Raw genomic sequence first — 56,788 nt, forward strand, 5'->3', positions numbered from 1 at the left:
AAAAAAAAAAAAAAAAAAAAAAAAAAAAAAAAAAAAAAAAAAAAAAAAAAAAAAAAAAAAAAAAAAAAAAAAAAAAATAAAAAAAAAAAAAAAAAAAAAAAAAAAAAAAAAAAAAAAAAAAAAAACAAAAACAAAAAAACAACCCCCCCCCCCCCCCCCCCCCCCCCCCCCCCCCCCCCCGAAACTCGTTTTTTAAATTGACTTAGGAATTAAAACTGAGAAGAAAATTCTTTTGCAAAATCTTCTAACTTAACACTTCCTGTAACCGGAGAACCATGATCAATAAAATCCTTCTGTACAACACCAGTTCTTATTCCTCTTCCCATTTCAACATACAACTTAGCCATATCTTCAGGTAATCCTGCCTGAAGCATTCCGTTTAAAGAATCTTCATCAGAGAATTCTACCCATGGAAGCTCAGGTTTATCAACAGAAGTTCCCAGAACTTTAGCAAAGTCAGAAGCTTTTCTTACGTCACTTACAATATATCTGATAGTGTTGGTATTTTCATCTTTTACCAGTTCTTCAGCAGCTGCTTTGGCAATATCATTAGGGTGTACAATGGGTACTTCAATATCTGCAGGATAATTTCCTCCAATGATTCCAGCATTTTGAATTAAAGGAATATCATTGAAAAAATTGTTATAAAAATATCCGGCTCTTAAAAAAGTAAAAGAAGTGTTCTCTACTTCATTATATATTTTTTCAATATTGTGAAGCCCTGCAATCGGGCCATTTTCTACAGGAGATTCAGCACCAACGCTGCTTAACATGACAGCTCTTTTTACATTGGCATTTTTTAAAGCTTCAGCATAATTTTTTCCGGCATTGGTCGTGTTTTCCACAATTTTATCCGGGCTGATTGCTGGAGGAGTCATTACAAAAACAGCATCCGCTCCTTCGAATGTTTGGGTTAAGAACTGAACGTCTTTAATAGACCCTATAGCTGGCGCTGCCCCCAGAGATTCAATATCCTGTTTTCTGGCATCGCTGCTGCTTATTACAGTAATATGATGTCCTTCGGCAATTAACTGTTGTGCTAATGGTTTAGCTACATTTCCTAGTGATCCTGTGATTATAATTTTCATATGTAAATATTTTTTTATTTCTGGGAACAAAGTTATATTTGTACTTACTTTTATACAAGTACTTACCCTAAAGTATGTAGATATGACAGCTATCAAAGAAAGTTCAACTATTCAGGAGAATAAAAAAAACGTGCAGGATTGTCCTGTAATGTACGTTATGGAAAGAATTGGAGGATTCTGGAAACCGATTATCCTGTTTAATCTTTCCACAGGAGAAAAAAGATACAGTGAATTGAAAAAAGCAATTCCTGCCGTAACGGAAAAAATGCTTATCCAGCATTTGAAACAGCTTGAAACAGACGGACTCATTATCCGAACAGCAAAACCTGTAGTACCACCTCATGTGACTTATAAACTGAGCGAAGCAGGGAATGAACTGGCCCCCGTGATTGATGCCATGGCAGCATGGGCTTTTCAGGATATGGAAAGAAATGACATCCAATGTGTCGAAGGAAACAGATATATCACCAATCAGGATCAGAATGCTTTTAGCCAAAACCTGAAAAAATAAAAACAGGCTCTTCAATCCGAAGAGCCTGTTTCTGTTAATATTCTATCAAAGAATTATAAAGACTGCATATCAATAACGAAACGGTATCTTACATCACTTTTCAGCATTCTTTCATACGCTTCGTTGATGTCCTGCATGTTGATCATTTCAATTTCCGAAACAATATTGTGCTCTCCACAGAAATCCAGTAATTCCTGAGTTTCCGCAATACCACCGATTACTGAACCCGCCACTGATTTTCTTCCCATAATCATAGGAACTGTATTCAGTATAGGTTCTAAACCTCCAAGATATCCTACTAGAACATGAGTTCCATTGATATTTAAAGTAGCCACATACGGATTAACGTCATGTACATAAGGAACTGTATCAATAATCACATCGAATTTTCCTTTTACAGAATCCATTTGTGATTCATCCGTAGAAATCACTACATGATCAGCACCCAATTGTTTTGCATCTTCAGTTTTCCCCGGAGTTCTGGAGAATAAGGTAACTTCAGCTCCCAGTCCTTTTGCCAGTTTAATTGCCATGTGACCAAGACCTCCCAAGCCTACAACAGCTACTTTAGAACCGGGACCTACATTCCAGTGTTTTAAAGGTGACCATGTAGTAATACCTGCACAAAGAAGTGGAGCTACTGCTGCCAGATCAAGGTTTTCAGGTACTTTTAAAACGTGGTGAGAATCCACTACTACTTTTTGAGAATATCCTCCAAAAGTATGACCTCCCAAATGTTTATCCTTTCCGTTGTATGTTCCGGTGAAGCCATTCAGGCAATATTGTTCAAGATCATGCTGACAGCTGTCGCAGTGTCCACAAGAATCTACAATACATCCTACACCTGCAAGATCTCCAACTTTAAATTTGGAAACTTCACTTCCCACTTTTGTAATTCTTCCTACAATTTCATGTCCCGGAACTACAGGATACAAAGATCCGCCCCAGTCATTTCTTGCGGTATGAAGATCAGAGTGGCAAACTCCACAATATAGAATTTCAATCTCTACATCTTTTGCGGTTACCTCTCTTCTCTCAATATTCATTTCTTTCAGATCTGCCGTGGTAGACTCTGCACCATAAGCTTTTACTGTGATTGTACTCATTTTTATATTTAGTTTATTTAGGGTTATATATTATTATATTCTTCATCCGTGACAGGCTCCATCCATTCTACAATCCCGTTTTGAGTATTAGTGTTAATGGCAATATGGGTTAAATCATTATCAGGAGCGGCTCCATGCCAATGGATAACATCAGGAGGAATATTAACAATATCTCCAGGGTTTAAAATCTGTACAGGTTTTCCTTTTTCCTGATAATATCCTTTTCCTGCAGTTACGATTAAAATCTGTCCACCTCCGTGTGAATGCCAGTTATTTCTGCATCCAGGTTCGAAAATCACATTCCCGATCTGGCAGTTCAGGTTGTCTTCATTGGGTTTCAGAATATGAACCCATGCTATTCCTCCAGAGAAATAATCTGAAGGAGCCTTTTCCCCTTTCGGAAAAATGTTGGTATTAAAAGTTTCCATAACGGTACAAAAGTCGAAACTTTCACTTAAACAAAACTTATACAGATTACCGAATTACTTACCAATTTTACCGACATCATTTTAGTTACAAATGAAAGTGGTAATTTTGAATAGTAATAAAAATATACTTCATGGAAAATCAGGAGGTTGAAATCTATAATACGGTAACAGAATATAATAAAATGGCGAATCATGAAACCCTGCATCCGCTGGTAAGTATCATTGATTTTTCCAAGTCTGATCCTATTTGCCAGTATAGAAGAAAATTTGGGTTTTATACCGTTTTTCTGAAAGACGTCATGTGTGGAGACATGCAGTATGGAAAACACAGCTACGATTATCAGGAAGGAACATTGGTTTTTATTGCTCCCGGTCAGACCTATGGAATTTATAATAAAGACAGATTTGTTCAGCCCGTAGGTTTTGCTCTGATTTTTCATCCGGATTTAATAAAAGGAACCAACCTAGGGAAGAATATCAAAGACTATTCATTTTTCTCGTATGATGTACATGAAGCACTTCATCTCTCAGAAAAAGAAAGGGAGGTGGTGCTGGATTGCTTTAAAAATATTAAACTGGAGCTGGGGCAGGCCATTGATAAACACAGTAAATCTTTAATTGTTAATAATATTGAGCTTTTTCTGAATTACTGTATGCGTTTCTATGACCGTCAGTTTATTACAAGAGATCATATCAATCAGGGAGTCATCGGGAAATTTGAAAATCTGGTAGATGATTATTTAAAATCTGAAAATCCAAAAAATATAGGTTTCCCTATGGTGAACTACTTCGCAGAAAAATTGAATCTGTCTGCCAATTATTTCGGAGATCTGATTAAAAAAGAACTGGGAATTTCCGCACAGGAATTTATCCACAATAAGCTTATCGATATAGCCAAAGAACAGATTCTGGATCAGGCAAAAACAATCAGTGAAATATCCTATGATCTGGGCTTTAAATATCCACAGCATTTTACGAGGTTGTTCAAAACTAAAGTGGGGATCTCTCCGAGTGAATATAAAATCCTGAACTAGTTTTTTCAACACGAATGACATCATAATTATTAGTGGATATTAGTGCTCATATTTGTGGAATTTGTGTTTAGATTTTTTTCAACACGAATGGCACTAATTTTTTTCACGAATAACACAATAATGGTTTGTGAATATTAGTGCTCATATTTGTGAAATTTGTGTTTAGATTTTTTTCAACACTAATTGCACTAATTTTTATCACAAATGACACTATGATGATTTGTGAATATTAGTGCTCATATTTGTGAAATTAGTGGTTAGATTTTTTTCAACACGAATAGCACTAATTTTTTTCACGAATAACACCATAATTATTAGTGGATATTAGTGCTCATATTTGTGAAATTAGTGGTTAGATTTTTTTCAACACGAATGGCACTAATTTTTTCACGAATAAGACAATAATAGTTTGTGGATATTAGTGCTCATATTTGTGGAATTTGTGTTTAGATTTTTTTTAACACGAATGGCACTATTTTTTTTCACGAATAAGACAATAATAGTTTGTGGATATTAGTGCTCATATTTGTGGAATTTGTGTTTAGATTTTTTTCAATACGAATGGCACTATTTTTTTTCACGAATAAGACAATAATAGTTTGTGGATATTAGTGCTCATATTTTTGAAATTAGTGGTTAGATTTTTTTCAACACGAATGACACTATTTTTTTTCACGAATAAGACAATAATAGTTTGTGGATATTAGTGCTCATATTTGTGAAATTAGTGGTTAGATTTTTTTCAACACGAATAGCACTAATTTTTATCACAAATGACACTATGATAATGAGTGAATATTGGTGAGATTTGTGTTTAAATAATTAAATTTAAAGAGAAAAGTTTTCACAGTTTTAAAGATGACACCCAATCAGCAGAATACCACTATTTTCGAAACCCGTTTCGGAAAAATCTTAGCATTAAAAGAAAATGGAATTATCAGAGCCAGAAGTATCCGCTATGCCCATTCTGAAAGATTTAAAAAACCAGTTGCTGCAGAAGCTTCCTTATCTTCCATAATTATTTCTCCGGAAAAAACTCCGGTCTGTCCGCAGACTTTAAGTCCGCTTGTAGAAAAAATGATTGGAACGACACCTGTTGAAAGTTTCGAGCCTGATGAATCTACCCAATACCTTTCCATAACCCGCCCGGAAGTCATTTCTGAAAATGAAAAACTTGCTGTTGTAGTCTGGATTCACGGAGGTTCTCATGAAATAGGCTGTGGAGATCTTGCCACTGCCAATCCAGGAGAATGGGTGAGAGAGCAACATATTATTGTAGTTACTGTTTCATATCGGTTAGGATTATTTGGTTTTTTAGGTGGCGATGAAAAAAGACCTGCTAATCTTGGTTTACTGGATATCATTGAAGCTTTAAAGTGGATTAAAAACAATATTGCAGATCTGGGAGGTGATGAAAATAATATTACCCTTCTCGGGCAGTCTTCAGGAGGGGATGCTATTGCTCATTTAATGATCTCGGAAGGAGTGGAGGATTTATTCCAGCGTGTAATTATCCAGAGTGCTCCCTTAGGATTACGTCATAAAAGACAGAAGATGTCGGCAGAATTTCTGAAAAAAACAGAATTTTTGAAAGATGATCCAGATGTTTTAAAAATGATGGATGAATACGGAAAATTTGTACCCTCTGTGATAAGATACGGTTTGAAAGCAGCAATGCCTTTTGGAACTCAGTACGGACATTTCCCTTTGTGTAAAGAAGAAGAGTCTGTAGATATGTGGAAAAAAAATGCTCAGAAATACGATGTCCTGATTGGTTTAAATAATGATGAAACGGCATTTTATCTTAAAACCTCAGAAGCTTTAAATAAATATTTCGGAAAAGGATTCGGTTTAAAAATTATGGATAAAACGGTGGAAAAAACCACAGCATTGATCTACGGAAATCCAGCCATGCAGTTTGCTCAGAATCTGGCGGATGCAGGAGGAAATGTCTATCTCTTCAGAATTCATTCAAAATTGAAAGATAATCATATTGGTGCACCGCATTGTATTGATCTTCCTTTAATTTTCGGGAATGAATCAGCCTGGAAGTCTTCCGAATTGTTGAAAGATATTCCCTGGAGCCGTATTCATGAGAATGGTAAAAAGCTGAGATTCCTCTGGGCTGAATTTGCCCGCACCGGAAAAATATCCGACACCTCTGAAAGACCGGAAATTCTGGAACTCCGAAAAATGTAGCTCCATCCATATCTATCTATCAAATTTCTAATCTTAACAAATATCCCAACTGAAGACGTAAACATTCCCATCCTTTGGAGGGGTGGCAAAAATTCAAAGAATTTTTGACGGGGTGGTTCATCATATTCTCAATATTTATCTTTAATAATGAAAATTATATATGCTAAATCGAGAAGTTGGTGTTGAATGTTTATTCATAATTGTAATTTTTAATGTATATTTAATAACTAAACCATAAAAAATAACAATTATGAAAACGCACAAAGAAATCAAAGTAAAAAAACTGAACCGTCAGGAATTAAAAAGTTTAAAAGCAGGAGATTTAAATTGGGGTAAAGTATGCTGTACTTCCACAGAAGATGGTCAATGTTGTGAATGGGCTATCGATGTTTGGAATTGTAGATATATTTATTGCTAAATTAAAACTTGCTGATAAAATGATGACCCTTGTCAAGGTTTTAAACCTTGACAAGGGTTTCTGGTAAATTGATATCACTCAGGAATCCAAACGCTTACATTTCCCGCCGGAACAGGGAAATCTCCCCATCCGTTTTCATCAATCGTTACTTTTTCTTTGAATCTTTTCAGCAGATCTTTGAATTTTTTTCCGGCATACAACGCTCCCATTTCCATAGGTTTGTTGTAAGAATCTTTATTGCTCAGAACTACGGCACATCCTGTATGTTCATCATCTCCCGTACGTACCCAGCCGAGACAATTGGCATCCTCAAAATAATCATGCTGATCACCATAAGCATGATCTTTCCTTGCTTTTAATAACTCTTCAATGCCGTCTATTTTAGGCATAAATATTTCCTGATCATTACCCTCTCTGTCTTTATCCACATAATGAGCTCCATAAAGATCGGGGTAAAATACACAAGGATATCCGTCTTTTCTCAATAAAATAAGGGCATAAGCAATAGGTTTGAACCATGGCTCTACAGGAGCTTCAAGATCCTGTAATGGCTGAGTGTCATGATTGGCTACCAAGCTTACAGAATGCATAGGATCTGCCTGAGTAAGGGTTTCATCAAAAATCCTTCGGAGATCATAAGAATCACCTTCTCTGGAAGCTGTATGAAAATTATTCTGTAACGAACTGTCGAAAAGACTCATGCAGCCATCCGTTACTTCTATATATTTTTGGAGCAGATGAAGATATCCCGGAGCCCAGTATTCTCCTACTGCGAAAATATTTTTTCCGGAATTGGAACGAAGCAGCGTAAGCCATTCTTTGTAAAAATCAAAAGAAATATGTTTTAAAGCATCCAGTCTTACCCCATCAAAATCGGTCTGATCAAAATACCATTTTGCCCAGGTATTGAGCTCTTCCCGAACAAAAGGATTCCGGTGCTCAATATCATTATACATCAGGTAATCATAATTTCCCTTTTCATCATCAATCATTTCCTCCCAGTCATTTCCGTATTCTGACTGTATTTTATAAATGTGAGAATCCATTCCTTCAGCATAATCTACACCGCTGAAACAGGTGAAATTCCATTCAAAATCTGAATATTTTTTTCCTCTGCCGGGAAAGGTGAATTTAGTGTAAGATTCTATTTCGATAACATCGGAAATCACTTTTTCCCTGTTTTCCTCATCTACTTTTACCACTTTGAATTTTTCCAGTTCATCACCTCCGGCTTTATGTCCAAGAACGATATCTACAATGATCTGTATATTTTGTTTCTTTAAGGCTTTAATGGCTTTTGTATAGTCGTTTTTTGTACCGTATCTGGTAGGAATGGTTCCTTTTTGATCAAATTCTCCAAGATCATAGAGGTCGTAGGCATCATAGCCAATAGAATAACCACCATTTGTCCCTTTGTAGGCAGGAGGAAACCATACAGAAGTAATTCCAAGTTTTGCTAAATATCTGGCCTGCTTTTCGGCTTCTTTCCACAATTTTCCGTCTCCTTCAGAATACCAGTGGAAAAACTGGATCATGGTTGGGTTCATAGATTTGCTGATTTGGTAGATACAAGGTAGCAAAAAAATATCATCTATTCATTTTCGAATTCCTCAAACGGGATTTTTAGTTGAACGGAAACCTGCTTTTTTTCTTCCGTATTAAGGTGGGAGAGAGACAATCCGAGAAGGCGGACAGCTTTATCAAAAGGACGAAGTTCCCAAAGTTTTTTTCCGGTGTTATAATACTGTTCGGGCGACGAAAAATAATTTTCCCTAGTGATGCTTCTTGTGAAAAGAGAAAAGTCTTTGTATTTTATTTTTAACGTTAAAGTTCTACCAAGAATATTATGTTTCTGTAGCCTTTGATGAATTTCCTCTGCAAGGCTTTCCAGCTTTTCATTGATTTGCTGTTCATCTAAAAGATCCTCAAAAAAAGTTCTTTCCACGGCCACACTTTTCTGAATCCGATGAGGTTTTACTTCAGAAGTATGAATTCCGCGTACCACATTATAATAATGATTGCCAGACTTTCCGAAAAGTTTGATCAGATCTTCAAGCGATCTTTTCTTTAAATCTTTTCCTTTATAAATTCCTAAACTAAACATTTTATTAGCTGTCACTTTTCCTACACCATAAAATTTTTCCACAGGCAATTCTTCCAGAAAGTGCTCCATTTTATCAGGATGGATGGTTTTCTGGCCGTTCGGTTTATTAATATCGGAAGCTACTTTAGCTAAAAATTTGTTGACGGAAATACCTGCTGAAGCTGTTAATCCGGTTTGTTCAAAAATTTTCTGACGGATTTCTTTAGCGATGAGGTTGGCAGATTCCATTCCCTTTTTATTTTCGGTGACATCCAGATAAGCTTCATCCAGAGACAGAGGTTCTACCAGATCCGTATATTCATAGAAAATTTCCCGGATCTTTTTGGAGATCTCTTTGTATCGGGCAAATCGGGGAGGAACAAAAATAAGATGGGGACATTTTTCTTTGGCTGTTTTACTGGGCATTGCAGAACGGACACCAAATTTTCTGGCTTCATAGCTTGCGGCTGCCACTACACCACGATGCTGCCCGCCTACGGCTATTGGCTTACCTTTCAACGTAGGATTATCATGCTGCTCCACAGAAGCATAGAATGCATCCATGTCCACATGAATAATTTTACGAAGAGGCAAAGAAAAATCCATATGCAAAGATATGGATTCCTTTATTGACGGTAAATTTTTTTATATGATGGAAGTTTGAAGTTAATGAGGGCTATATGGAAATTGATGACCTGTTTATTGAAAATTAATTAAAAAAACTCACAGGCTATTCTTGGTACATAAACTACTTCCAGCTTCAATCTTCCCGCTTCCTGCATTTTACGCCTTCAGTCTCATGGTGAGAAGATGAGGTTCAAAACCTGCTTTTTCATACGCTTTTATGGCAGATTCATTTTGTGCGTAGACATCAAGTCTTACCTCGCTAATTCCTCTTGATTTTGACCAGGAAATAAGTTCATCAGTAATCACTTTATTGATTCCCTTTCCTCTGTGTTCAGGTTTTACATACATAAAACCGAGATAGGCATATTCTTTAAACTGATAATAATCTTTTGCTGCTTTCTTAATCAAAGCATATCCTGATGCAATGATTTCATTATTCTCTTCGGCAACAATTACGGTAGCTTCCGGAGATTGTATCAGATGTTTTAAATCATAATAATGAATCTCTCCTTCAATCAGGGTACTGTTGAACGGTCTTTCGGCAGTAACAACTCCCTGTTCAAATTCTAAAAGGATTGCTAAATCCTGTTCTGTGGCTTCTCTTGTGATCATGGTGATATCTATCTGAAATTTTAAAACTCATTGAAAAAGTTAATGATTCCAATGAGTTTTGTATATTTTTTCGGATTAAAATAAATGACAGTTATTTTAAAAGCTTGTCTATGGTTTGCTGAAGTTCAGGATCTTCGGGAGATATTGCGTAATATTTTGCAATAGAAGATTTCTGGTCAATTACCATATATCTTGGAATCCAGTTAAGATCTATATAGTTATTAAAATCATTTTTCCAACCTGTAGAAAACCAATAGTTTTCTTTGTGTTTCATATCAAATCTTTCAAGACTTTTTTCAAACCCTTCTTTTGAACGGTCTAATGATAGAAATACAAAATCAATATTCTTGTTATTTTCTTCTAATTCTTTAGCTTTTGGAAGTGCATTTAAACAATCTCTACACCAGCCCGCCCAGAAATCAATTACTAAAACTTTTCCTTTATGCTGATTCAGAATTTGCTGGATGGTAATGGTTTTCCCATCTTCATCTTCCAGTTTCTGTTGTAAAGCTTCTTTTGAAAATCCTGTTTTCAGGACCGTTGGGACTTTTTGTGAATAGCTTATCCCAAAAATACCCATCATCAATAGTAATATCAACTTTCTCATCTCGTACAATTTCATGGGTACAAATCTAAACAATGAATGGCAATCTGAGATTGATTTCTTTGGAATTAGTAAAAATTTATAATATTGATGAATTCTATTAGGGAGGAGAGTGGGAACGGGTAAACCACCCCGTCAAAAATTCTTTAAATTTTTGCCACCCCTCCAGAGGAGGGGAATGTTATGTCTTCAGTTGTAATATAGGGTTATATTTACTGGTAATTTTTAATCAAACCTTTGACAACGGCAATTACGTTGGGCATTGCTTTGTTGGCAGCGTTTAAAACTTCTTCGTGAGAAACGGCAAAAGCGACATCCGGCCCGCCAAGATCCGTAATAACGGAAATACAGAAAACATCCATTCCCATATGTCTGGCAACAATGACTTCCGGAACGGTACTCATTCCTACCATATCACCACCGATAGCTTTGATCATACCATATTCGGCCGGTGTTTCAAAAGTTGGTCCCTGAAGGGCAACATAAACTCCCTGATGGATTTTTATTTGGTGATCTGCAGCAGCCTGTTCTGCAGTAGCAATCATTTTTTTGTTGTAAGGCTCGCTCATATCCACAAAACGTGGTCCGAGCTCATCAATATTTTTTCCGCGTAAAGGATGCTCAGGCATCATGTTGATATGATCTTTCAGGATGACAATATCTGCAACGCTGTAAGCTGGGTTTACGCCACCGCAGGCATTGGAAAGAATAAGATTTTGAATTCCCAGTGCATGAAAAACTCTTATCGGGAAAGTCACCGTTTCCATAGAATGTCCTTCATAATAATGGAAACGTCCGCTCATCATCAGTACTTTTTTCCCTTCCAGGATTCCGTAAATCAGTTTTCCGGTGTGTCCGGCCACTGTAGTCTGTGGAAAATGAGGAATGTCTTTGTACTCTAAAACATGGATCGGTTCTACTTCATTTTGTAATTTCCCAAGTCCGGATCCTAAAACAACTGCAAAATCAGGGGTTTCCTGAATAATATTTTTAATAAAATCTGCAGTCTCTTTAATTTTTTCTAACATAATCTAAGATGATTTGATTGAATTCTTCTTTCTTATCAATAAGTACATTGATAGGCCAGTAGTAAACAATTTCTCTAAGATAGTCAAAAGTTTTCAGACGTACGTAGTCTTTCTCTGTGGTTAATATCAGTTTATATTCTCCTAATTTTTTGTATTCGGCAAGGATTTTTTTAATATCATCATCCGTGAAATTATGATGATCTCTGAATTTTAAATGTTTCACCCTTTTTGAGAATTTTGCCAGATGTTCCAGAAGCGGTTTAGGATTCGCAATTCCGGTGATCAGTAAAATATCATAATAATTCAGGTTGTTATCCGGAAGCATTTTATCTTTTCCGTACACATTTTCGTCATAGCCAATGGATGAAAAGAATACTTTCTGTCCGTAAGAAGGTCTTATTCTTGAGATATAATATCTTTTGGTTTCCTCAGTAAGTTCATCAGGACATTTGCTGACCATGATGATATTGGCTCTTTTATATCCTGCTCTTGATTCTCTCAGGTCTCCGGCAGGAAGAAGGTAATCCTTGAAAAACGGATCATTAAAATCAGTCATCAGAATATTGAATCCGGCTTTGATTGCTCTGTGCTGCATAGCATCATCCAGTACCAGAACTTCAAGATCCATATCATCAATCACTTTTTTGGCACCAGGAACACGTTCTTCTGAAACGGCAATTACGAAACGGTTTTTAAAACGTTCAAAAAGCTGCATCGCTTCGTCTCCCACCATTTTGTAGTTGCTTTCGTAATTTGTTACTTCATAGCCTTTGGTTAGCCTTCCATAACCACGTGAAAGTACTCCGGTTCTGTAATGTTTGGATAAGAACTGGGCAAGATACATCACCATGGGTGACTTCCCGCTTCCGCCCACAGAAAGGTTTCCGACATTGATTATCGGTGTCTTGAATTTTGTCGACTTAAAAACTCCCAGATCATACATTGTGTTCCGGATACCCGTTACCAAATGATAACCGAGGGAAAAAGGATAAAGGTACCATCTTTTCATACGATTGCAAAAATAGGAATTTTCATAAGCATTTGGAGTAATATTCTCAAAGACTTTTCAACAAATATTTCGTTAAATTAAAGTATTTTTGTGGAGTTATTACAATACATTGAGATACTTTATTGAATTTTCTTACAACGGAAAGAATTATTTCGGCTACCAGATACAGCCGGATGCTATTTCTGTACAGGAAGAACTGGAAAAGGCGCTGTCTACCATTTTGCGCGAAGAGATAAAAACTACAGGTGCGGGAAGAACAGATACAGGAGTTCATGCCAAAAAAATATTTGCCCATTTTGATACGGAAAAGGAATTGGATGATCAATTTCCACGAAGACTGAACAGTTTTCTGCCCCCTGATATTTCTATTAAAAGAATTTTCCCGGTAAAAGAGGATTTTCACGCCCGTTTTGATGCGACGTACAGAACTTACGAATATTTTATCTCACTGGAAAAAAATCCGTTCACTCAGGAATCTGCATGGCAGCACTGGAAAAGATCTCTGGATATGGATGCGATGAATGAGGCCTGTAAAATTCTCTTTGAATATGAAGATTTCACAAGTTTTGCTAAATTAAAAACAGACAACAAAACGAATATCTGCAAAATCTACAAAGCAGAATGGGAACAGAACGGAACGGAATTGAAATTTACCGTTTCTGCCAATCGTTTTCTCAGAAATATGGTTCGTGCTATTGTAGGAACAATGGTGGAAATAGGAACAGGAAAACTGAAACCTGAAGATCTTCGTAAAGTGATTGAAGATAAAAACCGCAACGCAGCAGGTACTTCAGCACCGGGACACGGGTTGTATCTGGTAGATGTGGGGTACGAATTTTAAATAAAAACTAAAAACAAAAATAATAATCATGTTATCAATTTTTATTCTTATCGGTGCCTACCGATATTATGCACAATTAGCAGAAAGGTTTGGGAAAACAAAGTGGCATTACGGTCTTTTGGCTATCGGAATTTATCTGGGAACTCAATTAGTCTTAGGTATGAGTTACGGTGTGTATTTGGGAATGACAGATCCTGAGTCCGTAGATAATGTAAATTACACAGGTTTTTCCGGAGTGAATATGGTAGGTTGGCTCATCTCTATTGTTGCCGTTTGGGGTGTTTATAAACTCCTTGAAAACAAGTTTATAAAAGAAAGACCGGCAAAAACCATCGAAATTGAAGAAATAGGGAAGACTATTGATCAGTAACATTTCTCTTTTTAGTATCAGAAATTAAGATTATTTTTAAATAATGTAAGGGATACTAAAAAATAACCATGACTGAAATTGAAAAACTAGCCTTCGCATTACATCATTTTGCCGGACTTTCAGAAGAAGATTTCAGATTGTCTGAACAATTTTGGCTTCCTAAGGAATATAAAAAAGGAGATTTTTATAATCTTCAGGGAAATGTATGTTCTTATTTGGGGTTTATTGTTGATGGAGTTTTCCGTTCTTACGTTATTAATGGAGATACCGGAGAAGAGAAGAATGTTTTTCTGTATTCTGCCAATGGCTTTGTTGTTCCTTTTAAAAGTTTTCTGAATCAGATTCCATGTGATTATTTTACACAGGCTCTTACGGATGCCTCCATTATTTTTATCCGGCATACCGATTTACTTTCGCTTTATCAGCAGTCGCATCAATGGGAAAAATTCGGGCGGCTTATGGCACAGGCAGCATTTAATATTACCATGACAAGGGTAGAGGGGTTTTTATTAAAGTCTCCGGAAGAACGCTATCTGGATCTTATGAAAGAACATCCGGATATTTTCAGCAATGTTCCGCTGTATCATATTTCTTCTTATCTGGGCATTCAGGGACCTTCTCTGAGTAGGATAAGGAAAAGAATTTCAGGGAAATAGTACGATTTTAACCTGAGTTAAAGTTTTCGTCATTTTATCTACGGAAATTTGTTTCATCAATTTAACAATACAAAAAAGTAAAAATTATGAAAACAAAAACAATCGTATTAATTCATGGGTTATTTGTGAATAATACAAGCTGGAAAGAATGGAAAACCTATTTTGAAGCTCAGGGATATACAGTACATACACCTTCCAATCCTGGACATGAAGGAAATCCTGTTCATTTAAAGAATAATATTCCGGGAGAACTTCGTCATGTAGGATTTGATGATACCGTAAACAATCTGGTAAAGCTGATAGACAGTCTTCCTGAAAAACCTATTGTAATCGGGCATTCTTTTGGAGGACTTATGGTTCAGAAACTTATTGATATGGGAAAAGCTGCTGCCGGAGTAAGTATTGATGGTGCTCCTCCAAAAAATGTGATGGCTCCTTTTTCTACGATTAAAATCGTATGGCCGGTGGTGAATTTTTTCAAAGGAAACAGTCCGTATCTTGGAACAAAAGAATGGTATCATAAAGCCTTTTTCAATAATTATTCAAAAGAAGAAAGTGATAAACTGTATGAAACAGTAGCTGTTCCTGAAAGCAGAAAACTGGCCAAAGATCCTTTGTTTAAAGCTTCTGCAAAACTAGATCTAAAAAAGCCCCATCAACCACTACTGTTTATTGCAGGTTCTAATGATCATATTTTTCCGGCAGCATTTTCAAAGAAGATAGCAGGAGCTTATAAAGATCCTGGCAGCATTGTTGATTTTAAAGAGTTTGCAGGGAGAAGTCATTTCATCTGTGGTGAAAAAAACTGGGAAGAAGTAGCGGAATACGTACTGGGCTGGATACAAAAGAATGCTTAATATATTCATATTGTAAATGGTAGGTATCTTATATTTTCTATGACGATTTGCAAAAGTTGTAAAGGCAGTACGGTTATAATGTCTTATTTTTGCATAGAATTTTATTTTAATTCTTTCTTTCGATTCGTACAATGAAAAAACAAGATACCTGGGGAATTATAAAAAGGCTGTTCTTTATCGGAATGAAATTTCGTTCTTGGTTCATCCTTACCCTTATCATTTCCATATTCCTTTCCATCGTTTCTACTTACAGGCCATATCTTACTATGCAGGTAGTGGATAATGATATTACAAAGCTGCATGATAAGGCTTTGATGATGAAACACATCTACATTCTTGTGGGATTGGTGTTTGCAGAAACTATATTAAACTTTTTCCTGGTTTATTTTTCAAATTTCATCTCGCAGAATGTGATCAGGGATATCAGAGAGCGTTTATATGCTAAACTGATTTATTTCAAAACTTCATTTTTTGACAAAACGCCTATCGGGCAGTTGGTGACGCGTGCTGTAGGAGATGTGGAAACCATTGCTACAGTATATACAGACGGATTCCTGATGGTATTCGGAGATATTCTGAGAATTCTGTTTGTACTGGTGATGATGTTCAGTACCAATGTTCACCTGAGTTATATTACACTGGCTATTTTACCTTTAATGGTATTGATTACGAGATTCTTTCAGAAAAGACTGAAAAAAGCTTTTGGAGATGAAAGAAACTGGACAGCCAATCAAAACTCATTTGTTCAGGAAAGACTGGCAGGAATGTCAATTATTCAGGTCTTCAACAGACAGGAATCTGAGTTCAAAAAATTTGATGATATCAATATTACGCTGAAGGGAGCATTGCTGAGAACTGTATTTATTTTCTCACTGTTTTTTCCTGTAGTGGAACTTATTTCTTCATTATTCATCGGTTTTATCCTTTTCTATGGAGGATATATTACGATCAGTGCCGGAGTGGTGATTGCTTTTATCCAGTATATTTCAATGCTGATCCGTCCTTTGAGACAGATTGCAGACCGTTTCAACAATATCCAGCGAGGAATTGTAGGAGCAGAAAGAGTATTGGGATTGATGGATGAAGAAAACTCAATGCCGAATAACGGAACGGTGAAGAAAGATCATTTTGCCGGAAAAATTGAATTCCAGAAAGTACATTTTGCGTATGATGAAAAGCAGGAAGTATTGAAAGGAATTGATTTCAAAGTAAATCCGGGAGAAACCGTCGCGATTGTAGGAGCAACAGGTGCCGGAAAATCTACCATTATCAGTTTGATTACAAGATTATATGATATCAACTCCGGAAATATTCTGATTGATGATGTGGATTTAAAAGATTATGAACTTTATAATCTCAGAAGTCATATCGGAGTGGTATTACAGGATGTGTTCCTTTTCCACGGAAGTATTTTTGAAAATCTTGCTTTTGGAGATGATAGCATCACGTTGGAGAAGATAAAAGCAGGAGCCAGAGAAATTGAAGTAGATCAGTTTATTGAACAGCTTCCTGGAGGATATGATTATGTAGTAAGCGAAAGAGGTTCGTCTATTTCTTTAGGGCAGAGACAATTGTTGTCTTTCCTGAGAGCTTATTTATCAGATCCGAAAATTTTAATTCTGGATGAAGCTACCTCTTCTATTGATCATGAAAGTGAAAAGCTTATTCAGAGAGCTACGGAAAAAATTACCAAAAACAGAACTTCCATTATTATTGCCCACAGACTTTCTACCATTGAAAAAGCTGATAAGATTATTGTGATGGAGCATGGTAAAATTGTAGAAGAAGGAAAACACCTTGATCTTTTGGATAAAAACGGATATTATGCCACGCTTTACAAAGCCCAGCTTCGCCATGAAGTGGAAATGGAAGAAGAAAAAGAATCATAACCCATAAGGAATGATAATAAACAAAAAAGAGAGCCGGAAATGACTCTCTTTTTTTATATTTAATTAACTACATACAATTCATTACTACTTTTTAAAACTGCAGAATACAAAATTTTGAACCGTTTCAAAAGGAGTGGTGTGATCTTCAGTAATACACTGTACTTTTTTAAAGTTTTTTTCAAATTTTTCTGATAATGATTCCTCGTCATACTGCTGAATATCCAATCCACTGCATTTCGTAGGGCCGTTTTTCGAAAAAGTTCCAATGATCATAAAATGGTTTACATTTTTCTCCGCAATATCGATGTATTTTGAGACCTGCTCCGGAGTTGTCAGAAAGTGAAAAGCAGCTCTGTCATGCCAGATGTCATAGGTTTCTGTTGGAGAGAAGGCTGTAATATCTGTGACAATCCATTTTACTTTACCGGCAGCATCTCCGAGTCTTTCCTGTGCCTTTTCCAGAGATTTGGCAGAAATATCAAGCACTGTAATATTTTCATATCCTTCCTCAAGAAGAAAATCAACAAGGTTGCTGTCTCCACCACCAATATCAATGATGCTGGCATCTTTTCCCAATCCTGAAGAAAGAATAAAGTCAAGGGAGGTCTGTGGTTTTTTCTGGGTCCAGCTTACCTGATCAGGATTTTTGGTTTCATATACATTTTCCCAGTGGTTTTTGTTGTCAGAAGAAATCATGATTCTTTTAATTGATTATTGATCTCCTCAAATTTATTAATTAATTCGTTAAGTTTTTCCTGTTGTTTCTTTATGGTTCGGGGCCTTAAGTAAAACCAGTTGAAAGCGATCCATGCACATGTTATAACATACGTTAGAATACCAAAACCAATGGCCATTCTCGATGTGTATTCATACATATAAAAACAAATTCCCAGAAAGAGCATCATAAAATACAGATTGAGTATCGTGGTCTCCATCCATTTCTGTTTGTTTTTTACCACGTATAAACTTTGAAGATATTCACTGTTCGATTGGGTCTGATCAATCTTATAAAATACCATAAACATTTTGTTATAGGCCAGAAGAAAGATTACCATAGCCAGAATAACAAGTACAATTCCAATTTTTGTAGTGATCATCTGAGGCTGGTAAATGTACCAGATAAAAGCAATTAATATAGAGGTGGTGATTAAAGCCACATTGACGAGAATCAGTTTGCGCAGGTTCTGGTTTCTGAATTTTTTCAGTTTTCCAAGAAGTTCTTCCAGATTGGGTTTGTTGGAAGTTTGCTGCTTCCATATATTTTTGAAATCGATATTAGTATCCATTGTCTTTAAACTTTTGCGTTAGTTTTTCTTTTATCCTGTGAATCTTTACCCTGATATTAGACTCTGAAAGTCCTACGATATGGGCTATTTCAGCCTGTTTTATCTCTTCCAGTTCCAATGAAATAATAATTCTGTCTGTTTCGGGCAACTCTGAAATAAACTGATAGAGCATTTGAATCTGAGGTTCCATAGATTCCTGTTTTTTTTCTTCCAGGTTGATGGGTAAATCTGTTTTGGCAAATTTCTTTTCCTTTTCAATCTGTCGGAGACAGTTGTTAGAAGCTATTCTGAAAATCCATGTTCCTACGCTGGATTCATTCCTGAATTTCGGGAGCTGCTGCCAGACTATGATAAATGTTTCCTGAGCAAGATCCTGAGCAATATCAGTATCATTCACATATCCCATGCATAAACGGAATATCCTTTGCCAGTAGAGTTCGTATATCTCTTCAAAAACCATTATTTCACAGATAAAAAGTTGTTAAGCTGGCTAAAATACCAATCCTTATCATCGTACATAATGAAGTGTAATCCTTTTGAAGCATACTGCATATTGGCATTCTTTAAATTTTTGTACTGCCCTTCAATAGTGGGTTTAAGGTTAACAAAAAAGGATTCCAAAAGAATAAGGGAAGGGCATTGGATGTTTTTTATTTTCTCTCTGAGATCTGTATTATAAAAATCGCAGTACATTTTAGCAAATGTTTTTCGGTCAGATTTCATGCTCCAGTTGATCACGGTTTCCTGCATCGAAGTATCGGCTATGAGACGTGGCATAGCCTGAGTCTGCATTTTTCGGAACTGTTCATCATTCATTGCTGTTAACTGAGTAATGGTAGCCGAACAGTCATTGTTTTCTTTAGAAGTAAAATTAGGATCAGATAAGGCTGCCAGGCAGGGCAGAGTATCTACAATAATAATTTTACCTACAAGTTCGGGATAATCGGCTGCAATAGCCAGGGCAAGACCGCCTCCCATACTATGTCCGATAAGAATAGGTTTGTCAATTTTATTATTTTTGATGTAAGCCGCAATACTTTTTTCCCAGTCTTTAAAGCTGGCATCTGTCTGTGGTTTTGTTCCGGCAAATCCAGCCATCGTTAAAGTATAACAGGTGAAATCTTTTTCAAACTTTGCAGTGGTTTCGTTCCAAACATCACCTGAAGAGGCAAATCCCGGAATGAATAGTAAAGACTGATTTCCTTTTCCGGTTTTTTTCACTTCAAACGGATAAGTTGTTTGTTGGCCAAATATATTGCATACCGCTAAAAAAAATAACATGATGATTAAAAGGAATGTGAATTTTTTCATGATTTCTAAAGTTTTAAAGTTTATTTGTCTTTTAGAGACGAACCTTTAAAAAATGTTACACAAGAATTAATCTTTTTTTGAAAAAAAATATTTCTCCTCCTTCCAAACCCTTTTGTTTAGGGTAAAATCATATGAAATTTATTTTTATAAAAATGGATAGCAGTCATTTCTAAATAGTAAAAACGCGATGAAATAATGAATAAAATATCAGGAAATTATTAATCTAATATCCTTCCGTAGAATCTGCTGATGTCAAAGTAAAACCCAGAGACTTTATATTTGTCTTTTTCAAATTCCTGATAATCACATTTTCCATTGTGGTTTTGTGCCTTTGTTTCCATTTGAAACCTGTTTAAAAGTGCGTATTCATCTGTTACAGAGATAACGTGAAAGCCTGTTTCACAGGTCAATCCATCACCTGAGGTAAGAATGGCATTTAATAACCCGTGGAAATTTCCTGCAATTTTTTCAGCATTAGCATCATCATTGCTTAAATGATACAGATAAGCAAGATAATTCATAGCACGCAAATCCAGCGGATTTTCATCCAATGCGCCCAAAAATAACTGGATTCCTTTGGAAAGATCTTTTTGTGAAATACCTTCTCCACGATAATACTTGGCAACTTCTTCAGACTTCTTTCCCATTTTATAAGGCTGATATTCTTTTTGGAAGGTATATCCGAAGTAAAGATGACGATATTGATTGCTGGTAAGAAGCGTATCGTTCTGTTTTAACCTCTTTAAAAGTTTCGGATAATAGAATTCTGAATTTTTATTCTCAATATTTTTTTGAATTTCCACATAATCCGGTGCTTTAAATTCTATTTTTTGACCATGCAGAAAACTGAGCATTGTAAAAAAGAATAAAGAGAAGAATGCTTTGATATTCATAGTTTGGATAGGGTTTTTACAATTTTTTATGATGCTAAAAATATGAAATATGTATCAATTAAATGATATTGGCTGACTATTTGTAAAAAAAATAATAAAATATTATCAAAGTGTTATTTTGTGTTGATAAATTTACTAACTTTATTCGGAATTTGAGATGTTACCCCTAACATTTGAAGGGGTGAATGGAATTTTTAACTAAAAAACTATAAATATTAATGAGCAGTAGTATCCAAGATGAATTTAAAGTCTTTAAAGACGAATTAAGAAAGTTGAATATCGAAGTACAGAAAGTTGTAAAAGTAGGAAACGGTAGTATGGATTTCCATGAGGTTTTCTACAAATCGCCGAGGTATGAAGAGGTAAAAAGTATATATGTCCAGCGTCATAATCTGGATAGTATGATTGAAAAATTTAAACAGGCCTATCATTAAAAAATAGAACGAGCGCCGCAGATTTTCTGTGGCGCTCGCTTTTTTATAGACTGTCAGAAACTAATCTTTATCCAGTGTAGAAGTTTTCTTGGTGTCTTTCATTCCAACATACACAACAAGGGAAAAAAGAATACAACCGGTAATGTACCAGTAAAAATATTCTTCAGATCCTATCTTTTTAAACCAAAGTGCAATATATTCCGCTGTTCCTCCAAATACTGCAACGGTAATAGCATAAGGTAAACCTACACCAAGCGCTCTGATTTCAGATGGAAACAGCTCTGCTTTTACAACAGCATTAATGGATGTGTAGCCACTTACAATAATTAACGCTGCCATAATCAGGAAAAATGCAGTCCAAATGGACGTAGTTGTGCTCAATGCTGTAAGAAGCGGAACCGTACATAAAGTTCCCAGAATACCAAAACCTAAAAGAAGCGGCCTTCTTCCGATCTTGTCAGATAACCCTCCAAATACAGGCTGAAGGCAGGCGAAAATAAATAACGAAATGAAAGAAACTAATGTAGACTCTTCCTTGGTAAGATGTACCGTATTCACCAGGAATTTCTGCATATACGTTGTATAGGTATAAAATGCCAGCGTTCCTCCTAAAGTAAGTCCCACAACGGTAAGCAGAGCTTTTGGATGTTTCAGGAGTTCTTTTACTGTTCCTTTTTTCTTTTCGTTGACTGCTTTTTTATTCTCAAAAGCTTCTGTTTCGTGAAGATTAGCCCGAAGGTATAATGCAATAATGGAAAGAAGTGCCCCAATTACAAAAGGAATTCTCCAGCCCCATTCTTCCAGCTGAGCTTCTGTGAGTAATAATTTTTGTAAAATAAGCTGAATTCCCAATGCTATAAGCTGCCCGCCAATCAAAGTGACATATTGAAAACTTGAATAAAATCCTCTTCTGTCCTGAGTCGCCATTTCGCTGAGGTAAGTTGCGGAAACTCCATATTCACCACCTACACTTAATCCCTGAAGTAATCTTGCCAGTAAAAGCAATAAGGGAGCAAGAATACCTATGGATTGATAAGTAGGAGTAAGGGCAATCAGTAAAGATCCAAAAGACATCAACAAAACAGAAAGCGTCATTGCTTTTTTTCTTCCGACTTTATCAGCAATACTCCCGAACAACCATCCGCCGATAGGACGCATAAGAAATCCTACAGCAAATATTCCTGCGGTATTCATCAGTTGTGCATTCAGGTCAGAATCAGGGAAAAATGAATGGGAGAAATAAATGGCAAAGGCAGCATATGCATACCAGTCATACCATTCAACAAGATTTCCAATAGATCCGCCTATAATGGCTTTGATTCTTTGACCTGTAGTGATAGCCGTTGAGTTCATACAATGTTATTTTCCTGAAAAGTTTTTTTTAATAATGGGATCCAAGATACAAATTTCAGAAAAAAGCAAACCGCTCTGGAAAAGAACGGTTTAATAGTATATAAAAGTGAGTTTTTAAAACCTATATCCAATCGAAAGCCCACTTCTGAAACCAGCCCAAGGTCCGTCTACCTTTATTTTTGCTCCATTGGCATTGGTTTCTACCGTATATTTTACAAAAGGAATATCCAGGTTTTCAATTTCTTTTTTAAGCTGTGCCTGCATATCCGGTGTGAGTACATAATCTGAGGTCATGGTAAAATCTCCTTTCCCGCTTCCGTAGTGGGCACCTGCGATCCAGAAATCCAATACAAGATTCTGGCTTCTGGTCAGAAAGAACTGTACACCAACCATTAAACCTCCACTATTTCCTTTGGTATCTCCATGCCCTTTAAGTGGAATTGGATAAGTGATCCCATTCGGGCCGTTATAATCATAATAAAAATCAAAAGTATTGGATGTGACACTTGAGTATCGGTAATAGGGTGCAAAATAAAAACCTTTTCCATAGCCTTGTCCAATATAAAACCTTGGCTCTATCGTGAAATTAGTGGCTTTTACTCTCAAATTCTGGAATCTTTTTTCATCTTCATCTTTCAGAAAAGAATTGATAAAAGGTACTTTTCCTTCAGTCATCGTTCCAAAGCCAATGTTCACAGAAAACCATTGGTTGATAGCTCTTTCATAAGACAGATTGATATTTCTGAATGCATACGCTGTGACATTGGTCTTGATGATATTCATCTTCTCTGCCGCCGGGCTGTTCTGAATTTCCTGAGCTCCCAGGACAGAAAACAGAAAGCATGGAATTAATAGGACTGCTTTTTTCATGACTCTATATTTTGTGATGTAAAAAATACCAGCAAAAAACGGGCTGGATTTAACATAATAATTAAAGTTTTTAAAGAAAACATATTGATCACTTTCTAATCGGTTGCCATTACAAATGTAACAAACATTGATAATTGATTGTTCTAATTGTATAATTCATCTTCAGACATGAAAAAAACTATATATACCATTTTCTTTCTTTGTGGTGTCTTTATGTTTTCACAGGAAAAGAAAAATGATACAGTGGATGCAGTGGCTACCCAAGAAATTCAGGAGGTTATTTTGAAATCTCAGCGTAAAAAACAGTTTGCAGACAAAGCTGTTTATACTTTTGATAAAGAGGCGCTGGAAAAAGCTCGCTATGCAAAAGATTTACTTCGTACTCTTCCAGAATTACAACTGGATCCGGTAGCCAATACCATTACCAGTACGAAGGGAGGAACTACACTATTTCTTATCAACGGGATTGAAGCTACCGATATGCAGATCCGAAGTATTGCACCCAGTGAGGTTGTAAAGGTAGAATACTATGATATTCCACCGGCAAGATGGGCAACGAGGGCAGATACGGTAGTGAATATTCTGACAAAATCTACAGAAACGGGATATGTTTTCGGAGCTGATGTTTCTGCTGCTTTGAATACGGGATTTGTGAATGGTTCTGCCTACGCAGATTATACAAAAGGAAAGAATAATTTCGGACTGGAATATTCCCTGAATCTTAGAGATTATAATGACAGAAGAGTCAATAGTGTCTATGATTATCAACTGAATGGAAATCATTACCGTTCTGATGAAAATAGAAAAGATCATTTCGGATATACTTTCCAGAATATTGCGTTACGCTATACCAGACTTGTGCCTGATGACTACGCTTTTCAGGCTAAACTGAATATGGATATTTTCAGCAGGTTTTCAAAAGGAGTAGGGCAGAGTGTTTTTACTGAGGATAATCTGAAGGAAGAGCACAATATGTTCAAAAATAATGGTTCAGATTATGTGATCCCTAAGCTGGATCTTTATTATTCTAAAAAGATTGGGGAAAAAGATGAGTTGAGTATTAATGTTGTAGGTTCTCATTATACTACCAATACTACAGAAACGGCCAAAGAATGGATTGTAGGTTCAGGATTATCGGTATATGATAATGATATGGTATTGAAAGCAAAGCAGACGAGTGTGGTAGGAGAACTGGCACATGTCCATGATTTTACAGCAGGAAAACTTTCATCCGGATACCGTATTTCAAGGTCTTCTATTTCTAATGATTTGAATAATCTTGCCGGATATTCCCAATACAGTGTTACTTATCTGGAACAGTATTTCTATACTGAATTTGCCGGGAAAATAGACAAATTAAGCTATCGTATCGGAGCTGGTCTTACCAATATTCATAACAAAAGTGCAGAGAATGTTTTTGATGAATGGACTTTTACTCCAAAAATTATCTTAGCTTATCAGATTAAAAATAATCAGAACCTTCGTTTTACAGCAAGTTATAATCCGGTAAGTCCATGGAGTAATGCATTAAGTAGTAATGTAGTGCAATTGGCACCTAATATTGTTCAGAGAGGAAATCCTTTTTTACAATCTCAACAGGTTTTTTCTAATAATCTGACCTATTCTTTTAATAATAAGTATTTTGATTTCAATGCAGGTTTATTTTACCGATATACCAACAGGGTAATCAATCAGTATTACGTTCATGATGAGGTATTGAATGGATATGCACTGACTTATGAAAACGGAAAAAATGCTCAGAGATATGGAGTTCAGTTAACAGGATCTTATAAACCTTTTGGAAATAGCCTCCTTGTTATCAAAGCTGTGATTACACCTACTTCTGAAACAGTAAGAACAAGCAAAGGAGCTTTGATAAAAAATAATTATTTAGGAAACTATTTCTCGCTTTCTTCAGAATATAAATCTTTTTCCGTTCAGTATCAGTTCAATATTCCTGTGTATAGTCTCAATGGAGCATTCCTTAATACAAATGAGAATCAGAATAATATTTTTGTGAGCTATAAACATAAAAACTGGACATTTTCTACAGGAATGTATTGGATAGGAATGCCTTCAGAATACAAAACGAAAAGTTTGCCGGAAAGTCTGGTAGATTATAAAGTTCATACACAGATTATGAACAATAAGTCGATGTTTATATTAGGGCTAAGTTATGATTTCTCGAAAGGGAAGAAAACCGAAATTCAGCGAAAGCTTAATAATGAAACAGCTCCTGCAGCTACTTTTTAAGAGTTGGTTTTAGGTGGAAAGAGGGAAGCTGGAGGATGGGATTTTATATTGTACAGATAATCATTGAAGATTTTATTTATTAAAAAATAGAATAAATTAAACTCTATTTATTCTTAGACTAAAATAGCTTCCAACCTCCATCCTCCTGCTTCCTTACAAAACAAATCCCCGCTCATTGGAGCGGGGATTTGTTTGTATTATTTCTTGATGAATTTTGTATTCTTTGTTTCTGCAGCATTTTTTCCACTGATCTCAATGAAATAAGATGCTGGCGGAAGATCTGAGATCTGTATGTTTCCAGATTTTACATCGGAAGTCTTAACCAGTTTACCATCCAGACTGTAAATGTTTGCTTTAGAATAATTATCTGTATTTCCTTTGAAACCGATAAAATCCTGAGCAGGGTTTGGATACACCACTAGGTTTTCTTTTTTTACTGCATTGCTGGTTGCCAGGAATGTTTCACTTAATGCAAATGAAGTTACTACATTCTGGTTGATACTTAATAATGGAATACTGATATTTCCGCTGGTAGAATTTAACAGAGAATATCTGTGTGAAGCATCATAATAAGAATAGGCTGTATTGGTTATTGCTCCAATAGGATTAGAATAAGTAACATCGAATGATGAATATAGATTGAGATTCTGTGTGAATTTTACTCTAAGAACATTACTGTATGTTTGATTACCTATAATTAAAGTTCCATATGCATCAGCAATGGCAGTCATTGTACCACTGAACAATCCGTTGGCAGAAGATGAGGAGAAAGTACCTTTTGCAGTATCAGTTTGTGCTGGTCCATAAGTGGTTGGAAAATTAATATGAGTACCGTTATCCACATTAAAGTTTAAAGTTGCCTGTGTGTTTACCATTCCTGTGATTTCCAGTTTAGTCGAAGACGCTTTATAGTAAACTATTGTTGCGCCATCTATCATTTTAATAGTGGAACCTGGGAAAGTTGCTATTTCAGTAGAAGTAGGAGTTAAATAGGTTGTTTGTGATGCTGCTCCCATCGTAAGTCCTGTATTTGAGAATGTAGCATTGGCTCCTGTTGCAGTGTTGTTTACACCTCCGGTGGCAAGATTGTAATTAACGATATTTCCAGAAATAGGGTCATTAGCCGCTTTTGTAAGCGTAATCTGCGCAGAAAACATCGCAGATGCTCCTAATAAAAGGAGTAAAGATTTTTTCATAGTCAAAATTTTTTGTTAAAAATAAATAAAAAATGGTATTCAATTATCAAATTAATTAGTTTTTAGTTAAATTTTTAATAAAAACGCCTGTTGATAGGATCAACAGGCAGTCTGTGCGTTAAAAATGTTTAAGTTTAATTGCTTATTACCATTTTGCGGTAAGCATAAATATCTTCGATGGTCACTACACTCATCCCTTTTTTGATGGCAAAGTCTACAATTTCCGGAAGTCTTGCCATAGAACCGTCTTCATTCGTCAGTTCACAAAGTACAGCATCGTTACCCAGGTTAGCCATTTTTACAAGGTCAACACTGCCTTCAGTATGACCACGTCTTTCAAATACTCCACCTTCTCTTGCAATTAAAGGGAATACATGACCTGGGCTTGCAATATGCTCTGCCTGTGCATTTGATGCTACGGCTGTTCTGATTGTTGTTACGCGGTCTTTTGCTGAAACACCTGATTCTACACCTTCTCTGGCTTCAATGGAAATGGTGAATGCAGTTTGATTTTTTGAATTGTTGTTTTCCACCATCGGACGAAGGTTGAGGTGTCGGCTTTTTTCCTCAGAAATACACAAGCATACGATACCGCTGCATTCGCGGATCAGAAGTGCCATGTCCTGTTCTGTAATCGTGGAAGCGGGAAAGATGATATCGCCTTCGTTTTCACGATTTTCGTCATCTACTAAAAGAATACCTTTTCCCTTTTGTAATGTCTGAAGTGCTTTTTCTACACGTTCTCTGGAGGTAGCTCCGAATTGTTCTAATAATTTTTCCATGTTATTTTACTTTTAAAAGTTAAAATACTCTTCGGTACATGGAAATGAAATACAACGCAACAAGAGTCCATAAGGAATCCTATTGGTCATCTCATTTTCTTCTCCCATCCAGACTTTAACTGTCGGTTCCGGAATTTCACCAGATCAGTCCTTTCCGAAGAAAGGAGTCGCGGACTGTAACCGCCGGTAGGGAATTTCACCCTGCCCCGAAGAAAACTTATACTAAGTTTTGCTGTATGTTGTAATTTAAATTTTTATTTCATTGAATAGTATTTAACGCACAGACCGCTAATTTCGGGAAGTTTTTTGAATTGGAGAAGCGTTTTTAATCATATTTAAAGAATGCTTTTTTTTAATTGATATCTTTAGGTTGTTCTTAGTATTTTTTCCATCTTCTTCCCTTTCGCCAATTCATCGATCAGCTTATCCAGATAACGGATATTTCGCATAAGTTCATCCTCAATGTCTTCCACCCGATATCCACAGATGACACCTTTTATCAATGAAACATTGGGGTTGATCTGAGGTGCTTTTTCAAAGAAAGTTTTAAAATCAGTTTTATTGTTTAATATTTCCTGTAATTCTTTTTCGTGATATCCGGTGAGCCAGAATATGATTTCATGTACCTCTTCTCTGGTACGTCCTTTCTTTTCGGCTTTTTGGATGTAATGTGGATAAACACTGGAGAATGCTGTTGCAAAGATTCTGGTATTCTGCATCTCTAAATATTAGATTAGTTTTTTGATAACTCCATCAAGAATAGAATTGAATTCATCTGGTTTTTCCAACATGGGATAATGGCCAACGCCTTCAATGGTAACATAATCATAGTCTTTTAAATATTTGCGGTTAGCTTCAATATCAGTAGGAGAAGCATCGGAATTAATAGCTATAACGGGTACCTGAATCTGTTTTGCGAATGGGTTGAAGTCTGTTTTATATAAAGGCCAGAGCGCATTGATTGCCAATTCAGGTTTGTGTTGAAGAAATTCATGCTGTACTCTTTCTTTTACATCACGGGGCGTTCCTTCTGCAAATAAAAATTGTGGCAAAATGTTTTCTACAGTGTATTTGAAATCCTTTCCATATTGAGAAAGCGCTTCTTCAGCCTGTTCTTCGGTAAAGGACTCATCCAGGTTTTTCAATGTATCGATCAGAATTATAGCTTTTACTTTTGATATTTTCAATGAAGCTTCAAGTACATAAGCTCCGGACATAGAATGTCCTACAAGAATTATTTCATTCGAATCAATTGCATCAGCGACGGCTTTGATGTCGTCCGCATATTTTGCACTGCTCCATTCCTGTCTGGAAGCATCAGATTTTCCATGTCCTGCAAGATCCATTTGTACAATATGATATTGGCTGCTGAAATATTTCTGCTGGTCTGCCCACCATTCCGTATTCCCGAGCCATCCGTGAACGAAAATCAATGTGGTATTTCCGCTTCCGGATTCTTGGTAATGAATTTTCTGACCGTCTGATGATACTGCATATTTTTCCATATAAAATGAGAGTTTTGGTATATTTTATTTTGAGATTGTAATTTACGAAAAGACCTTTAAAAATAGAGATGTGTATTTACAACAGATCTGATGAATGAAAAAACACCACATTGCTGCAGTGTTTATCTTTTTATTTGTTCTCTTTTGATCGGAGGTTTACTAAAATAATAACATAAGGGGTTCCCAAAAGATCTTTTATTTCACATTTGAAAAAGATGAGGTCTTTTAAAAACTGCTGGTGAGAAACTTCAATCTGATATTCTATTCCTGTGGGCATTGCTTTTGTTGCAAAGCCTTCCAGATTATCTACTTCATAAGCCTTTTCCTTTCCCATAAAATTGAAAATTTCCCTTAATATGCAATTCATAGTAAAAACAGAAGGAACAATGGGGTAGTTTTCAAAATGTCCTTTGCATTGGTTAGGAGTAAAAGGTTCCAGGAGAATACTGAACTGGCAGTCACTTTCGATAGTGATTTTACCTTTAGGAAGCGTTTCGTCATAATATTCTACCGGAGTGTCATTATAATAATCTTTGTAAAAAAGTTTGAATGTATCTTTTGCGATGATATGATAATCGAGTTCAAAAGAGTAAAGAGGTTCTCCGGAATGATGATCTCTTACCAATAGAGAAGATTTACCTTTTCTTTTCGATTCTAAAAATCTTTCACCAACAATGAAAACCGAATCATATTTTTTATAAGAAAGCTGTCTTATTCTCACTTTTTCACCCATGAAATAAATCTGTTCTTTAGATGTAGTGTTGAGAAGTCTGTACAAATTGCAGCTTCCCAGAGAAGACAGAATTTTTATGAGTTTAGAAAAGTTCTCATGGCTGAAATCGCAATTGCAAATTTTAGTTTCTATGCTGTTATCATTGAAAATTGTATTTTCTGGAATAGAAATGTAAGGTTGTGTTTCCCCAAGATAAGGGATGATGTTTTCCATGATGTCTGTTGTTGTCATTTGAATGAGGGTATTGGGTTATTAAATCTGTTTTCATTTGTGGATAACTTTTCATCATCGTTGTGGAATCATATTTTTTGGATACCTGCGAATTTGTGCTTGTTGAGATTTCAATGTTCATTTGAACTACTAGCTGAAATTTATAATCATAAATATGTTTTTTTATTTAATGTGTTTTTAATTTGTTGATATAATTTAAGTTATGTGTATTAATTCTTTTGTTGGTGATTTGTTTTTGATGCAATTTATAAAAAAATATTCATAATAGATTATGAATAAATGTTCAATATGTGAGATTTTAGATCTTAGCAGGAAAATTTTTATAGCAAAAAAATGTGGATAACTTATCCACAAAAGTTATCCACCTGATTTTCTATTGTGGAAATATCAAGAAAAATAATATGTTTTGTAAGATATTGAAAAGTAGTTAACTAATGAATTATTTTGATGAAGTAAAAAACTTATCCATAGTTTATCCACAGGTATAAATTGAATATGGAAAAGTTATCCACAGCTATTTAAAGATGTGGATAACGGTTAATTTTGAATTTAAATTATTGTAAACCAATTGTTTAATTGATGTTAAGTTGATATTGTGAAATTATAACTTAGACTTATCCACAAAATTATTGACTTTATTCTTTGTCTTTATAAATATTCCAGAAATTAAAATCCGTCATAGGAGCATCCGTGATTCCTATATTTCTTCCCATTGTTACGATTTGTCCTCTGTGATAGGTTCCGTGAAGAATAGCATGCTGGATGTATTCGTATTTGGAAAAATCACACTGAAACCATTGAGATTCTATCTTTACATTTTTTGAAAGATCTTCTTCAGATAAACTTTCCACATAGTCTACCAGTTTCTGCGAGTTGTTTTTTATGGCATTGAAAACATCTTCTTTGCTGGTAGTCTCTGTTGTTTTTACAAAATCAAAATCATCCTTTTCAGAAATATGACTCCACCAATATTCTTGTGTTTGCCAGATGTGGTGTAACGTTTTTAAAATTGTCGGAAAACTGGAAATGGTTTCCTGGTTAAGTTGTTCATCAGACTTTGTGGATAACCAGTCAATATATTTATTGACTACCCAATTGTTGTACTGTGCACTTTTGCTGACTAATGTTTTTAAGCTCATATTATTAATGTTTAGTTGTGTGTGTAAAGGTGAATGTTATAAACCAAAATGCCTGTCTTGGTCTGAATTTTCAGGATTGATGAGTGCTTTGTTACTGTATGTCGCCGCTTCGAAATCATTGATATTAACAGAAAGAAAAGAAATATCAGGCAGCAATTCTGAAAGCCGGATACAGATCTGGTTGGAAAGATTAGTTTTTTGTTCTGTATTGCGTCCCTGCATGATATACCCAAACACATGGAGAAAATTTTTCTTTCCTGTGCCTAATTTGTAATACTGATAGGGCTGAAGTCTTACTTTGATGTCATTGGGAGCAAATAGTCCTGTTCCGTCTGCCACTTCGTAAACGGCATCCATTAACTCTTCAGGTGTTCTCTGCTGAAGAATATCCTGCGAACAATCTATTATAAAATGGGGCATAGATTCTATTTTGTATTTGATTTTGTGTGAGATAAAAATAATAAAAAATAGTAATGGATATTCAAAATAAAAACCGCTTTGAAAACAAAACGGTTTGAAAATGTGTATTCTTTACTTTATGAATACGATTTTATGGAATTGATTTTTTAATGCTGTATTGTGGTTGTACAGCATTGGTCATGTCAAGGACAATATCATAAATTCCATCTTCATGGATTGGAAAATCATAGGCATCAAAGGCGATACTTTTATTATCGTTATTCAGACCGAGGCTGTATCCCCAGTCATTATTAAATCTGAATTTTAAATTCCCTTTTTTCAATGTATAGTTTTTCAGAAAATAAATATTCGGATTTTTAGGATCTGTTTGTAACAGAATATCTTTTCCTTCCCAACCATTCGGAGTGGCGTTTCCAATAATTCCCCACGCAAGAGTATTGGTATTTCTTTTTGCTGTTTTTACAGTTCCATCCCAGAAATGGATGACAACGGTATTTATTTTTCCGTTTTGATCCGGTTGGAATGTACAGGTGAATTTTTCATCCAGCTGAAATGATGTTTTGCTTTTCGGTAATAAAGCGTTTCTTGGATAGCTGCCTTCTTTGAAAACAAGTAGTCCATCGTTACTGGTGATATAAAAATTTGAATTTTCTGTGGAATAAACACCTTCCAGCTTTTTTAAATCTTCCACATTCACTTTTGCAATAGCTGGAATGCTATAAGGTTTATTGTACAGTATTTTTTCTACTTGGGGAATAATAAAATCGGAGTGCGAAAGTTCTGAATTGGAAATCAGAACCACACAAATATCATCATCCAGAACTCTGTAATATCGGCTTCTATAGCCAGGTCCACCACCATCATGGCCAATCCGTTTTTTATCAAAAACCGTTGAGATCTGGAAACCTAAGCCATAATGATCTTTAAGATAAGGTGTAAAAGCTTTATCTGTTGTCTCTTTTTTAAGAAGGGTATAGTTCTTTAACGCTTCATTAAATTTAAAAAGATCTTCCACCGTAGAATACATAGCTCCGGCTCCAAAAGGATGGTCGGTTTTAAAACGTAATGCTTCGTTAGACCTTTTATCAGATAAAAACTCATATCCAAATGCCTTGTTTTCATCTGTGATATTATTAAAATTGAATCCACTATGATTCATCTTCAGAGGTTTCAGAATATTATTTTCTATGACCTGATCATAATTCAGACCTGTAACTTTCTTAATGATATAACTTAGAATATAATATCCGGAATTGGAGTAATCCCAATCCTTACCAGGGGAAAAATTCAAAGGTTTTGCAGAAATATATTTTAAAAATGTTTCCTCATCTATCGTGTATTCAGAGTTTGTATCATTGGGAATTCCTGAAGTGTGGGAAAGCAACTGGGCAATGGTAATGCTGTCGCCTTTTGGAAAATCAGGATAATATTTGGAGAGTTTGTCATTCAAAGATAATTTTCCCTGTTCTTCCAACTGAAAAATAACGGTTGCCGTAAACATTTTTGTGGTGGAGAAAACCCTGTAAAGACTGTTGTTGGTATTTTTCTTTTTTTTAGGAGCATTTCTGTAGCCATAGCTATTTTCAAAAATAATTTTTCCTTTTTCGGCAATCAAAACAGAACCATTAAACAATCCTGCTTTTTCATACGTTGAAAATAATTGTTCCAATTTTTTGGATTTCTGTGAAAAAAGAGGATGTACCGCAAGCATTAAAACGATACAGGTGAGAATAGATTTCATGTAATTTTTTTAAATAAGACACTTTTGAGTGTGATAATATTACATGAGATTTTAAAAATGTTTTATTGAAGAAGGGTAGAAGATTACTTAATTTGAATTAATGTTTTAACACCATAGACCATGACCATCGATGCTTTCCCTGTTTCGATAAAATATTTTACGGTTTTTCCATGTTCCAGAATGATTTTTCCGAAAGTCAACTTCTCATTTTCGTATCCTTTAAAATTTCCATATAATCCATTTTTTGCATCTATAATGAGTCCGGGTTTCTAAAACCCCGTTTTCTAGTGTGATCAATTTTTTCATTTTAATACCACATGTTTTTTTATTTCAGTTACTATTTCACTGGCTTTGGTTTCGGTGATCCAGTTGATAACTCTTATTTCGTTGCCATTTTGTATAAAAACAACAGAATAGGTTGAACCACTCAGAGAAAAGTGATAACGAATCCCCAATGCATGTTTTTCTACCTGAAAATCTTTTACCAAAATCTGATCAATTTCTTTTTTTAAATAGATGCGGGGACTGGTAAACAATTTGTTTTTATATCGGACTGTTATTTTTTCGGGTTCAATGATGAAGATTGTTTTTCCAAAAGTATTCCATAACCAGATATATAGAAATAGTATAAAAAATGCGACAAAGGGAGTGGCAAATGAAATGTAGTTTACAATAAAAAAGAAACCTTCTGCCTGGATGCTTAAAAGAGGAATAATAATCAGGATGATAAGAGAAAGGATCAACAAGCCTAAACCCAATATAATGGTCACAACCCAATTGGTTCTGTTTTTTATTTCAATGGTGACCGGCATAATCATCTATCTTTAGAGCAAGTTTTTTTCATATAATTTCGTTTTCTTAAGTCCGAAATTGTTCATCTTCACCGTTGGTGAATCCAGCTCCCAAGTTGGAAGATGAGTCGAAAGCTGATCTTCTAATTTTACAATTCCCAGGGTTACTTTATCATCAAATTCATAGGTTTTTTCACCAGTAATAATTTCCAGCCCGGATTGTCTGTTAGCAAATGGAGACGGAATACTGAAAGAATATACGGATATAATTTCATCCCATTTTACAAACTCTGTTCCGTTATTTTGCTTGAAATAAAATCCATCTTTTGTGTATTCAAATATCCCATCAAATGTATGCAGGCTATCCATTTCCTTTTCAAATGAATCATAACCTTTTTCTTCGGGAGAATAGAGTTTAGCAATGGAAAATATAAGAACAACACAACAAAGAAAAATAATAGCAAATGTTATTTTTTTGTCGTCATAAACAGGGTAGTTGTAAAGGGTTAGAACTAATACCAGAAATGTAGCAGCAATGATTTTTTTCATACTATATTTTTTCAAAGTACTTCCCTTTGAACTGATAACGGATTTTCTTTTCTGTAATTTTAGAATCATCAAGAATTAATGGAATACTGATGATTTTCTTTTTAGGATCATATTGAATATCCAGGTTTTCAAATGTTTTGGTTTTGATTGAATTATTGATGTTAGAAGATGCTGTAAAATCCAATTCATAGCTTAACTCATTTTGAATTCCGGAAGTGGTTTTTATAAGTTTAGCATTACTGTTTAATTTTCCATTGTCAATAGAAAAAACTTTTACTCTATAGTAATATAGGGCTGTGCTGTATACAGAAATGTTTTGGGCCAGATAATACTTTTTATTCTGTGATACAATATCATTAATCTGATAGTAATTGGATTCTGCATCCTGCTCCATGTCACTTTTCAACGTTTCACTCTGTACTTTTTTACCGGATTCGTACTGGAAAACACTTCTGTAAAAACGCATTGTTCCTCCGGTTAGCGTATTCCATGAATAGATTCTAAATTTTCCATCTTCCGAGGAACTGACAGATAATCCACTTTTTGTAAGTGATTTAAAATCGTGCTTTAGGGTTTGAGGATTGGATGATGTATAGTGATGTAATAATTTTTCGAACTTTCTATTGGCAGCGTAAAGAGAGTCTTCAGTGAGGATATTCTTGCGGCTTGTATCATACCAGTATTGAATTCTTTGAAAAGAACGGTTGAGTTTTTTTTCAATGACAGAAATATTTTGTCCAGACATCGTACAGGAAGTCACCAGACAAAAAAAGATTCCTACTATTTTTTTCATGATTTGTTTGATTATTTTTTATTTAAACCTCATAAATAAGCTGTACTACACCGGATTTGAAAACATTGGTTTTGACCAATTTTAAATTTAATCTTTCCTTTAAATCTTCAAAAAGAGGTTTTCCTTTCCCAAGAGCAATGGGGTGAACAGATATTCTGTAGGTATCAATAAGATTATGCTGAATAAAAGTTTTAATAAGACTTGCTCCTCCATACAACCAGATGTCTTTTCCTCCCTGGTTTTTTATTTCTGAAACTTTTTCCACAATATCAGAACTGATAAAAACTGCATTCTCATCTTCTCGGTTCTGACTGGAAAAGACAAATTTATTTTTTGAATGAATTGTTTCCCAAAGCTCTCGTTCTTCCGAACCTGCATTTTCTTCCGGTTGATAATTTCCCCATGCATCATAGCTTACTCTTCCATAAAAGATAGTGTCTACTCCGGAAAGAAATCCATCAAAATCCATATCATCATCCATGATACACCAGTCGGTTTCTCCGTTGGGTCCTTCAATAAATCCGTCTAATGTTGTGGCAAGGTCTAGTATTATTTTTTTCATGTTTAATAAGATTGATTTAGGTTTTGAGTCTCTTAAAATTCATTTCAACGCTGTGTTTTTCTGCGCAGGAAGATTAGAGTTATAAGAAACATAATGATCACAAAAATAGAAATATAAATGATGATTTTATACCTGTTATTCTGTTGATGGAGTGTTGATATTTCTCTTTTTTGTTCTCTGATTTCTCTGTCGGATTGTTTGTCGTCGTCCGCAATCAAATCTGTAAATTCAGGATCATTGGAGGTATCAGAGTTTTCAGATAATTTTTTATACTGAGAACTTAGAGACTCCAGTTCTTTTAATTCTTCCGGAGAAAGCTCATCCAGTTTTTTTTGAATAAAGCATTGGTCAGAGTAAAGAAGTCCGGTAACTTTTTCATCATATGCGAAAATCAGATATTTCCCTTTTTTGGTAAAAAGAACATCGCAGGAATGCAGCGGAGATCCGAAAAGGGTAGCATTGTGTGCATACAATCCATCATAGGAATCCGATTTGTAGGTCTTATTGATTTTTACTTTACTTAGAATATTCTGGACCGTTTTAAATCCAGAAGGAACTTCTGTAATATCATATATTTCACCAATAAAAACAAAATCAGCACTGTCAAATGAAGATTTTAAAGTAGGAGTGCCATTGCATTTGCAGGCAGCAATTTTCACAGAAAATATTATGAGAAAAAGTAAAAAAAGCCTGGATTTCATTGGAGTTATAAACTTAAGCTTGTTCATCAGCTTAGCGGTAAGGCAGATTAATTTCTTCAATTTTTGTTCTCAAATCTCCAATGGTGAAGGTTTCTGAATTACATTGAAATTCAGGAATGTCGTGTTTGGATAGGAAATCATTTAAATCATCACAATTTTGCAGAATATTAAATTCTTTATTGTCTAAATCTAAAACAATTCCTTTGGTTTTTCCATTAATAGAGTAGGCAAGAGGAGTTAATGCTCCTAAGAGTGCCTTCGACCATAAACCTTTCATGTTTTCTTCGAAATAAATGAATCTTCCATAGTTCAAAACTTTGCAAAATCTTGAATACTGGTCAGGATCATATCCATTATCTTTCTTGTTGGTATATTTTCGATAGGTCTGAAAATACATTTCTCCTTTATGCGAAACAGCTAATGGAACTTTTACTCTTTTATTTTTTTGTTTGAAATAAAAGAATGCTTTTTCCGGCATGTCAAGAGAATCACACTTTTCACAGGCTTTGAAATAGACTTCTTCGGTTGAAGATGGTTTTTTATTTAAAACATCCTCCAAAGTCATATAAATACCTTCCGGAAAATCTCCCTTTTTGATGGATGGATATGTTTTTTCTTGTGCAGTTACTATGCTGGAAATAACAAAAAGAGCAAATAAAATATACAGTTTCATGGGTTTATTAATTTTTCGGCAGAGCAAAAATATAAAAAGTTAATGGGAAACTCTTATTGGAGAGATTTTATTCAAAGCCATAGAAAATAATTCTCAGTTATATTATTTTCTAAACTGTAATGTCTGAATTGCTTTTAAAAGTTCTGTCTGACTTTCTTTCTTCAGATTTTTACCATATAGATTGAATCTGATTTTTCCTAGTGATTCAGTCTTGAGGCTGTCGATATAAACTCCTGTCATTCCTTTTTCCACTTGTTTGGGTTCCAATATTTTTGCCTTGTACCCATCAATTTTTTTATAGGTTATTTTACTTTTAATGAAATCCTCCGGATTATCATTTTCATTGAGGATAATAAATAATGTAGTGTCAATTTTTGGATTTACTTTTAAGAGTTCATTCAAATCTTTTCGGTTGATAACAGGAGCTAAAAGCTGTTCAAGAGAATTTGAATAAGGTCCATAATCGTAGAAAATCGAATCATTATTTTTTGTGATGATAATTCCGGCATTACTATCATAAGCATCCATTTTCAGTTTGCTCCAGTCTTTAGGAGCCTGAAGTTTAAAACTGCGAAAATCCATCGATTTTGTCTTCTGAGAATTATCAGAACAACTCAATACTATAAAAGATGTAAAAATGAATAAAGAAGTTTTTTTCATGGCTTTTTAAAATAAAGATTCCCCGTTCATATCCGTGGTCAGAATTTCACTCATATAATCAAAAAAAGGTCTCATGGCAAGTAATGTTTGAATTACTTCTTTTTGAAAGTTGTCCGATAAAACCTCCGTATCTGTAAATTTCCGCATTACCAGAAATTGCTTTTTTCTGATCAGATCAATAGCCGGATGATTTTTATCAAACCCACGAGGTGCCGTTTTTACAGCGTCTCCTTTAAGTTGTCCAAAATATTGTATAAAAGTTTTATCTGAGGTAATTTTTTCAATTTCTGAACTGTTGATTTCAAATTCTTTACGGATGCGAAGTAAATCTTTAGCTTCAGGACCCCAGAATCCACCGCCTACAAAACTGTTGCCCGGTTCCAGCTGAATATAATATCCACCTCTCAACATAGGTTTCGAACGGGAATATCCCACTCCGAAATTGGTTTTATAAGGCGTCTGGTCTTTGGAAAAACGAACGTCTTTATAAATTCTGAAAATATGGATTCCTTTCAGGTTATCGTATTCCTGAAGCTCGGTATAAATCTGATTAAAAAAAACTTTGTTTTCTTTTACAATGACATCGTATTCGGATTTATGTCTGGCAAACCATTCCCGATTGTTATTTTCTTTTAAATGGGTGAGAAATTCAAATGCTTTTTTCATATTGTTGTATGGATGTTTTACTTCTGAATATTTACAGAAATTTTCCGACTTCTTGTAATTTAACGATTTAAGTAACTAAGTAGAACTATTTAGTTAAACTACCCAATTTTTTTATTCCAGAATGAGCTTGTATCAATTTTCTTTTTTTCAGCATGACGAATTAAAAAAATATCACTTACAATTCCTTTTGCTAAATTGCCATTCCAGAATATAATATCATTGCCAAACATTGAAAGAACAGCTTCTTCATGATCCAGTATTAAAAAACGATGTCCTAAATAGGGGATAATAGAAGGAACATTTTGGTTCTTCATAATATCTTCCGTCACACGGTTGGCTTCCATGGTCAGTTTAATTCTTGCTTTTATGATGGGAATGTCATCAGGATAGGAATAAAATATAGGACCAAAATCAATTTCTCCTTCACCACCATTATTGTCAATTCCCGGTTTGTCAAGACCATTCATTGTTCTGTAATAGTTTTTTAATGACTCAGGAAAGGTGATATTCAGTTGTTTCTGGAAATCTTCTAATTCAGACTCCGACAATCCTTTTTTCCATTTGCTTCCTTCCTGAATCTGGAATCCCCAGCATTCCATCAGATCCACTTTCTGCCAATATCTTTCACTTTTCTTTTTTATCCATTGAAAGCTTGAAATTGAATTGTCCAGTTTTTTAAATTGTCTTTTTTTCATAACATTTCTTCTAATATTGATACAAGGTTACAGATTTAGCGAAGTGGATTATTATTCTCTGTCAATCTTTGTTTTAAACTTTCTGATAACAAATTGTTTTCCAGTAAGTACTGGGTCATTATTTTCAGAAAATATCGGCATTTCTTTAAATAATCTTTATCTGGTAAAACATTATTGGTGTCATTTAAATAAGTGTTTGCTCTGTTGATAAATACTCCGACCCTTTCAAATTCTTTGCTGATGAAGAGTGTTCCAATCAGGGAGATGTAAGAAACAAATTTATATTCACTGTGGTTTCTTCGTAAATATTGAGGAGGCATCTTTTTGTTCATCTCCTGAAAATAGGATATGATTCCAATGTCTTTCAGGTATTTTTCCTTATCAATTACCAACCAGTCGTCCACTATTTCGCCATCAAAATTCATTTCAAGATCATAATACCCGATGGCTTCTAGGTTTTTAAGATAGATTTCGTTTTCCACACAAAGACTTATTCTTGCCCGGATAATAGGTTCTTGATATTGTTGTTCAATCAGATATTGGTATCCCTCAAATACAAAAGTAATTTCGTGGCGGGCAAAGCCTCCTATCAATTCTTCAGGATCTTCTGAGAGTATTTTGCGGAGCGTGTGAAATGCTTCATTTTTGAGATGAAATTTTTCAGCTCTTTCGGTGAGCAATGTTTGAAGTTCCTGAGCGTTCATATCATGATTATTAGTCTCCAAATCTACGAATAACAAGAGAATCTTTGTGGATAAAAAAACTGTCTACGACAAGGATTGACATCAATACAGAATATCTGCATCTGTATGGATAAGAAAGATTGCTTCAGAAAAAGTATCTGCTATCTTCACATGCATTTCATCTGTATTTTTAAATATCCCGTTTTTCCCTTTTACAAAACCAATATGATGAGCGTTAATCAGATAATCTGCCAATACAATGAAACTCTTATCATTTTCATTATGATACTCCTCCAGAATTCTTGCTAACGGCCAGATGGAAAACATATTCTTTGTCCAGTCCCAATCTGCAAATCCATCCAGTTTTAAATAGAATTCTTTAAAATCATCCGGAAATTGAAAGTCTATCATTTTCTCAGCTGCTTTAATGGATTCTGATGTTGCGGGCGAATTTAGTTTGATATTTTCACTGGTCCATTTTTCTTTAATTTTATCAATACGGAGATGTATCATCAGTGGTATGTTCGCAAAATATTTTACTTCTTTTCATTCAAATTATTATAAATAGTCTCCTTTAATTAATGATTTAGAAAACCCTTCCACTCTCAACTGTAAGATTAAAGGCATTGGAATGATGTATGATTTTCTTTTTGGTAATTTGTTGAATGACTCAATGAGTAGTTGTAATTCTTCCTTGGTGTAATTGCTGAATGAGTTATAGATGGCATCATCCATTTTTTCAAGATGAATACTTTTTATGATTTCATTCTTCTTGTTTTCATCCCATTTTTCTAATCTTGATGCGAGTTCTATCCTATCAATGCAGTAATTATAGATATACCTTTTTAATTCTGCGGTCTCCGTCAGTTTGTCAATTAAAATTTTGTTTTCTTCAGTTGGGTAGCCTACCGGAGGCGGCCCTGCCTGAGCAAATGATTGTAAACTAAACAGGAAAATTGAAATGTAGAATAATTTTTTCATGGTTAAATATTGTCTGGACTAAGAAAAATAAATTGTATGCTTTAAAGTGGAAATCATTTTAGAAAAAATATCCACCCACTAATTTTACAAATACTTCTCTGTCTCCAATTTTATAAATGGTTAGAATGCTTCCGTCTGAAAGTTGTCTCATTTTTTGACTGAATTCAGCTCTAGGGCCTGAGGTAGCAAGATTTTCAAGTTGTTGTAAAACTTCTCCAGGGGTTAAAACACAAATAGCGGTCTCTTCACTTTTTCCGTCACCACTTTTTTCTATCGTTTGAATGATTACATCTTTTTGCTTAGCACATAATTCTCTTTTTTTATGATCATCAAGTGCGCTATAAATATTCATCATATCATCCAGTAAATTTTTGTTGAGAGGATTGATGGCGTATTTTGATTCCGCTTCAGTTACCATTTTCTCAGCTTTACTTTTTGACAGTCTTTTTTGAGCAGGTTTCCAGAATGTTCCGGATTCACTGTTATAATTTCCAATGGTGTAATCAATTTTTATGAATTTACTTCCGTAGTACAATTGATTCAACTGCTCCTGCGTCAATTCAGAAGGATTTATTTTGAATACGTCTAAAAGTTTATAAAAATTTTCCTGTGGATTTTCAGTGACATTCTTTTTAATAAGATCTGTGTTTATCTGTGCAGAGAATGCCTGAAAAATTAAAACTAAAATACCTGAAATAATATGTTTTCTCATTGTTTTTTATTTAAATTTGATTATCAACCTGTGTTAGTTATTGTTTATCATAAGGACTTCCATCTTTTCTGATTTTTAATTTTTTATTCGTCTTTTGTTTTCCAAAGTAATATTTCTGTATCACTCAGTATTTTATATTGGTAACCTATTTCATTCCAGAAGTTGATGATGGTGCCTTGTTGTTCTTTGTTTTTTAAAACAGCAATAATATGAGTTTCTACATCATAATCTTTAGGATAATGCATGTCAAAATCAACACTGGCCCAGCCATTAGTTATAATCTGACATAATCTGTCAACATCATCAGTATTTACATACTTTCTCCTTACAATTCCAGCTTTAATACTTTCAAAAGTATTGATGATTCTGTATTCATCAAAGAGATTGTCTGGCAAATGTTTGTAATAATGCGCATTGTTTGATCCGGAACCCAAAATGGTATAATTTTTCTGTGCTTTATCAAAAACAATAGGTCCGACTCCAATTAACTTTCCTCTTTCATCATCTTTATCATATTTTTTATGCTTCCAGAAAATAAAAATATAAGGCTCTGTTTCATAAAATTTGAAGATGGTATAATCAGGATGAATTTCATCTTCAATCATTTTTTGTACTAAAATTTCGTCTATCATCAATTGTTTTATTTTGAGTATGCTGTGTATTTAATTTTCTTTTGTGTCCTGTGCACTTTCAGTAATATCAGCTGCTTGTAAGCTTTTAATAGCTGATTTGGTGGAAGATGTTGTACTTCCGCCGATGATGTATAATTTATTGTTATATACCTCCGCTGCAGCATGTCTTCTGGGAATCATATTGGATGACAACTGATGGAATTTATTGGTTGTCGTATCAAAATAGGCAAGAAAAGCCTGATTATTATAACCTCCTGCTATAAAAATCTTAGTACCCGATACGGCTAATGAATGTCCGGATATCCCGGAAGGCATCGTATATTGATCGGTCCAGAGATTAGTGTTAAGGTCGTAAACATTGATCAGGCGGGATGAAGTACCGTTAAAACCCCCAATGACATACAATTTATCATTCACAATTTTGCCTTTTGCTTCTCTGGCAGTGGGCATATCCGGTAATGGATGCCATGTATTGGAAGCAATATCATAATATTGGAATCTGTTAGAAAATACAGTGGTTGCAGCATTGTTGAGTCCGCTGCCACCGAAAACGTATATTTTTCCATTATGGATGGCAGAACCTGCATTTCCGGTATAAGAACGGTTAACAGCTCCCTTCGTTACCTTATTGGTGGCAAGGTCTACAATTTCAAGATGACTGTTTCCCCAACCGTTAAAAATATAAATCTTATTATCGTAAGTCTCCGAATTTGCAAATTTTTTGGGACTTAGAGTAACATTGAGAAGACTCCATTTATTATCGGTAATATTATATTTTTCAATAAAACTGGCGTTACCTCCGCTTTGCTGATATCCATTGCTCACATATATATTATCATCCACGATGACACTGGTTGTAGCTCCTCTGCCGGCAGACATATTAGCGAGAGTTTTAAACTGAAGCGTTTGTGCATAGGTGAGCAGTGAGCAAAAAAATAAAAGGAATAATAATCTTGTTTTCAATGGTAGTAAGATTTCGTGTTTGTTTTACATATTGATAGAAACAAATATATGTAAAAGCTGAATCTGAAGTGTGAGGCTTTGGATTTTATTTTTTGATGGCGCCAGGTCTCCCGACTTTGAGGAGTTGGGTATTGATGTTTTTTGTCTATGGAGATAACGGGATATTCAGATTGAACATTATCTCATTAATCTCTGCAAATTGTGTACTTTTAATAGAGGAAGAGGGAAGAGTACTTGTATTTCCACCAATGATGTATAATCTATTGTTATATACTTCTGCAGCTGCGTGTCTTCGGGGAGTCATATCGGATGATAACTGGTAGAATTTATTGTTGGCAGTATCAAAATAGGCCAGAAAATCCTGATTAGTATAATCACCCACAATGAAAATTTTATTATCGGCTACTGCCAATGAATGGCCGGATATCCCAACAGGCATTTTATACTGATTGGTCCACCGATTCGTATTAAGGTCGTAAACATCTATCAGATTAGACGAAGTTTCGTTAAAACCACCGATTACATACAGTTTATTATTAACAACTTTGCCTTTTGTTTCTTTAGCTATAGACATATCCGGTAATGGATGCCAGGTATCTGAAGCAATGTCGTAATACTGAAATTTATCGGAATATATAGGGGCTCCGTTTAATCCACTTCCTCCAAACACATATATTTTACCATTATGTATGGCAGAACCGGAACCGCCGGCATAATAAGGATTAATTGCTCCTTCGGTTACGGTATTGGTTGCAAGATCTAAAATTTCAAGGTGACAGTTCCCCAAACCGTTAAAAATATAGATCTTATTATTGTAAGCCTCCGAATTAGCAAATCTTTTGGGACTTAGAGTAGCATTGAAAATACTCCAACTGTCATCAGTAATATTATATTTCTCAATATAATTGACTTCTTTATCTGCTGTATAGCCATTGGATACATAAATATTATCATTCACTATTACACTTGTTATGGCCCCTCTGCCTGCAGACATACCGGCGAGTTTTTGGAAATGAAGCTTTTGTGCATGGGTCAGCAAGGAACCCAAAAATGACAGGAATAATAATTTTGTTTTCAATGGTAGTAAGTTTTAGTGTTTTTGTTTTATAGACTTAAAATCAGAAATTATAAGGTTGTGTAAAATACATCAGGATTTTCCTTCGTTGATATATTCCAGATAATCCTGTTCTAAATTATTAATTTCTTCAATTAAAAAATCATAAATATTTCCTTCAAATACTTCATAATCTTCTTCGTCATATTTGTCATACTCAATTTTTATGATTCCGTTGTCGGTATAGGCTCTGTAGAGATTTCCGCTGCGCTTGAAAAATAGTTGTCCCAATGGTTTCTCTTTATACTCAAGGGCTTCCTGATGTTTTTCTTCAAATCCCATCCATGAAGGCATTTCTTCATCCTGCGAAAGTCCGTACACAAAAAAGCCATACCCGAATTTCCAGCTTGGTAGAACATCAAATTCCTGGGGACGTTTCCATATCTCTTCCTTGACTTCAAAAAGTAAGGAACCAAATGAGGTCAGAAAATCCTTAACATCTTCACTGAAGGTAAACCCTGTGCTTTCTTCATATTTTTTAATTTGGTCTTCGGTTGCAGGATGGGCCACGGAGCCCATCACGAAGAAATCATCATTTAATTTCTTTTTCCTATCCCAGAATTCTTCTTTTGTTGCCATATTTTGTTTTGGTGTTACCTCGTCAACACTGTTCAGATTGTTATTGAAACAAAGATAAGAGAAAGTTTGGGGATAAAAATTAGAGTGTTGGTGGATTTTGTTTTATTTCTGCGAAGTCGGACTTTGCGGAGGTGGGTTTTCATTAAATGATTTCTCTGAAAGTCACAAACGTATATGTTTGTCATCAAACGAATTCTACGAAAGTTAAAAACAATCTTGTTTGGAATCTCCCGAGACCTCCGGAAGTCTTATACAAGTTGCGGGAAACAAAACAATATCCTGTTTTGTTTCCCGCAATATGGTTTGTAACGAAATGATCATTTTATCCTTTTCAAATCCATTTCCGAATATAATCTGTACTGTATATTTCCTGTACTTTCATACACTTTGTCGTATAATACTTTTGCTTCTTTGTATTTTCCCGATTCATCATAAAGTGCCCCTAACATATAAGCCGCTTCTATTTGATCAGGTTCATTTTTTAAAATTTCTTTATACATCCTTTCGGCCTGTTCATTTTCATTATGAGCAAAATACCAGTTGGCTATTTCCCAATAATCAGCTAAAAGCTTTGTTTCAGTAAATTTATTTTTTAGAGAATCAATACTTATTTCCTTATAATCATTTCTAAACTTGTCCATTCCTGTTCTTTTTAAATCAGCCATATGAATATAGAAAGGATCACAATTATTTATTAATCTGATCATAAGGTCTTTCATGAAATCATCTCTGTTTTTGTTCGCTGTGCTGTTATGGAAGTTTTCAAAATCCTTCTGAAGTTTTGTCATTACTTCAGAAGAACAAGTTTTAAATGTTTCATCAGTATAATTTGTTTTACCAGATAAACAGGTGCAAAATTCCTTTTCAAATTTTTGTGGAAAATCCTGAGCTTTAATGTGAAAAGAAATTGAAATAGAGAACAATATTCCTAAGAGTAATTTTTTTTTCATGTATAACTTTATTGTATTAACGTTCTTCTGTTCATAACAATATTCTTAATCACAATAAATTGCCAAACGTATTTGATCAAATCCACCTTTTCCTCTGAAACGAAATAAGTAGGTATTTAAATTTTTACTGTGCCATTTTATATCATCCCTTACTGTTTCATCTTTGGATTTTTCTAAATCTTCATATACTTCAAGGGATGGTTTTCCAAGATTTTCAGTTAAATATTTTTTTATTTCGTGGAATTTTTCGTTAAACATTTCATTCGAAGTTTCAATTTTTTCATTTTCATTCCATTCATAAGATTTGAATTTGATTTGCTCATCTTTGGTAAAAAAATAATCTACTTTAAGAATGAAATTGTTTTCGTTTCTTTGATATGATCTGGGAATTTCAAACTTATATTTTTCAAAAGCGGGATAGATATCTTCTCCAATTCCCCAAAAATACCCAAGAGTAATATCTTTTGATTTTTTATCCATTTCTTCTTTTTTAATTTCACTGAAGCTTTTAAAGGAAAGATCAATTTCATTTTGAACAGGAACGTTATTATATTTACTTAGTGAGCAACTATAAGAAATTAGAATAATAAGAATAAAGAGAACTCTTGATTTCATGAGAATATATATTGTTATGATCGTATAACTGAAAAAAAAGCGTTGGGGAAGTGTTGAATTTTAATTAGTATAATCTCTTTGCTATCCGAAGTCTCCTGACTTTGGGTTTTGTTTTTATTGACGCAAAGCCGGGAGAATTTGTAGAACGAGGTTACTGTCTTCTACAGTGATGCAAACTCATGCTGGCAACAATTATTATTTTAATTGAATTTCAATCTTTTTATCTTCCATAAATAATTTTATCCAATTCGGATTTTCATTATTTCCTGGAATGCATTCGATTAAACTTTTATTATTCTTATAATTTGCTATAGCTTTTTTCCCAAACTTTATTTTCATCTCATAAATTTCATTGCCATTATATCCAATCCAGGCTTTTGTTATTATTTGCTTGTTGTTTTCAATATTATGATAAAGTAGAGATTTTGTGTCTTCTGGTAAATGTTTTATACCATCACACCAAAAAGTCTTCGTATAATATTTTATATTTTCATTTTCAATGTTTTTAAAATCCAGAGACCATTCTAAATGACTGCAAAATTCTAAATTAAACATGGGTTCATTAAGATTATAATTAAAAGCACCACAATTGGGACATTCAATATATTCTCCATTTAATTTTTCAAACTCACATTCTGCACATCTGCCATTTCTATTGTTTAAATGTTGAATAATAATTTTTACTTCATTTTTGTCTACATTGAATTCGTCAATTAATTTTTTTTCAGCAAATACTTTTAAATCGTTTTGCATCAAAATATAAAGATCAAGCTTTTGTTCTTCAGAAAAGTTTAGAGTAATCACTTCATTTTTACATTTGTTGCAATTAATTTTCATTCTTAATTTGTTTTTTTGTTACAAACATTCAAATTTAGATATTAAATTAACATGAGAGAGTATCTGTATGTTCAAATTTAAATAGAGAGCATTTGAACAAAAAATTGTTCTTTTAGAATAGCTTTTATATTTCCCCCGCTGCCATACGAATCCTTTCGTGTGTTTATAATATTATAAATTAAAGATTCTAATAATATATGAAAAAATCAAAGCCACACAATACAATCGTGCGGTAGCGGGGCAAATAATTATTTAAGAATGTGATTAACGGTATTTCGCCATTTCTCTCTGCTACCGCACGAATCCTTTCGTGTGGTTACAGTATTATAAATTATATAATTTTAACCGAGCCACACGATGCAATCGTGCGGTAGCAGGGTTAAGTCCAAATCTACGCATTACAATAATTTTACAAGGTATAATATTTCATGACAAGTTAGTATATTAAGATAAGTATTCCTTACGGGAAACCATATTCCACAAAAAAACCGCCCTACAAAAGCAGAGCGGTCTATATATTAAATTGTCTCAACGACACGTTGTTACATCATTCCTGGCATTCCACCACCCATTGGCATAGCTGGTTCAGCGCTCTTCACTTCAGTGATAACACATTCAGTTGTTAAAAGCATTCCAGATACAGAAGCTGCGTTTTCAAGGGCAACTCTTGTTACTTTAGTTGGGTCAATGATTCCTGCTTCAAGCATTTGAACATACTCGTCAGTTTTCGCATTGTATCCGAAGTCTCCTGTTCCTTCTGCTACTTTAGCAACAATTACAGAACCTTCACCACCTGCGTTAGCAACGATTTGTCTTAATGGCTCTTCGATCGCTCTTTTCACGATTTTGATCCCTGTGTTTTCGTCAGCGTTAGCACCAGAAAGATTGTCCAGAGATTTAATTGCTCTTACTAAAGCAACACCACCACCTGCAACGATACCTTCTTCTACAGCAGCTCTTGTAGCGTGTAGTGCATCATCTACTCTGTCTTTTTTCTCTTTCATTTCTACTTCAGAAGCAGCACCTACATAAAGTACAGCAACACCACCAGCTAACTTAGCTAATCTTTCCTGAAGTTTCTCTCTGTCGTAGTCAGAAGTTGTAGTTTCCATCTGAGCTTTGATCTGAGCTACTCTTCCTTTGATTTTCGCTTCGTCACCACCACCATTTACAACCGTTGTGTTGTCTTTGTCGATCGTTACTTTCTCAGCAGTTCCAAGCATGTCTAAAGAGATGTTTTCCATTGTGAAACCTTGCTCTTCAGAAATCACCTGTCCACCTGTAAGGATAGCGATATCTTCTAACATTGCTTTTCTTCTGTCTCCGAATCCCGGAGCTTTTACAGCAGCAATTTTAAGAGAACCTCTTAGTTTGTTCACTACCAAAGTAGCTAAAGCTTCACCTTCAACTTCTTCAGAGATGATTAATAGAGACTTACCACCTTGTGCAATTGGCTCAAGAACCGGTAACAATTCTTTCATTGAAGAAATTTTCTTCTCTACTAAAAGGATATATGGGTTTTCTAGTTCAGCTAACATTTTCTCAGGGTTAGTCACGAAGTAAGGTGACTGGTAACCTCTGTCGAACTGCATACCTTCTACAACATCTACCGTTGTATCGATACCTTTAGCTTCTTCTACAGTGATTACACCTTCTTTACCAACTTTTCCGAAAGCCTCAGCAATTAAAGCACCGATTGTTTCGTCGTTGTTAGCAGATACAGAAGCTACTTGCTTTACTTTATCTGTAGAATCTCCCACAGCCTGAGACTGTGCTTTTAAGTTTTCAACAACTGCAGTTACTGCTTTGTCGATTCCTCTTTTAAGATCCATTGGGTTAGCACCAGCAGCTACGTTCTTAAGACCTTCTCTTACGATAGCCTGTGCCAATACAGTAGCGGTAGTAGTACCGTCTCCTGCGATATCATTAGTTTTGGAAGCTACTTCTTTTACCATTTGCGCTCCCATATTTTCTACTCTGTCTTCAAGTTCGATTTCTTTTGCAACAGACACACCATCCTTAGTTACGTGTGGAGCACCGAAAGATTTTTCAATGACTACGTTTCTCCCTTTAGGACCTAAAGTTACTTTTACTGCATTAGCCAATGCATCTACTCCTCTCTTTAGAGCGTCTCTTGATTCAATATCGAATTTTATTTCTTTTGCCATGTTGTTTAGCTTTTGGCGAATTGCTTATAGCTCTTAGCTTTGCGAATTCGTTAGTTTAACTTTATTTTTTAATTTCCATTGAGCCTGTTCCACAGAGTTACAAGCTTCTTTTTTAGTGTTGTCAATTCTTCCAAAAGATTTTGGAAATCATTTTCATGAATGTATCCTAAATCTTTAGCAAGAATCAATTGGTTTTCAGCTTCATTGGATGATCCCAGTGCAATATTGATGAAATTGGCAAATTCTTTATCCGAATTTCTGCCACTTCCTTCTGAAATATTATATCCGATGGATGCAAATGATCTTCTGATTTGAGAGGTGAGTCCAAAAATTTTCTCTTTTAGAAAACTTCAGGTTGAAGTATAGATTTTTAAAGTCAATTGATGACTTAATTGCCACACTTCAAATTTTTTAAAATCTCTCATGAATTAATTTCAACTCAAAAAAGCCATTTGCCAGAAGCCAATAGCCAGAAGCTTACCCAATGATTCCCAATAAATCAGCTTCTCTTACGATCAAGTAATCTTTACCTTCCAACTTCAATTCAGCACCTGAATATTTTCCATAAAGAACTTTGTCACCTACCTGAACTGTTGTAGGCTCATCTTTTTTACCAGGACCTACTGCCACTACAGTACCTTCTTGCGGCTTTTCCTTTGCAGTGTCCGGGATAATGATTCCTGAAGCTGTTTTAGTTTCTGCTGCGATTGGCTCTACCAGAACTCTGTCTGCCAATGGTTTAAAGTTTACTGACATAATATATTTATTTTTTAATTATTTCTGTGTTGTAATTCTCTAAATGTATGCCATGAGACACTGGTGGCTGAAATGGCAGACTTTTATTTCCGAATGTGAAAATTTGGCAGAAAAATTATTTTTTACGGGCCGGGAATCCGAAAGCATAGCTCGTCGCTACCGGTACTACAAACAAAAGAACAGTGATGGCGGAAACTAATATTTCCATAGTATGGCTGGCTAAAAACTGAGCGAATGCCGTAGCAGGGTAGAAATGCTCAAATAATGACAAACTTAGTTTAACTCCTAAAATAGCAATGACGATAAAAGCTGCAGTTTCCAGGAAAGGGAATACCTGCATGAGGCGAACAAACCATTGCGCAATAAATCTCATCGCTAGAATTCCTATAAATACACCCAGCGTAATCAGAAGTAAATTGTCTGAAAAAGCCACTGCTGCAAAAACATTATCTATAGAAAAAGCAAGATCCATTACTTCTACGATAGCAACCGTTGCCCAGAATTGACCCAATAATCCGATGGAATTTTTATACAGCCAGCTGGATTCTTTGTCCGGACTTTCATCAGGATTTTCTTCATCATTTGTGTTTTTAATTTTTTTGATGAACCAGTCAAAGGAAATGTAGATCAGGTAGAATCCTCCCAATGGTTTCAGCCACCACACGGAAATCAGTACGGAGGCAAAAATAAGAGCCAGTCCACGAAATACATAGGCTCCAAGGATTCCATATTTCAGGGCTTTTTTTCTTTGATGTTCGGGCAGATCCATGACGATGGTTGCCAATACTGCTGCATTGTCTACAGAAAGAAGGCTTTCGATCAGGATAAGATTGCCGATAATAGCAATGGATTTTGCAGGGTTTTCTACGATGTCATTGAAGAGGTGTGTAAAATCAGGAAATATCATTTTTTAAGGGAATAGAATTTTGATTAAGTTTTGAAATAATGGCAGCAGAAACTGAAATGCCGATGAAATTGGTAACCGATCTGGCTTCATTCATAAAGCGGTCTATGCTGTATAAAAGCGCAAGATCTGTGGTGGGAATTTTTCCAAACCTGCTTAGGGTAAACATCAGGGCAAGAAAACCTGAGCCTGGAACTCCGGAAGCGGTTTTGGAAGCTATGGAAATTGTTATAAAAAGCCAGAAATAATCCATTGGCATAAGAGAAATATTGTAAAGCTGAACGAGGAAAATACATGAAATAGAAAGATAAATGCACGCTCCTGCCAGATTGAAATTGTATCCCAGAGGAATGATAAGACGAAGAATTTTTCGGTCATAGCCTTGTGATTCCATTTTGTCAAAGATCATTGGGAAGGCAGTTTTTGAAGAAGATGTTGCCACTACAAGAATTATTTCTTCTTTGATGCTGATCAGAAAATCCCAAAGATTAATTTTAAAGTAAGCCGTTAAAACGCCTAATATCCCGAAAATAAAAAATACACTGGTAAGATATACCGTAGCGACAATTTTGCTTAACGGTAGGAGAGTATTAATTCCATATACTGAAATTCCGTAGGCGATATTAGAGAAAATGACGATAGGAAGAAACAGGTAAACATATTTGATAAGTTTGAAAAACAAATTTCTTCCCGCATCTAAAGCTTTAAAAATGTTATTCCTCTTCTTTGAAAGACCAATCACAATTCCTGCAGAAATTGAGATTAAAAGAAAAAGGACATAGTTGCTGATGTGTAATGGGTTTGAAGTCTTTATTAAAAACCTTTCAGGGAGTTCTTTATGAGAAGAAATAATAATTCCTGTATTGGCACCCGGTTTTAAAAGAAGACCAGACCCGATTCCCAATAAAATACTGATGGAGGTAATGATTAAAAAATACAGAACCATCTGGCTTACAATTTTAAAAGCATTTTTGGTACTGAAAATATAGCTTACCCCATACGTTACTGCAATGAAAATAACAGGAATAATCAAAACTTCAAGAAGCGTGAAAAAATAACTGCTTACCGTTTCCAGATGTTTACTGACTTCCGGAAAATAATAACCGGTCAATGCTCCACAGATAATTGCTGTGAATACATAAAGCGTAAGGTTTCTTAGATAAGAGTCGGTAAATGTTTTTTGCTTGGCAGTTTTCATCATTCACTTTTTATAGATGGTAAGATTACAATATTCAAAGATATAACCTTATATAATACCAAGAATCAAAGCACTCAGTAACATTACAATTGATGATCCGATAGCCCATTTTAAGGTGAATTTCAGGTGGTCAGAGAATTCTACACCGGCCAGGGAAACCAGCAGATAAGTAGAAGGCACCAATGGACTTAATAAATGAGAAGCCTGCCCTACAAGACTGGCACGTCCCAAAATATCAGGAGGAATATTCAACTGGCTGCCTGTAGCTGTAATCACAGGTAATATTCCAAAATAATAAGCATCATTGGTAAGGAAAAAGGTAAGTGGTACACTGAATATTGCGGTGATGACATTCAGATAGCCGCCCCAGGTTTTAGGAACAATACTGATAATGCTGTTTCCCATAGCATTCATAATTCCGGTTCCATTCAGGATTCCTGTGAAAATTCCCGCTCCAAAGATCATTCCTGCTACAGATAACGCATTTCCTGCATGTTTTGAAATAATTTTCTGCTGGTCTTTCAGTTTCGGGTAATTAATCAGAGAAGCGATACAGAAGGCAATCATAAAGGCAATTCCCAAAGGAATAATATCCAGAATCATAACGCAAAGCAGAACAATGGTCAGAATTAAATTAACAATAATAAGCTTTGGGCGTCTTAATGCGGGGTCATTTTCACCGGCAATATCCTGTCCGCTGTATTTGGTATATTTTCCATGTTTGCTGATTCTTTTTTTCTCCCGCACTCCCAGAATATAGGCCACAAAAAATACCCATACCAGCCCGATCAGCATAACCGGAATCATAGGAACAAATATTTCAGTATGCCCCAGTTTAAGGGAGCTCATCACTCTTGCGGTAGGGCCACCCCATGGTAGAATATTCATAATACCACCTGCAAGCATGATGATACAGGTTAAAACCAGAGGGTTCATTCCCTGCTTTTTATAAAGAGGGAGTAATGCTGCTACCACAATAATGTAAGTGGAAGAGCCATCACCGTCTAAAGAAACTAAAGTGGTGAGAAGGGCAGTTCCGATGGTTGTTTTTACAGGATTATCTCCTACAGCTTTTAATATGGCATTGACAAGTGGCTCAAAAAGCCCGGTATCAATCATCAGACTGAAGTACAGGATGGCAAAAATCAGCATAACCCCCGTAAGTGCTATTTCTTTTACTCCATCTTTCATCATTTTCCCCAGATCAGGCCCGAATCCTGCTACTACAGCTATAAGAACTGGCACAAGGACTAAAGCGGTAAGAGGAGTCATCTTTTTGTTCATGATGAGAATCATGAAGATGAAAATCATTAAAAAACCAAGAAATGTAAGCATAGTTATCTATAAATATTAATGAGATTATTGTTGTTTCTTTTTTCTCCAGTCAAAACTGTTTCTGAATCCTATAAATCCGTAATTACTTGTTTTTCCGGTTTCCAGTTGATTGATGAAGGCTAGTTCCAATGCAGAGTTTTTGCCTACTTTTATTCCAAGACCTGCGGTAATACGATTGCTATCGAAAGGCTCTACTTTATCCACATTCATTCTTATTTCATTTTTAAGAATACCATAGAGTTTTTCTTTTTCTCCTTTTTTATTGAAAGGAATTCGTACAGAGATCAGGTATCGGATTCTTACCTCAAATTCATCGGGATTGCTGAGGAAACGTTCTTCCACTCTAAGACGGTTGGAGATGGAGGTTCTCCCGATGAAATACTCAGCAGTTACTTGCTGGAAAGGCCTTTTTTCATATCTTATCTTTTTAGAATCGTCGGCATTATAAGATTCTAGGATCAGAAACATGGCTCCTGCGGCAGGTCTTATATTTTCTGCCACTTCATAATCTACATAGGCATTCACAAGGAAAAGTCGGGTGTCATAAGCCAGGTCAAAAGAACGGTATTGGGTAAGCGCAGTTAAAGTACTTTTATCAGTCAGCTTTGCTGACATCAGGTACTGAAACCACATATTATAATTGTCTTTGCTCTGGCTGTATAAAAGGCCATTCAGTAGACAAAATGATAAAATAAGCGTTGATTTTATATTAAGTTTCATGTAATATTTGATTAATATTGCGGTTTCTCAAATATATTTATTCAGAAGAGCGGGCCCGGATTTTTTCAATCAATGACAGTTTTTCTCAACGAACTGCATTTTGAGACAAAAAGATATTATATTTGATGCGTTTCAAAATAAGGTATGGACTATGTTTTTAATCATTAATTTTATTATTATATTATTGATTATCAGAATTTTATTTAGTGGTAAAATTCTGAAAAGCCTTATGACGTACCGCTGGAAATTTTTGTTGAGGTTTCAGCACATTTTTTTCCTTTTTATCTTCATTTTGATGACTTATTTCACCGAAAACTACTTCCTGGATTCAAATCAGTTGGTGATAAGTATTATTTTGAATACAATTTTCAATGTGGGAATTTATTATCTGGTGTATTATTATCTGGTGCCCAGATTCTATTTATCGAATAAGTATCCGGAGTTTATTCTCTATGCTTTAATCCTTTTTTTAGGGTCCAGCCTTTTCAGAATTTTGTGGGAACCTGCCGTTTTCCAGATGGATTTCAGTGGTGAGGGTTACCATGTAGGGTTTCTGTATAATGTGTACATTTCACAAGGAATCATCATTCTGGTGGGTTCTTTTTTGGGAATTACCAAAGACAAATTTTTAATAGAACAGGATGTGATCAGCCTTGGAGAAGAGAAAGATCAGCTTTATCTTGATTTGCTGAAGTCTAAACTGAATCCTCATTTTTTGTTGAATACCCTTAATAATATATATGCCAATAGTTTTACCCATTCGGAGAAAACATCGGATTCTATTTTGCAGTTGAGCAAACTTCTGAAATATATTATTTACGACAGTGGAAAAGAAAAAGTAACGGTTTCTCAGGAGTTTTCTTCCCTGAAAGCGCTTGCTGCATTGTATCAGCTTAAATACAATAACCAGCTTGATATTGTAATGGATATTGAAGATCAGGAAGAATTTGACATTGCTGAAATTCCGTCTGCTATACTTCTTACTTTATTTGAAAATGCTTTAAAACATTCGGCAATTGGAGAAGATGCTCATGCTTTTATAAAGCTATTCTGTAATATTGAGCGCTCTGAACTGTATTTTGAAATCATAAATTCTGTCGGGAAAGATAGAACTCTTGTAGCTGAATCTGATTATCATGGATTGGGTAATGAAGCAATTATTCATATATTGGAAAAATTTTATCCTGATCAATATGAATTTTATTCCGGACCGAAAGAAAATGATCAATATAAAATTGCTTTAACAATTACTATCAATGGCTAACCTGACTATCGTTAATGTAGATGATGAATATCCTGCATTACAGCTTGTAAAACAATATTGCGATCAGCTTGAAGAGGTTGAACTGCTGGCTTCATTTCAGAAACCGGAAGAAGCACTGGCGTTTCTGAAAGCCAATAAAGTAGATCTGGTTGTTTTCGATATCAATATGCCTGGGATGAATGGAGTAGAGCTTTTGCAACAGCTTCCCGATCCACCACTGTGTATTTTTCTTACGCTGGAAACAAAATATGCAGTAAAAGCCTTTGAGCTTGATGTTGTTCATTATCTTATCAAACCTGTAGATTTTGATACATTTAAAAAAGCAGTCAATAAGGCAAGGGATTTTGTTCAGTTTAAAAGCTCAGCAAGCAGTCAGCAACAAGAAGACTTTATTATGTTCAAATCCAACTATGTGATGAATAAAGTCTTTCTAAAAGATATTCTCTGGATACAGGGATTCGGGGAATATATTGTGCTGATGACGCCGTTGAAAAAGTATATGATTCTGGAAAGAATGTCCAATTTTGAAGAGAAGTTTCAGCATTTCGGATTTATTAGAATTCATAAGTCTTATATTGTATTATCAGAACATATCAATTCGTATAATTCCAGCCATGTTTTTTTGAAAAATGGCGATGAGCTTCCTTTGGGGAGAACCTATAAAAAGAATGTAAAAGAACATTTAAGTTAAAAAGAGGTTGTTCCAAAGGTTAAATAATTTGACTTTTGTTATTCTGACGAAGGAAGAATCTTACTTATAACCATATAAGATTCTTCACT

64 protein-coding genes, 1 pseudogene and 1 riboswitch are annotated in these 56,788 nt (G+C 34.9%); of the genes and pseudogenes, 14 read left to right on the forward strand and 51 right to left on the reverse strand.

The features are described from left to right. On the forward strand, positions 1-201 hold a 201-nt coding region (locus NK356_RS14475; RefSeq protein WP_253317302.1), incomplete at its 5' end, for a hypothetical protein. An 8-nt stretch (positions 202-209) separates the two neighbouring features. Here the strand turns inward: NK356_RS14475 and NK356_RS14480 are convergent. Beyond that, positions 210-1,088 (reverse strand): NAD(P)H-binding protein, encoded by an 879-nt coding sequence (locus tag NK356_RS14480; protein ID WP_253317303.1) that lies wholly within the window; start codon positions 1,086-1,088, stop codon positions 210-212. 82 nt (positions 1,089-1,170) lie between these two features. On the opposite strand from NK356_RS14480, the gene NK356_RS14485 reads away from it, so the two are divergent. Beyond that, positions 1,171-1,599: a helix-turn-helix domain-containing protein gene (locus NK356_RS14485; protein ID WP_051934337.1), complete on the forward strand. Its 429-nt coding sequence runs from the start codon at positions 1,171-1,173 to the stop codon at positions 1,597-1,599. 53 nt (positions 1,600-1,652) lie between these two features. Here NK356_RS14485 and NK356_RS14490 read toward each other — a convergent pair whose 3' ends face one another. Together NK356_RS14490 and NK356_RS14495 are read right to left on the reverse strand one after the other, a co-directional pair. Continuing rightward, positions 1,653-2,705: an NAD(P)-dependent alcohol dehydrogenase gene (locus tag NK356_RS14490; RefSeq protein ID WP_034696203.1), complete on the reverse strand. Its 1,053-nt coding sequence runs from the start codon at positions 2,703-2,705 to the stop codon at positions 1,653-1,655. Positions 2,706-2,728: 23 nt separating this feature from the next. Beyond that, positions 2,729-3,133 carry a cupin domain-containing protein gene (locus NK356_RS14495; protein WP_253317304.1) on the reverse strand — a complete coding sequence of 135 codons (405 nt, stop codon included), beginning with the start codon at positions 3,131-3,133 and terminating at the stop codon, positions 2,729-2,731. A 131-nt stretch (positions 3,134-3,264) separates the two neighbouring features. Here NK356_RS14495 and NK356_RS14500 point away from each other — a divergent pair, with 131 nt between their 5' ends. The 3 genes from NK356_RS14500 (at position 3,265) to NK356_RS14510 (ending at position 6,784) form a co-directional block, all read left to right on the forward strand. Next, positions 3,265-4,167, forward strand: coding sequence for an AraC family transcriptional regulator (locus NK356_RS14500; RefSeq protein WP_253317305.1), 903 nt, complete (start codon positions 3,265-3,267; stop codon positions 4,165-4,167). 858 nt (positions 4,168-5,025) lie between these two features. Then, entirely contained in the window at positions 5,026-6,366 is a 1,341-nt protein-coding gene (locus tag NK356_RS14505) for a carboxylesterase family protein (protein WP_253317306.1), read from the forward strand. Between the two features lie 250 nt (positions 6,367-6,616). Continuing rightward, positions 6,617-6,784, forward strand: a complete 168-nt coding sequence (locus NK356_RS14510) for a hypothetical protein (protein WP_156106453.1) — start codon at positions 6,617-6,619, stop codon at positions 6,782-6,784. A 74-nt stretch (positions 6,785-6,858) separates the two neighbouring features. On the opposite strand, the gene NK356_RS14515 is transcribed toward NK356_RS14510, so the two are convergent. The 6 genes from NK356_RS14515 to lpxK form a co-directional block, all read right to left on the reverse strand. After that, on the reverse strand, positions 6,859-8,331 hold the full coding sequence (locus NK356_RS14515; RefSeq protein WP_253317307.1) for an alpha-amylase: 1,473 nt from the start codon (positions 8,329-8,331) through the stop codon (positions 6,859-6,861). A gap of 44 nt (positions 8,332-8,375) precedes the next feature. Beyond that, a complete protein-coding gene (dinB, locus tag NK356_RS14520; RefSeq protein ID WP_034696198.1) occupies positions 8,376-9,473 on the reverse strand; it encodes a DNA polymerase IV in 1,098 nt (365 codons plus the stop codon). A 177-nt stretch (positions 9,474-9,650) separates the two neighbouring features. Continuing rightward, a complete protein-coding gene (locus NK356_RS14525; protein ID WP_034696197.1) occupies positions 9,651-10,106 on the reverse strand; it encodes a GNAT family N-acetyltransferase in 456 nt (151 codons plus the stop codon). 91 nt (positions 10,107-10,197) lie between these two features. Next, a complete protein-coding gene (locus tag NK356_RS14530) occupies positions 10,198-10,713 on the reverse strand; it encodes a thioredoxin family protein (RefSeq protein WP_034696196.1) in 516 nt (171 codons plus the stop codon). 209 nt (positions 10,714-10,922) lie between these two features. Beyond that, entirely contained in the window at positions 10,923-11,738 is an 816-nt protein-coding gene (locus NK356_RS14535) for a purine-nucleoside phosphorylase (protein ID WP_034696195.1), read from the reverse strand. Then, positions 11,722-12,747 (reverse strand): tetraacyldisaccharide 4'-kinase, encoded by a 1,026-nt coding sequence (lpxK, locus tag NK356_RS14540; protein WP_034696194.1) that lies wholly within the window; start codon positions 12,745-12,747, stop codon positions 11,722-11,724. Before lpxK ends, NK356_RS14535 begins: the two co-directional genes overlap by 17 nt. Before the next feature lie 109 nt (positions 12,748-12,856). On the opposite strand from lpxK, the gene truA reads away from it, so the two are divergent. From truA to NK356_RS14565, 5 genes are all read left to right on the forward strand, one after another. Continuing rightward, positions 12,857-13,588, forward strand: coding sequence for a tRNA pseudouridine(38-40) synthase TruA (truA, locus tag NK356_RS14545; RefSeq protein ID WP_253317308.1), 732 nt, complete (start codon positions 12,857-12,859; stop codon positions 13,586-13,588). Positions 13,589-13,616: 28 nt separating this feature from the next. Next, positions 13,617-13,958, forward strand: a complete 342-nt coding sequence (locus tag NK356_RS14550) for a hypothetical protein (RefSeq protein ID WP_034696191.1) — start codon at positions 13,617-13,619, stop codon at positions 13,956-13,958. 68 nt (positions 13,959-14,026) lie between these two features. Beyond that, the gene (locus tag NK356_RS14555; RefSeq protein WP_034696189.1) at positions 14,027-14,614 is read left to right on the forward strand and encodes a Crp/Fnr family transcriptional regulator; all 588 of its coding nucleotides are present in this window, start codon (positions 14,027-14,029) and stop codon (positions 14,612-14,614) included. Between the two features lie 86 nt (positions 14,615-14,700). Then, positions 14,701-15,471: a carboxylesterase gene (locus NK356_RS14560; protein WP_034696187.1), complete on the forward strand. Its 771-nt coding sequence runs from the start codon at positions 14,701-14,703 to the stop codon at positions 15,469-15,471. A 131-nt stretch (positions 15,472-15,602) separates the two neighbouring features. Then, on the forward strand, positions 15,603-17,360 hold the full coding sequence (locus NK356_RS14565; RefSeq protein ID WP_034696186.1) for an ABC transporter ATP-binding protein: 1,758 nt from the start codon (positions 15,603-15,605) through the stop codon (positions 17,358-17,360). 84 nt (positions 17,361-17,444) lie between these two features. Here the strand turns inward: NK356_RS14565 and NK356_RS14570 are convergent, their stop codons facing one another. The 5 genes from NK356_RS14570 to NK356_RS14590 all read right to left on the reverse strand — a co-directional run bounded on the left by NK356_RS14570 (position 17,445) and on the right by NK356_RS14590 (position 20,850). Continuing rightward, on the reverse strand, positions 17,445-18,056 hold the full coding sequence (locus NK356_RS14570) for a class I SAM-dependent methyltransferase (protein ID WP_034696185.1): 612 nt from the start codon (positions 18,054-18,056) through the stop codon (positions 17,445-17,447). Further along, positions 18,053-18,646: a hypothetical protein gene (locus NK356_RS14575; protein ID WP_253317309.1), complete on the reverse strand. Its 594-nt coding sequence runs from the start codon at positions 18,644-18,646 to the stop codon at positions 18,053-18,055. Before NK356_RS14575 ends, NK356_RS14570 begins: the two co-directional genes overlap by 4 nt. After that, a complete protein-coding gene (locus NK356_RS14580; RefSeq protein WP_034696183.1) occupies positions 18,636-19,106 on the reverse strand; it encodes an RNA polymerase sigma factor in 471 nt (156 codons plus the stop codon). The genes NK356_RS14575 and NK356_RS14580 overlap by 11 nt, the downstream gene beginning before the upstream one ends. Then, the gene (locus NK356_RS14585; RefSeq protein WP_253317310.1) at positions 19,106-19,957 is read right to left on the reverse strand and encodes an alpha/beta fold hydrolase; all 852 of its coding nucleotides are present in this window, start codon (positions 19,955-19,957) and stop codon (positions 19,106-19,108) included. Before NK356_RS14585 ends, NK356_RS14580 begins: the two co-directional genes overlap by 1 nt. 218 nt (positions 19,958-20,175) lie before the next feature. Continuing rightward, the gene (locus NK356_RS14590) at positions 20,176-20,850 is read right to left on the reverse strand and encodes a DUF4919 domain-containing protein (protein ID WP_253317311.1); all 675 of its coding nucleotides are present in this window, start codon (positions 20,848-20,850) and stop codon (positions 20,176-20,178) included. 218 nt (positions 20,851-21,068) lie between these two features. Between NK356_RS14590 and NK356_RS14595 the strand changes: the two genes are divergently transcribed. Beyond that, positions 21,069-21,284, forward strand: a complete 216-nt coding sequence (locus NK356_RS14595) for a hypothetical protein (RefSeq protein WP_034696179.1) — start codon at positions 21,069-21,071, stop codon at positions 21,282-21,284. Positions 21,285-21,344: 60 nt separating this feature from the next. On the opposite strand, the gene NK356_RS14600 is transcribed toward NK356_RS14595, so the two are convergent. Next, entirely contained in the window at positions 21,345-22,637 is a 1,293-nt protein-coding gene (locus tag NK356_RS14600) for an MFS transporter (protein WP_034696177.1), read from the reverse strand. Between the two features lie 114 nt (positions 22,638-22,751). Next, entirely contained in the window at positions 22,752-23,507 is a 756-nt protein-coding gene (locus NK356_RS14605) for a hypothetical protein (protein WP_034696175.1), read from the reverse strand. A 168-nt stretch (positions 23,508-23,675) separates the two neighbouring features. On the opposite strand from NK356_RS14605, the gene NK356_RS14610 reads away from it, so the two are divergent. Then, a complete protein-coding gene (locus NK356_RS14610) occupies positions 23,676-25,760 on the forward strand; it encodes an outer membrane beta-barrel protein (RefSeq protein WP_253317312.1) in 2,085 nt (694 codons plus the stop codon). A gap of 197 nt (positions 25,761-25,957) precedes the next feature. Here NK356_RS14610 and NK356_RS14615 read toward each other — a convergent pair whose 3' ends face one another. From NK356_RS14615 to NK356_RS14785, 35 genes and pseudogenes are all read right to left on the reverse strand, one after another. Beyond that, positions 25,958-26,956 (reverse strand): T9SS type A sorting domain-containing protein, encoded by a 999-nt coding sequence (locus NK356_RS14615; protein WP_253317313.1) that lies wholly within the window; start codon positions 26,954-26,956, stop codon positions 25,958-25,960. Positions 26,957-27,090: 134 nt separating this feature from the next. Further along, positions 27,091-27,738: a 3,4-dihydroxy-2-butanone-4-phosphate synthase gene (gene ribB / locus NK356_RS14620; protein ID WP_034696171.1), complete on the reverse strand. Its 648-nt coding sequence runs from the start codon at positions 27,736-27,738 to the stop codon at positions 27,091-27,093. Between the two features lie 92 nt (positions 27,739-27,830). Continuing rightward, positions 27,831-27,956: riboswitch (FMN riboswitch) on the reverse strand. A gap of 147 nt (positions 27,957-28,103) precedes the next feature. Beyond that, positions 28,104-28,457: a DUF2200 domain-containing protein gene (locus NK356_RS14625; protein WP_034696170.1), complete on the reverse strand. Its 354-nt coding sequence runs from the start codon at positions 28,455-28,457 to the stop codon at positions 28,104-28,106. Between the two features lie 9 nt (positions 28,458-28,466). Further along, positions 28,467-29,243 (reverse strand): alpha/beta fold hydrolase, encoded by a 777-nt coding sequence (locus NK356_RS14630; protein WP_034696169.1) that lies wholly within the window; start codon positions 29,241-29,243, stop codon positions 28,467-28,469. Positions 29,244-29,373: 130 nt separating this feature from the next. Then, on the reverse strand, positions 29,374-30,207 hold the full coding sequence (locus NK356_RS14635) for a hypothetical protein (protein ID WP_253317314.1): 834 nt from the start codon (positions 30,205-30,207) through the stop codon (positions 29,374-29,376). Positions 30,208-30,842: 635 nt separating this feature from the next. After that, complete coding sequence (locus NK356_RS14640) at positions 30,843-31,346, reverse strand: DinB family protein (RefSeq protein WP_034696167.1); 504 nt, start codon at positions 31,344-31,346, stop codon at positions 30,843-30,845. A gap of 36 nt (positions 31,347-31,382) precedes the next feature. After that, on the reverse strand, positions 31,383-31,766 hold the full coding sequence (locus tag NK356_RS14645; RefSeq protein ID WP_034696166.1) for a 5-carboxymethyl-2-hydroxymuconate Delta-isomerase: 384 nt from the start codon (positions 31,764-31,766) through the stop codon (positions 31,383-31,385). 130 nt (positions 31,767-31,896) lie between these two features. After that, positions 31,897-33,507 carry a serine hydrolase gene (locus NK356_RS14650; protein ID WP_253317315.1) on the reverse strand — a complete coding sequence of 537 codons (1,611 nt, stop codon included), beginning with the start codon at positions 33,505-33,507 and terminating at the stop codon, positions 31,897-31,899. A gap of 302 nt (positions 33,508-33,809) precedes the next feature. Then, on the reverse strand, positions 33,810-34,319 hold the full coding sequence (locus NK356_RS14655; RefSeq protein ID WP_253317316.1) for a hypothetical protein: 510 nt from the start codon (positions 34,317-34,319) through the stop codon (positions 33,810-33,812). A 12-nt stretch (positions 34,320-34,331) separates the two neighbouring features. After that, positions 34,332-34,847, reverse strand: a complete 516-nt coding sequence (locus NK356_RS14660) for a hypothetical protein (RefSeq protein WP_253317317.1) — start codon at positions 34,845-34,847, stop codon at positions 34,332-34,334. 1 nt (position 34,848) lies between these two features. Further along, the gene (locus tag NK356_RS14665; RefSeq protein WP_156106452.1) at positions 34,849-35,640 is read right to left on the reverse strand and encodes a hypothetical protein; all 792 of its coding nucleotides are present in this window, start codon (positions 35,638-35,640) and stop codon (positions 34,849-34,851) included. 22 nt (positions 35,641-35,662) lie between these two features. Continuing rightward, positions 35,663-36,202 (reverse strand): dihydrofolate reductase family protein, encoded by a 540-nt coding sequence (locus tag NK356_RS14670; protein ID WP_034696160.1) that lies wholly within the window; start codon positions 36,200-36,202, stop codon positions 35,663-35,665. A gap of 44 nt (positions 36,203-36,246) precedes the next feature. Then, positions 36,247-36,963, reverse strand: coding sequence for a hypothetical protein (locus tag NK356_RS14675; RefSeq protein ID WP_253317318.1), 717 nt, complete (start codon positions 36,961-36,963; stop codon positions 36,247-36,249). Next, a complete protein-coding gene (locus NK356_RS14680; RefSeq protein WP_034696158.1) occupies positions 36,935-37,576 on the reverse strand; it encodes a hypothetical protein in 642 nt (213 codons plus the stop codon). The genes NK356_RS14675 and NK356_RS14680 overlap by 29 nt, the downstream gene beginning before the upstream one ends. A gap of 102 nt (positions 37,577-37,678) precedes the next feature. Beyond that, positions 37,679-38,236: a hypothetical protein gene (locus NK356_RS14685; protein ID WP_253317319.1), complete on the reverse strand. Its 558-nt coding sequence runs from the start codon at positions 38,234-38,236 to the stop codon at positions 37,679-37,681. A gap of 6 nt (positions 38,237-38,242) precedes the next feature. After that, positions 38,243-38,902 (reverse strand): DUF2461 domain-containing protein, encoded by a 660-nt coding sequence (locus NK356_RS14690; RefSeq protein WP_253317320.1) that lies wholly within the window; start codon positions 38,900-38,902, stop codon positions 38,243-38,245. A 98-nt stretch (positions 38,903-39,000) separates the two neighbouring features. Continuing rightward, positions 39,001-39,597 carry an SMI1/KNR4 family protein gene (locus tag NK356_RS14695; protein WP_034696155.1) on the reverse strand — a complete coding sequence of 199 codons (597 nt, stop codon included), beginning with the start codon at positions 39,595-39,597 and terminating at the stop codon, positions 39,001-39,003. A gap of 35 nt (positions 39,598-39,632) precedes the next feature. After that, a complete protein-coding gene (locus tag NK356_RS14700; protein WP_253317321.1) occupies positions 39,633-40,301 on the reverse strand; it encodes a hypothetical protein in 669 nt (222 codons plus the stop codon). An 81-nt stretch (positions 40,302-40,382) separates the two neighbouring features. Further along, positions 40,383-40,793, reverse strand: a complete 411-nt coding sequence (locus NK356_RS14705; RefSeq protein WP_034696153.1) for an SMI1/KNR4 family protein — start codon at positions 40,791-40,793, stop codon at positions 40,383-40,385. A gap of 45 nt (positions 40,794-40,838) precedes the next feature. Next, entirely contained in the window at positions 40,839-41,261 is a 423-nt protein-coding gene (locus tag NK356_RS14710; RefSeq protein ID WP_034696151.1) for a hypothetical protein, read from the reverse strand. Between the two features lie 58 nt (positions 41,262-41,319). Then, on the reverse strand, positions 41,320-41,973 hold the full coding sequence (locus NK356_RS14715) for a DUF4919 domain-containing protein (RefSeq protein ID WP_253317322.1): 654 nt from the start codon (positions 41,971-41,973) through the stop codon (positions 41,320-41,322). 83 nt (positions 41,974-42,056) lie between these two features. Then, positions 42,057-42,605 (reverse strand): hypothetical protein, encoded by a 549-nt coding sequence (locus tag NK356_RS14720; protein WP_253317323.1) that lies wholly within the window; start codon positions 42,603-42,605, stop codon positions 42,057-42,059. Positions 42,606-42,635: 30 nt separating this feature from the next. Continuing rightward, on the reverse strand, positions 42,636-43,484 hold the full coding sequence (locus NK356_RS14725) for a kelch repeat-containing protein (protein ID WP_253317324.1): 849 nt from the start codon (positions 43,482-43,484) through the stop codon (positions 42,636-42,638). 229 nt (positions 43,485-43,713) lie between these two features. Beyond that, positions 43,714-44,646, reverse strand: a complete 933-nt coding sequence (locus NK356_RS14730) for a kelch repeat-containing protein (RefSeq protein WP_253317325.1) — start codon at positions 44,644-44,646, stop codon at positions 43,714-43,716. A 69-nt stretch (positions 44,647-44,715) separates the two neighbouring features. Then, complete coding sequence (locus NK356_RS14735) at positions 44,716-45,261, reverse strand: hypothetical protein (RefSeq protein WP_253317326.1); 546 nt, start codon at positions 45,259-45,261, stop codon at positions 44,716-44,718. Between the two features lie 317 nt (positions 45,262-45,578). Further along, positions 45,579-46,211 (reverse strand): tetratricopeptide repeat protein, encoded by a 633-nt coding sequence (locus NK356_RS14740; RefSeq protein WP_253317327.1) that lies wholly within the window; start codon positions 46,209-46,211, stop codon positions 45,579-45,581. A 45-nt stretch (positions 46,212-46,256) separates the two neighbouring features. Continuing rightward, positions 46,257-46,826: a hypothetical protein gene (locus NK356_RS14745; RefSeq protein ID WP_253317328.1), complete on the reverse strand. Its 570-nt coding sequence runs from the start codon at positions 46,824-46,826 to the stop codon at positions 46,257-46,259. 195 nt (positions 46,827-47,021) lie between these two features. Further along, positions 47,022-47,663 (reverse strand): hypothetical protein, encoded by a 642-nt coding sequence (locus NK356_RS14750; RefSeq protein ID WP_253317329.1) that lies wholly within the window; start codon positions 47,661-47,663, stop codon positions 47,022-47,024. Positions 47,664-48,205: 542 nt separating this feature from the next. Continuing rightward, the gene (gene groL, locus NK356_RS14755; protein ID WP_034696141.1) at positions 48,206-49,831 is read right to left on the reverse strand and encodes a chaperonin GroEL; all 1,626 of its coding nucleotides are present in this window, start codon (positions 49,829-49,831) and stop codon (positions 48,206-48,208) included. A gap of 68 nt (positions 49,832-49,899) precedes the next feature. Then, positions 49,900-50,166: pseudogene (locus NK356_RS14760) on the reverse strand (four helix bundle protein); the annotation flags it as partial. Positions 50,167-50,308: 142 nt separating this feature from the next. Further along, complete coding sequence (gene groES / locus NK356_RS14765) at positions 50,309-50,587, reverse strand: co-chaperone GroES (protein WP_034696138.1); 279 nt, start codon at positions 50,585-50,587, stop codon at positions 50,309-50,311. A gap of 115 nt (positions 50,588-50,702) precedes the next feature. Beyond that, positions 50,703-51,494, reverse strand: a complete 792-nt coding sequence (locus NK356_RS14770) for a TerC family protein (RefSeq protein ID WP_253317330.1) — start codon at positions 51,492-51,494, stop codon at positions 50,703-50,705. Continuing rightward, positions 51,481-52,692: a cation:dicarboxylase symporter family transporter gene (locus NK356_RS14775; protein WP_253317331.1), complete on the reverse strand. Its 1,212-nt coding sequence runs from the start codon at positions 52,690-52,692 to the stop codon at positions 51,481-51,483. Before NK356_RS14775 ends, NK356_RS14770 begins: the two co-directional genes overlap by 14 nt. A 45-nt stretch (positions 52,693-52,737) precedes the next feature. Continuing rightward, a complete protein-coding gene (locus tag NK356_RS14780) occupies positions 52,738-54,024 on the reverse strand; it encodes a CitMHS family transporter (protein WP_034696134.1) in 1,287 nt (428 codons plus the stop codon). A 24-nt stretch (positions 54,025-54,048) separates the two neighbouring features. After that, on the reverse strand, positions 54,049-54,744 hold the full coding sequence (locus NK356_RS14785) for a DUF2490 domain-containing protein (RefSeq protein ID WP_253317332.1): 696 nt from the start codon (positions 54,742-54,744) through the stop codon (positions 54,049-54,051). 295 nt (positions 54,745-55,039) lie between these two features. Here NK356_RS14785 and NK356_RS14790 point away from each other — a divergent pair, with 295 nt between their 5' ends. Beyond that, positions 55,040-56,008 (forward strand): sensor histidine kinase, encoded by a 969-nt coding sequence (locus NK356_RS14790; protein ID WP_253317333.1) that lies wholly within the window; start codon positions 55,040-55,042, stop codon positions 56,006-56,008. Further along, positions 56,001-56,699 (forward strand): LytTR family DNA-binding domain-containing protein, encoded by a 699-nt coding sequence (locus tag NK356_RS14795; protein ID WP_034696133.1) that lies wholly within the window; start codon positions 56,001-56,003, stop codon positions 56,697-56,699. The genes NK356_RS14790 and NK356_RS14795 overlap by 8 nt, the downstream gene beginning before the upstream one ends. Positions 56,700-56,788: the final 89 nt, after the last annotated feature.

It is taken from the genome of Chryseobacterium sp. S0630 (assembly GCF_024158915.1).
GTDB lineage: Bacteria > Bacteroidota > Bacteroidia > Flavobacteriales > Weeksellaceae > Chryseobacterium.

Coding starts and splice junctions, on each gene's coding strand:
- groES (WP_034696138.1), bottom strand. CDS start 50,587: ATGTCAGTAAACTTTAAACCATTGGCAGACAGAGTTCTGGTAGAGCCA.
- NK356_RS14480 (WP_253317303.1), bottom strand. CDS start 1,088: ATGAAAATTATAATCACAGGATCACTAGGAAATGTAGCTAAACCATTA.
- groL (WP_034696141.1), bottom strand. CDS start 49,831: ATGGCAAAAGAAATAAAATTCGATATTGAATCAAGAGACGCTCTAAAG.
- NK356_RS14705 (WP_034696153.1), bottom strand. CDS start 40,793: ATGATACATCTCCGTATTGATAAAATTAAAGAAAAATGGACCAGTGAA.
- NK356_RS14505 (WP_253317306.1), top strand. CDS start 5,026: ATGACACCCAATCAGCAGAATACCACTATTTTCGAAACCCGTTTCGGA.
- NK356_RS14585 (WP_253317310.1), bottom strand. CDS start 19,957: ATGAAAAAATTCACATTCCTTTTAATCATCATGTTATTTTTTTTAGCG.
- NK356_RS14665 (WP_156106452.1), bottom strand. CDS start 35,640: ATGAAAAAAATAGTAGGAATCTTTTTTTGTCTGGTGACTTCCTGTACG.
- NK356_RS14490 (WP_034696203.1), bottom strand. CDS start 2,705: ATGAGTACAATCACAGTAAAAGCTTATGGTGCAGAGTCTACCACGGCA.
- NK356_RS14745 (WP_253317328.1), bottom strand. CDS start 46,826: ATGAAATCAAGAGTTCTCTTTATTCTTATTATTCTAATTTCTTATAGT.
- NK356_RS14515 (WP_253317307.1), bottom strand. CDS start 8,331: ATGAACCCAACCATGATCCAGTTTTTCCACTGGTATTCTGAAGGAGAC.
- NK356_RS14615 (WP_253317313.1), bottom strand. CDS start 26,956: ATGAAAAAATCTTTACTCCTTTTATTAGGAGCATCTGCGATGTTTTCT.
- NK356_RS14650 (WP_253317315.1), bottom strand. CDS start 33,507: ATGAAATCTATTCTCACCTGTATCGTTTTAATGCTTGCGGTACATCCT.
- NK356_RS14795 (WP_034696133.1), top strand. CDS start 56,001: ATGGCTAACCTGACTATCGTTAATGTAGATGATGAATATCCTGCATTA.
- NK356_RS14610 (WP_253317312.1), top strand. CDS start 23,676: ATGAAAAAAACTATATATACCATTTTCTTTCTTTGTGGTGTCTTTATG.
- NK356_RS14790 (WP_253317333.1), top strand. CDS start 55,040: ATGACTTATTTCACCGAAAACTACTTCCTGGATTCAAATCAGTTGGTG.
- NK356_RS14570 (WP_034696185.1), bottom strand. CDS start 18,056: ATGATTTCTTCTGACAACAAAAACCACTGGGAAAATGTATATGAAACC.
- NK356_RS14635 (WP_253317314.1), bottom strand. CDS start 30,207: ATGACAACAACAGACATCATGGAAAACATCATCCCTTATCTTGGGGAA.
- NK356_RS14690 (WP_253317320.1), bottom strand. CDS start 38,902: ATGAAAAAAGCATTTGAATTTCTCACCCATTTAAAAGAAAATAACAAT.
- NK356_RS14510 (WP_156106453.1), top strand. CDS start 6,617: ATGAAAACGCACAAAGAAATCAAAGTAAAAAAACTGAACCGTCAGGAA.
- NK356_RS14770 (WP_253317330.1), bottom strand. CDS start 51,494: ATGATATTTCCTGATTTTACACACCTCTTCAATGACATCGTAGAAAAC.
- NK356_RS14670 (WP_034696160.1), bottom strand. CDS start 36,202: ATGAAAAAAATAATACTAGACCTTGCCACAACATTAGACGGATTTATT.
- dinB (WP_034696198.1), bottom strand. CDS start 9,473: ATGGATTTTTCTTTGCCTCTTCGTAAAATTATTCATGTGGACATGGAT.
- NK356_RS14715 (WP_253317322.1), bottom strand. CDS start 41,973: ATGAGAAAACATATTATTTCAGGTATTTTAGTTTTAATTTTTCAGGCA.
- NK356_RS14550 (WP_034696191.1), top strand. CDS start 13,617: ATGTTATCAATTTTTATTCTTATCGGTGCCTACCGATATTATGCACAA.
- NK356_RS14485 (WP_051934337.1), top strand. CDS start 1,171: ATGACAGCTATCAAAGAAAGTTCAACTATTCAGGAGAATAAAAAAAAC.
- NK356_RS14590 (WP_253317311.1), bottom strand. CDS start 20,850: ATGAATATCAAAGCATTCTTCTCTTTATTCTTTTTTACAATGCTCAGT.
- NK356_RS14725 (WP_253317324.1), bottom strand. CDS start 43,484: ATGTCTGCCGGCAGAGGAGCTACAACCAGTGTCATCGTGGATGATAAT.
- NK356_RS14625 (WP_034696170.1), bottom strand. CDS start 28,457: ATGCAGAATACCAGAATCTTTGCAACAGCATTCTCCAGTGTTTATCCA.
- NK356_RS14555 (WP_034696189.1), top strand. CDS start 14,027: ATGACTGAAATTGAAAAACTAGCCTTCGCATTACATCATTTTGCCGGA.
- NK356_RS14525 (WP_034696197.1), bottom strand. CDS start 10,106: ATGATCACAAGAGAAGCCACAGAACAGGATTTAGCAATCCTTTTAGAA.
- NK356_RS14500 (WP_253317305.1), top strand. CDS start 3,265: ATGGAAAATCAGGAGGTTGAAATCTATAATACGGTAACAGAATATAAT.
- NK356_RS14645 (WP_034696166.1), bottom strand. CDS start 31,766: ATGCCCCATTTTATAATAGATTGTTCGCAGGATATTCTTCAGCAGAGA.
- NK356_RS14780 (WP_034696134.1), bottom strand. CDS start 54,024: ATGCTTACATTTCTTGGTTTTTTAATGATTTTCATCTTCATGATTCTC.
- NK356_RS14535 (WP_034696195.1), bottom strand. CDS start 11,738: ATGTTAGAAAAAATTAAAGAGACTGCAGATTTTATTAAAAATATTATT.
- NK356_RS14775 (WP_253317331.1), bottom strand. CDS start 52,692: ATGATGAAAACTGCCAAGCAAAAAACATTTACCGACTCTTATCTAAGA.
- ribB (WP_034696171.1), bottom strand. CDS start 27,738: ATGGAAAAATTATTAGAACAATTCGGAGCTACCTCCAGAGAACGTGTA.
- NK356_RS14735 (WP_253317326.1), bottom strand. CDS start 45,261: ATGGCAACAAAAGAAGAATTCTGGGATAGGAAAAAGAAATTAAATGAT.
- NK356_RS14565 (WP_034696186.1), top strand. CDS start 15,603: ATGAAAAAACAAGATACCTGGGGAATTATAAAAAGGCTGTTCTTTATC.
- NK356_RS14640 (WP_034696167.1), bottom strand. CDS start 31,346: ATGAGCTTAAAAACATTAGTCAGCAAAAGTGCACAGTACAACAATTGG.
- NK356_RS14695 (WP_034696155.1), bottom strand. CDS start 39,597: ATGAAAAAAAGACAATTTAAAAAACTGGACAATTCAATTTCAAGCTTT.
- NK356_RS14580 (WP_034696183.1), bottom strand. CDS start 19,106: ATGGTTTTTGAAGAGATATACGAACTCTACTGGCAAAGGATATTCCGT.
- NK356_RS14685 (WP_253317319.1), bottom strand. CDS start 38,236: ATGAAAAAAACTTCTTTATTCATTTTTACATCTTTTATAGTATTGAGT.
- NK356_RS14700 (WP_253317321.1), bottom strand. CDS start 40,301: ATGAACGCTCAGGAACTTCAAACATTGCTCACCGAAAGAGCTGAAAAA.
- NK356_RS14750 (WP_253317329.1), bottom strand. CDS start 47,663: ATGAAAATTAATTGCAACAAATGTAAAAATGAAGTGATTACTCTAAAC.
- NK356_RS14655 (WP_253317316.1), bottom strand. CDS start 34,319: ATGCCGGTCACCATTGAAATAAAAAACAGAACCAATTGGGTTGTGACC.
- NK356_RS14710 (WP_034696151.1), bottom strand. CDS start 41,261: ATGAAAAAATTATTCTACATTTCAATTTTCCTGTTTAGTTTACAATCA.
- NK356_RS14785 (WP_253317332.1), bottom strand. CDS start 54,744: ATGAAACTTAATATAAAATCAACGCTTATTTTATCATTTTGTCTACTG.
- lpxK (WP_034696194.1), bottom strand. CDS start 12,747: ATGAAAAGATGGTACCTTTATCCTTTTTCCCTCGGTTATCATTTGGTA.
- NK356_RS14720 (WP_253317323.1), bottom strand. CDS start 42,605: ATGATAGACGAAATTTTAGTACAAAAAATGATTGAAGATGAAATTCAT.
- NK356_RS14740 (WP_253317327.1), bottom strand. CDS start 46,211: ATGAAAAAAAAATTACTCTTAGGAATATTGTTCTCTATTTCAATTTCT.
- NK356_RS14660 (WP_253317317.1), bottom strand. CDS start 34,847: ATGAAAAAAATCATTGCTGCTACATTTCTGGTATTAGTTCTAACCCTT.
- NK356_RS14600 (WP_034696177.1), bottom strand. CDS start 22,637: ATGAACTCAACGGCTATCACTACAGGTCAAAGAATCAAAGCCATTATA.
- NK356_RS14605 (WP_034696175.1), bottom strand. CDS start 23,507: ATGAAAAAAGCAGTCCTATTAATTCCATGCTTTCTGTTTTCTGTCCTG.
- NK356_RS14595 (WP_034696179.1), top strand. CDS start 21,069: ATGAGCAGTAGTATCCAAGATGAATTTAAAGTCTTTAAAGACGAATTA.
- NK356_RS14680 (WP_034696158.1), bottom strand. CDS start 37,576: ATGAAACTGTATATTTTATTTGCTCTTTTTGTTATTTCCAGCATAGTA.
- NK356_RS14575 (WP_253317309.1), bottom strand. CDS start 18,646: ATGGATACTAATATCGATTTCAAAAATATATGGAAGCAGCAAACTTCC.
- NK356_RS14630 (WP_034696169.1), bottom strand. CDS start 29,243: ATGGAAAAATATGCAGTATCATCAGACGGTCAGAAAATTCATTACCAA.
- NK356_RS14495 (WP_253317304.1), bottom strand. CDS start 3,133: ATGGAAACTTTTAATACCAACATTTTTCCGAAAGGGGAAAAGGCTCCT.
- NK356_RS14530 (WP_034696196.1), bottom strand. CDS start 10,713: ATGAGAAAGTTGATATTACTATTGATGATGGGTATTTTTGGGATAAGC.
- NK356_RS14560 (WP_034696187.1), top strand. CDS start 14,701: ATGAAAACAAAAACAATCGTATTAATTCATGGGTTATTTGTGAATAAT.